General features: G+C 63.2%; 62 protein-coding genes, 1 tRNA gene and 1 pseudogene (1 of these 64 running past the window's edge). 35 read left to right on the plus strand and 29 right to left on the minus strand.

Annotated features, from left to right (window positions below):
• The first annotated feature begins 232 nt into the window (after positions 1-232).
• On the plus strand, positions 233-2,305 hold the full coding sequence (locus VIL88_RS08155) for a site-specific DNA-methyltransferase (RefSeq protein ID WP_331987638.1): 2,073 nt from the start codon (positions 233-235) through the stop codon (positions 2,303-2,305).
• On the plus strand, positions 2,306-5,014 hold the full coding sequence (locus VIL88_RS08160; RefSeq protein WP_331987640.1) for a DEAD/DEAH box helicase family protein: 2,709 nt from the start codon (positions 2,306-2,308) through the stop codon (positions 5,012-5,014).
• A 110-nt stretch (positions 5,015-5,124) separates the two neighbouring features.
• Here VIL88_RS08160 and VIL88_RS08165 read toward each other — a convergent pair whose 3' ends face one another.
• The 7 genes from VIL88_RS08165 to VIL88_RS08195 form a co-directional block, all read right to left on the minus strand.
• Entirely contained in the window at positions 5,125-6,012 is an 888-nt protein-coding gene (locus tag VIL88_RS08165) for a hypothetical protein (protein WP_331987641.1), read from the minus strand.
• Between the two features lie 175 nt (positions 6,013-6,187).
• Entirely contained in the window at positions 6,188-7,324 is a 1,137-nt protein-coding gene (locus tag VIL88_RS08170; protein WP_331987643.1) for a DUF6538 domain-containing protein, read from the minus strand.
• Between the two features lie 77 nt (positions 7,325-7,401).
• Positions 7,402-7,485, minus strand: a tRNA-Leu gene (locus VIL88_RS08175).
• Between the two features lie 27 nt (positions 7,486-7,512).
• Complete coding sequence (locus tag VIL88_RS08180; RefSeq protein ID WP_331987644.1) at positions 7,513-7,821, minus strand: AzlD domain-containing protein; 309 nt, start codon at positions 7,819-7,821, stop codon at positions 7,513-7,515.
• Positions 7,811-8,521, minus strand: coding sequence for an AzlC family ABC transporter permease (locus VIL88_RS08185; protein ID WP_331987646.1), 711 nt, complete (start codon positions 8,519-8,521; stop codon positions 7,811-7,813). Before VIL88_RS08185 ends, VIL88_RS08180 begins: the two co-directional genes overlap by 11 nt.
• A gap of 58 nt (positions 8,522-8,579) precedes the next feature.
• The gene (locus VIL88_RS08190; protein ID WP_331987648.1) at positions 8,580-8,996 is read right to left on the minus strand and encodes a helix-turn-helix domain-containing protein; all 417 of its coding nucleotides are present in this window, start codon (positions 8,994-8,996) and stop codon (positions 8,580-8,582) included.
• A 74-nt stretch (positions 8,997-9,070) separates the two neighbouring features.
• Positions 9,071-9,646, minus strand: a complete 576-nt coding sequence (locus VIL88_RS08195; RefSeq protein WP_331987650.1) for a type 1 glutamine amidotransferase family protein — start codon at positions 9,644-9,646, stop codon at positions 9,071-9,073.
• Positions 9,647-9,780: 134 nt separating this feature from the next.
• Between VIL88_RS08195 and VIL88_RS08200 the strand changes: the two genes are divergently transcribed.
• The 4 genes from VIL88_RS08200 to VIL88_RS08215 all read left to right on the plus strand — a co-directional run bounded on the left by VIL88_RS08200 (position 9,781) and on the right by VIL88_RS08215 (position 13,332).
• Positions 9,781-10,965, plus strand: a complete 1,185-nt coding sequence (locus tag VIL88_RS08200; protein WP_331987652.1) for a D-alanyl-D-alanine carboxypeptidase family protein — start codon at positions 9,781-9,783, stop codon at positions 10,963-10,965.
• 186 nt (positions 10,966-11,151) lie between these two features.
• Complete coding sequence (locus VIL88_RS08205) at positions 11,152-11,832, plus strand: outer membrane protein (RefSeq protein WP_331987654.1); 681 nt, start codon at positions 11,152-11,154, stop codon at positions 11,830-11,832.
• 69 nt (positions 11,833-11,901) lie between these two features.
• Positions 11,902-12,738: a DUF72 domain-containing protein gene (locus VIL88_RS08210; protein WP_331987656.1), complete on the plus strand. Its 837-nt coding sequence runs from the start codon at positions 11,902-11,904 to the stop codon at positions 12,736-12,738.
• 84 nt (positions 12,739-12,822) lie between these two features.
• Entirely contained in the window at positions 12,823-13,332 is a 510-nt protein-coding gene (locus VIL88_RS08215; RefSeq protein ID WP_331987658.1) for a disulfide bond formation protein B, read from the plus strand.
• Positions 13,333-13,341: 9 nt separating this feature from the next.
• Here the strand turns inward: VIL88_RS08215 and VIL88_RS08220 are convergent, their stop codons facing one another.
• The 5 genes from VIL88_RS08220 to VIL88_RS08240 form a co-directional block, all read right to left on the minus strand.
• Positions 13,342-13,635 (minus strand): type II toxin-antitoxin system RelE/ParE family toxin, encoded by a 294-nt coding sequence (locus VIL88_RS08220; protein WP_331987660.1) that lies wholly within the window; start codon positions 13,633-13,635, stop codon positions 13,342-13,344.
• The gene (locus VIL88_RS08225; RefSeq protein ID WP_331987662.1) at positions 13,632-13,886 is read right to left on the minus strand and encodes a type II toxin-antitoxin system ParD family antitoxin; all 255 of its coding nucleotides are present in this window, start codon (positions 13,884-13,886) and stop codon (positions 13,632-13,634) included. Before VIL88_RS08225 ends, VIL88_RS08220 begins: the two co-directional genes overlap by 4 nt.
• 60 nt (positions 13,887-13,946) lie before the next feature.
• Positions 13,947-14,504 (minus strand): HNH endonuclease, encoded by a 558-nt coding sequence (locus VIL88_RS08230; protein ID WP_331987664.1) that lies wholly within the window; start codon positions 14,502-14,504, stop codon positions 13,947-13,949.
• 88 nt (positions 14,505-14,592) lie between these two features.
• On the minus strand, positions 14,593-15,252 hold the full coding sequence (locus tag VIL88_RS08235; protein WP_331987665.1) for an alpha/beta hydrolase: 660 nt from the start codon (positions 15,250-15,252) through the stop codon (positions 14,593-14,595).
• Entirely contained in the window at positions 15,249-15,908 is a 660-nt protein-coding gene (locus tag VIL88_RS08240) for a DNA-3-methyladenine glycosylase (RefSeq protein WP_331987667.1), read from the minus strand. Before VIL88_RS08240 ends, VIL88_RS08235 begins: the two co-directional genes overlap by 4 nt.
• Before the next feature lie 13 nt (positions 15,909-15,921).
• On the opposite strand from VIL88_RS08240, the gene gluQRS reads away from it, so the two are divergent.
• Positions 15,922-16,779, plus strand: coding sequence for a tRNA glutamyl-Q(34) synthetase GluQRS (gluQRS, locus tag VIL88_RS08245; RefSeq protein ID WP_331987669.1), 858 nt, complete (start codon positions 15,922-15,924; stop codon positions 16,777-16,779).
• Here the strand turns inward: gluQRS and VIL88_RS08250 are convergent.
• Positions 16,776-17,729, minus strand: a complete 954-nt coding sequence (locus tag VIL88_RS08250) for an NAD-dependent epimerase/dehydratase family protein (protein WP_331987671.1) — start codon at positions 17,727-17,729, stop codon at positions 16,776-16,778. The genes gluQRS and VIL88_RS08250 overlap by 4 nt on opposite strands.
• An 88-nt stretch (positions 17,730-17,817) precedes the next feature.
• Here VIL88_RS08250 and VIL88_RS08255 point away from each other — a divergent pair, with 88 nt between their 5' ends.
• From VIL88_RS08255 to VIL88_RS08280, 6 genes are all read left to right on the plus strand, one after another.
• Positions 17,818-18,723 carry a LysR family transcriptional regulator gene (locus VIL88_RS08255; RefSeq protein ID WP_331987673.1) on the plus strand — a complete coding sequence of 302 codons (906 nt, stop codon included), beginning with the start codon at positions 17,818-17,820 and terminating at the stop codon, positions 18,721-18,723.
• Positions 18,724-18,729: 6 nt separating this feature from the next.
• A complete protein-coding gene (locus VIL88_RS08260; RefSeq protein WP_331987675.1) occupies positions 18,730-18,930 on the plus strand; it encodes a twin transmembrane helix small protein in 201 nt (66 codons plus the stop codon).
• A gap of 3 nt (positions 18,931-18,933) precedes the next feature.
• Entirely contained in the window at positions 18,934-19,530 is a 597-nt protein-coding gene (locus VIL88_RS08265; protein WP_331987677.1) for a cob(I)yrinic acid a,c-diamide adenosyltransferase, read from the plus strand.
• Positions 19,530-20,213: a rhomboid family intramembrane serine protease gene (locus tag VIL88_RS08270; protein WP_331987679.1), complete on the plus strand. Its 684-nt coding sequence runs from the start codon at positions 19,530-19,532 to the stop codon at positions 20,211-20,213. The genes VIL88_RS08265 and VIL88_RS08270 overlap by 1 nt, the downstream gene beginning before the upstream one ends.
• A gap of 97 nt (positions 20,214-20,310) precedes the next feature.
• Entirely contained in the window at positions 20,311-20,493 is a 183-nt protein-coding gene (locus tag VIL88_RS08275; protein ID WP_331987681.1) for a putative motility protein, read from the plus strand.
• 23 nt (positions 20,494-20,516) lie between these two features.
• Entirely contained in the window at positions 20,517-20,738 is a 222-nt protein-coding gene (locus VIL88_RS08280; RefSeq protein ID WP_331987683.1) for a hypothetical protein, read from the plus strand.
• A gap of 136 nt (positions 20,739-20,874) precedes the next feature.
• On the opposite strand, the gene VIL88_RS08285 is transcribed toward VIL88_RS08280, so the two are convergent.
• Complete coding sequence (locus tag VIL88_RS08285; RefSeq protein WP_331987685.1) at positions 20,875-21,537, minus strand: TlpA disulfide reductase family protein; 663 nt, start codon at positions 21,535-21,537, stop codon at positions 20,875-20,877.
• A gap of 14 nt (positions 21,538-21,551) precedes the next feature.
• On the opposite strand from VIL88_RS08285, the gene argH reads away from it, so the two are divergent.
• From argH to lysA, 3 genes are all read left to right on the plus strand, one after another.
• Positions 21,552-23,000, plus strand: coding sequence for an argininosuccinate lyase (gene argH, locus VIL88_RS08290; protein WP_331987687.1), 1,449 nt, complete (start codon positions 21,552-21,554; stop codon positions 22,998-23,000).
• A gap of 131 nt (positions 23,001-23,131) precedes the next feature.
• The gene (locus VIL88_RS08295) at positions 23,132-23,851 is read left to right on the plus strand and encodes a gamma-glutamylcyclotransferase (protein WP_331987689.1); all 720 of its coding nucleotides are present in this window, start codon (positions 23,132-23,134) and stop codon (positions 23,849-23,851) included.
• Between the two features lie 186 nt (positions 23,852-24,037).
• Positions 24,038-25,297 (plus strand): diaminopimelate decarboxylase, encoded by a 1,260-nt coding sequence (lysA, locus tag VIL88_RS08300; protein WP_331987691.1) that lies wholly within the window; start codon positions 24,038-24,040, stop codon positions 25,295-25,297.
• A 3-nt stretch (positions 25,298-25,300) separates the two neighbouring features.
• Here the strand turns inward: lysA and VIL88_RS08305 are convergent, their stop codons facing one another.
• On the minus strand, positions 25,301-25,711 hold the full coding sequence (locus VIL88_RS08305; protein WP_331987693.1) for a response regulator: 411 nt from the start codon (positions 25,709-25,711) through the stop codon (positions 25,301-25,303).
• A complete protein-coding gene (locus VIL88_RS08310) occupies positions 25,711-26,694 on the minus strand; it encodes a zinc-ribbon domain-containing protein (protein ID WP_331987695.1) in 984 nt (327 codons plus the stop codon). The genes VIL88_RS08305 and VIL88_RS08310 overlap by 1 nt, the downstream gene beginning before the upstream one ends.
• A 212-nt stretch (positions 26,695-26,906) precedes the next feature.
• Here VIL88_RS08310 and ftsE point away from each other — a divergent pair, with 212 nt between their 5' ends.
• The 8 genes and pseudogenes from ftsE to VIL88_RS08350 all read left to right on the plus strand — a co-directional run bounded on the left by ftsE (position 26,907) and on the right by VIL88_RS08350 (position 32,939).
• Positions 26,907-27,569 carry a cell division ATP-binding protein FtsE gene (gene ftsE, locus VIL88_RS08315; protein ID WP_331987697.1) on the plus strand — a complete coding sequence of 221 codons (663 nt, stop codon included), beginning with the start codon at positions 26,907-26,909 and terminating at the stop codon, positions 27,567-27,569.
• Positions 27,562-28,491, plus strand: a complete 930-nt coding sequence (locus tag VIL88_RS08320) for an ABC transporter permease (RefSeq protein WP_331987699.1) — start codon at positions 27,562-27,564, stop codon at positions 28,489-28,491. Before ftsE ends, VIL88_RS08320 begins: the two co-directional genes overlap by 8 nt.
• 71 nt (positions 28,492-28,562) lie before the next feature.
• Positions 28,563-29,375 (plus strand): 1-acyl-sn-glycerol-3-phosphate acyltransferase, encoded by an 813-nt coding sequence (locus VIL88_RS08325; RefSeq protein ID WP_331987701.1) that lies wholly within the window; start codon positions 28,563-28,565, stop codon positions 29,373-29,375.
• Positions 29,376-29,505: 130 nt separating this feature from the next.
• Entirely contained in the window at positions 29,506-29,835 is a 330-nt protein-coding gene (locus VIL88_RS08330; protein ID WP_331987703.1) for a hypothetical protein, read from the plus strand.
• 156 nt (positions 29,836-29,991) lie between these two features.
• Positions 29,992-30,171 carry a 50S ribosomal protein L32 gene (gene rpmF / locus VIL88_RS08335; RefSeq protein ID WP_331987705.1) on the plus strand — a complete coding sequence of 60 codons (180 nt, stop codon included), beginning with the start codon at positions 29,992-29,994 and terminating at the stop codon, positions 30,169-30,171.
• Positions 30,172-30,288: 117 nt separating this feature from the next.
• Positions 30,289-31,689, plus strand: coding sequence for a class II fumarate hydratase (fumC, locus tag VIL88_RS08340; RefSeq protein WP_331987707.1), 1,401 nt, complete (start codon positions 30,289-30,291; stop codon positions 31,687-31,689).
• A 3-nt stretch (positions 31,690-31,692) separates the two neighbouring features.
• A pseudogene (locus VIL88_RS08345) lies at positions 31,693-32,425 on the plus strand (phosphotransferase enzyme family protein).
• A 64-nt stretch (positions 32,426-32,489) separates the two neighbouring features.
• On the plus strand, positions 32,490-32,939 hold the full coding sequence (locus VIL88_RS08350; RefSeq protein WP_331987709.1) for a hypothetical protein: 450 nt from the start codon (positions 32,490-32,492) through the stop codon (positions 32,937-32,939).
• Here the strand turns inward: VIL88_RS08350 and VIL88_RS08355 are convergent.
• Together VIL88_RS08355 and gloB are read right to left on the minus strand one after the other, a co-directional pair.
• On the minus strand, positions 32,936-33,187 hold the full coding sequence (locus tag VIL88_RS08355; RefSeq protein WP_331987711.1) for a hypothetical protein: 252 nt from the start codon (positions 33,185-33,187) through the stop codon (positions 32,936-32,938). The two genes, VIL88_RS08350 and VIL88_RS08355, sit on opposite strands and share 4 nt — an antisense overlap.
• A 152-nt stretch (positions 33,188-33,339) precedes the next feature.
• Positions 33,340-34,107, minus strand: a complete 768-nt coding sequence (gene gloB / locus VIL88_RS08360; protein ID WP_331987713.1) for a hydroxyacylglutathione hydrolase — start codon at positions 34,105-34,107, stop codon at positions 33,340-33,342.
• A gap of 104 nt (positions 34,108-34,211) precedes the next feature.
• Between gloB and VIL88_RS08365 the strand changes: the two genes are divergently transcribed.
• The 3 genes from VIL88_RS08365 to VIL88_RS08375 all read left to right on the plus strand — a co-directional run bounded on the left by VIL88_RS08365 (position 34,212) and on the right by VIL88_RS08375 (position 37,061).
• Complete coding sequence (locus VIL88_RS08365; protein ID WP_331987715.1) at positions 34,212-34,949, plus strand: class I SAM-dependent methyltransferase; 738 nt, start codon at positions 34,212-34,214, stop codon at positions 34,947-34,949.
• Between the two features lie 64 nt (positions 34,950-35,013).
• Entirely contained in the window at positions 35,014-36,111 is a 1,098-nt protein-coding gene (gene hisC, locus VIL88_RS08370) for a histidinol-phosphate transaminase (protein WP_331987717.1), read from the plus strand.
• The gene (locus VIL88_RS08375) at positions 36,108-37,061 is read left to right on the plus strand and encodes a prephenate/arogenate dehydrogenase family protein (RefSeq protein WP_331987719.1); all 954 of its coding nucleotides are present in this window, start codon (positions 36,108-36,110) and stop codon (positions 37,059-37,061) included. The genes hisC and VIL88_RS08375 overlap by 4 nt, the downstream gene beginning before the upstream one ends.
• On the opposite strand, the gene VIL88_RS08380 is transcribed toward VIL88_RS08375, so the two are convergent.
• Entirely contained in the window at positions 37,058-38,029 is a 972-nt protein-coding gene (locus tag VIL88_RS08380; protein ID WP_331987721.1) for a DUF2125 domain-containing protein, read from the minus strand. The two genes, VIL88_RS08375 and VIL88_RS08380, sit on opposite strands and share 4 nt — an antisense overlap.
• Before the next feature lie 158 nt (positions 38,030-38,187).
• Between VIL88_RS08380 and VIL88_RS08385 the strand changes: the two genes are divergently transcribed.
• The gene (locus tag VIL88_RS08385) at positions 38,188-38,733 is read left to right on the plus strand and encodes a gamma-glutamylcyclotransferase (RefSeq protein WP_331987723.1); all 546 of its coding nucleotides are present in this window, start codon (positions 38,188-38,190) and stop codon (positions 38,731-38,733) included.
• Positions 38,734-38,926: 193 nt separating this feature from the next.
• Here VIL88_RS08385 and VIL88_RS08390 read toward each other — a convergent pair whose 3' ends face one another.
• A complete protein-coding gene (locus VIL88_RS08390; RefSeq protein ID WP_331987725.1) occupies positions 38,927-39,643 on the minus strand; it encodes a biosynthetic peptidoglycan transglycosylase in 717 nt (238 codons plus the stop codon).
• A gap of 93 nt (positions 39,644-39,736) precedes the next feature.
• Here VIL88_RS08390 and VIL88_RS08395 point away from each other — a divergent pair, with 93 nt between their 5' ends.
• The 3 genes from VIL88_RS08395 to VIL88_RS08405 are packed head-to-tail and all read left to right on the plus strand — an operon-like array spanning position 39,737 to position 41,756.
• Positions 39,737-40,639, plus strand: coding sequence for a farnesyl diphosphate synthase (locus VIL88_RS08395; RefSeq protein WP_331987727.1), 903 nt, complete (start codon positions 39,737-39,739; stop codon positions 40,637-40,639).
• A gap of 1 nt (position 40,640) precedes the next feature.
• A complete protein-coding gene (locus tag VIL88_RS08400; RefSeq protein WP_331987729.1) occupies positions 40,641-41,270 on the plus strand; it encodes an MOSC domain-containing protein in 630 nt (209 codons plus the stop codon).
• 9 nt (positions 41,271-41,279) lie between these two features.
• On the plus strand, positions 41,280-41,756 hold the full coding sequence (locus VIL88_RS08405) for a YbaK/EbsC family protein (protein ID WP_331987730.1): 477 nt from the start codon (positions 41,280-41,282) through the stop codon (positions 41,754-41,756).
• Positions 41,757-41,762: 6 nt separating this feature from the next.
• On the opposite strand, the gene VIL88_RS08410 is transcribed toward VIL88_RS08405, so the two are convergent.
• The 3 genes from VIL88_RS08410 to ispG are packed head-to-tail and all read right to left on the minus strand — an operon-like array spanning position 41,763 to position 43,565.
• A complete protein-coding gene (locus VIL88_RS08410; protein ID WP_331987732.1) occupies positions 41,763-42,047 on the minus strand; it encodes a type II toxin-antitoxin system RelE/ParE family toxin in 285 nt (94 codons plus the stop codon).
• Complete coding sequence (locus VIL88_RS08415) at positions 42,044-42,271, minus strand: hypothetical protein (protein ID WP_331987734.1); 228 nt, start codon at positions 42,269-42,271, stop codon at positions 42,044-42,046. Before VIL88_RS08415 ends, VIL88_RS08410 begins: the two co-directional genes overlap by 4 nt.
• A 52-nt stretch (positions 42,272-42,323) precedes the next feature.
• The gene (ispG, locus tag VIL88_RS08420) at positions 42,324-43,565 is read right to left on the minus strand and encodes a flavodoxin-dependent (E)-4-hydroxy-3-methylbut-2-enyl-diphosphate synthase (protein ID WP_331987735.1); all 1,242 of its coding nucleotides are present in this window, start codon (positions 43,563-43,565) and stop codon (positions 42,324-42,326) included.
• Between the two features lie 121 nt (positions 43,566-43,686).
• Between ispG and VIL88_RS08425 the strand changes: the two genes are divergently transcribed.
• Both VIL88_RS08425 and VIL88_RS08430 read left to right on the plus strand, forming a co-directional pair.
• A complete protein-coding gene (locus VIL88_RS08425) occupies positions 43,687-43,899 on the plus strand; it encodes a DUF4287 domain-containing protein (RefSeq protein WP_331987736.1) in 213 nt (70 codons plus the stop codon).
• 61 nt (positions 43,900-43,960) lie between these two features.
• On the plus strand, positions 43,961-44,260 hold the full coding sequence (locus VIL88_RS08430; RefSeq protein ID WP_331987738.1) for a YkvA family protein: 300 nt from the start codon (positions 43,961-43,963) through the stop codon (positions 44,258-44,260).
• A 311-nt stretch (positions 44,261-44,571) separates the two neighbouring features.
• Here VIL88_RS08430 and VIL88_RS08435 read toward each other — a convergent pair whose 3' ends face one another.
• The 6 genes from VIL88_RS08435 to VIL88_RS08460 form a co-directional block, all read right to left on the minus strand.
• Positions 44,572-44,943: a helix-turn-helix domain-containing protein gene (locus tag VIL88_RS08435; protein WP_331987739.1), complete on the minus strand. Its 372-nt coding sequence runs from the start codon at positions 44,941-44,943 to the stop codon at positions 44,572-44,574.
• 8 nt (positions 44,944-44,951) lie between these two features.
• Positions 44,952-45,254: a type II toxin-antitoxin system HigB family toxin gene (locus tag VIL88_RS08440; RefSeq protein WP_331987741.1), complete on the minus strand. Its 303-nt coding sequence runs from the start codon at positions 45,252-45,254 to the stop codon at positions 44,952-44,954.
• 38 nt (positions 45,255-45,292) lie between these two features.
• The gene (gene pyc, locus VIL88_RS08445) at positions 45,293-48,733 is read right to left on the minus strand and encodes a pyruvate carboxylase (protein ID WP_331987742.1); all 3,441 of its coding nucleotides are present in this window, start codon (positions 48,731-48,733) and stop codon (positions 45,293-45,295) included.
• Positions 48,734-48,829: 96 nt separating this feature from the next.
• Complete coding sequence (locus tag VIL88_RS08450; RefSeq protein WP_331987744.1) at positions 48,830-49,243, minus strand: TIGR01244 family sulfur transferase; 414 nt, start codon at positions 49,241-49,243, stop codon at positions 48,830-48,832.
• Positions 49,244-49,339: 96 nt separating this feature from the next.
• Positions 49,340-50,881, minus strand: a complete 1,542-nt coding sequence (locus VIL88_RS08455; RefSeq protein WP_331987746.1) for a putative bifunctional diguanylate cyclase/phosphodiesterase — start codon at positions 50,879-50,881, stop codon at positions 49,340-49,342.
• 232 nt (positions 50,882-51,113) lie between these two features.
• Entirely contained in the window at positions 51,114-52,130 is a 1,017-nt protein-coding gene (locus VIL88_RS08460; protein ID WP_331987748.1) for a glycine betaine ABC transporter substrate-binding protein, read from the minus strand.
• A 228-nt stretch (positions 52,131-52,358) separates the two neighbouring features.
• On the opposite strand from VIL88_RS08460, the gene VIL88_RS08465 reads away from it, so the two are divergent.
• Positions 52,359-53,564, plus strand: a complete 1,206-nt coding sequence (locus tag VIL88_RS08465) for an ABC transporter substrate-binding protein (RefSeq protein ID WP_331987750.1) — start codon at positions 52,359-52,361, stop codon at positions 53,562-53,564.
• Between the two features lie 64 nt (positions 53,565-53,628).
• Positions 53,629-53,987 carry the 5' portion of a class I SAM-dependent methyltransferase gene (locus tag VIL88_RS08470; RefSeq protein WP_331987752.1) on the plus strand. Its footprint extends 238 nt past the window's final position, so the window shows 359 of its 597 coding nt (coding positions 1-359); it begins with the start codon at positions 53,629-53,631; its stop codon lies off the right edge, out of view.

Here is a 53,987-nt window from a genome sequence, read left to right on the forward strand (position 1 = left end):
ACGAACCCGACGCCGACATCGCTACCTTATCACCGTAGACCAAACCGTAGACCAGCTAACGCTATTGATCTGTGCTGCGTCTGAGCTAACTTATTGAATTTCTTAGGCAGGCAGTTGCCTTGGCTCCGGCGGGGGGCACCAAAGACCTTCCCCCGGTCCATGTAAGTAACTGATTTGCCTACCGAACCTGTCTCGTGCAGCTCTTGGGTTTGAAACCGGCCTAGGCCGCTAAATGAGCGCTACTTCGGGTTTTCATTTCGTATCAGCGCTGGCACAAAGCGGTATGAGCAAAGCAGATCGAGTCGACGACACTTCACCCAGTCTCAAAGCAGAATTGCTAGTGCGGCTGCGCAACGCGGTTCCGGAGGCATTCTCTGATGGTCAGCTTGATCTGGCTCGTCTTGCTGAAATTGCTGGAGAAGCTACCGATGTTGGTCCAGAACGTTACGGACTAACTTGGCCCGGCAAGAGAAATGCAATCGCCATGCTGCAGGCCCCTTCACGGGCCACTTTGGTCCCCCAGCGTGACCAATCGGTGAACTTCGACGATGCTCAACATGTGTTTATCGAAGGCGAAAACCTCGAGGTCTTAAAGCTTCTGTACAAATCCTACTTCGGCCGGGTGAAGTTGATCTACATCGACCCGCCTTATAATACCGGTAATGATTTCATTTACAATGACGATTTTTCTGACCCGCTTGCGGCATACTTGAAGCAAACCGGGCAAATGTCCGAAGACGGCGACATGACCACAAGTGCGCCCGAAAAGGCCGGTCGGTTTCATTCGAACTGGTTGTCGATGATGTACCCGCGCCTGTCGATGGCACGGCAGATGTTGAAGGACGAAGGCGTTATCCTGATCAGTATCAATGATGCCGAAGTTGCCAACCTTCGCCAGCTTTGCGACGACGTGTTTGGCCCTGAAAACTTCATTGCTCAAATGGTGTGGGAAAAAGGCCGGAAGAACGACGCGAAGCTTCTGTCGGTTGGCCACGAATACATTCTGGTTTACGCGCGGTTGTTGTCTGCGCTGAAAGAAGCCAAAACCATCTGGCGTGAAGAGAAGCCGGGTGCGCGGGAAATCTGGGATGAGTATGTGCAGCTTCGTGCCAAGCATGGCGACGATGACAAGACGATAGAAGCTTTTCTTCAACTTTGGTATGCGGCTTTGCCTAAAGGGCATCCATCGAAAAAATGGAGCCGGTACAAGCGCGTTGACAAGAACGGCCCCTGGCGCGACCGCGATATCTCATGGCCGGGTGGCGATGGCCCTCGCTACGACGTTCTCCACCCTGAGACTAAGCAGCCATGCAGGGTGCCAGAACGTGGTTGGATTTACAGCGATCCCGAAGAAATGCAGCGGCAGATTGACCTTGGGCTTGTTGAATTTCGCGACGATCACACCGAACCCCCATTCCGGAAATTTCATATCAAGCCGGTTAGTCAGGAACTTGCCGACGAAGATGAAACCGATTTCGACGCCGATGAAGAAGCGGCTGACGAGGAAGAACTTGCAACGCAGGTTCGCGGTTCAGTGTTCTACAAACAGTCGCAGGTTTCGGTTCGGTACCTTCGAGAATTGATGGGTGCAAAGGTCTTCGACAACCCGAAAGACCACGAAGAACTTGGCCGACTATTCAAGTACGTTGCGGCGGGCGAGGAATCGCCGATCATCATGGATTTTTTCGCGGGTTCGGGTTCCACCGCCGAAGCCGTGATTCGACTTGCGTCAAACGGACTGCAGGGGGCGAAGTTCGTTGCGGTGCAACTGCCCGAAGCAGTGAACCCAAAAGAACGCACTGGCAAAGCGGCGCTTGCGGCGGGTTGGAAGACGATTACCGAAGTAACGCGAGAACGGCTGCGTCGGGTGTTGAAGGCCGAAGACTTGCAGACAGTCCCACAGGGCTTCCGCGCGTTCCGTCTCACCACAACGAACATTCGCCGTTGGGCGGGCACCAAGGACATGACGCCTGAAGGCTATATGGCACAGATGGATGCTTTCGCTGACACGCTTCTGCCCGGATGGAAGCCCGAAGATGTGATTTGGGAAGTCGCGCTGCGAGAAGGTTTCTCGCTTACGTCCAAGATTGCTCCGATCAGCAACTCTGCCCCGGCGGGCTCTTGGCGAGTGACTGATCCAGAAACCGAGCGAACCTTCACCATCTGCTTGGCCGAGCATATTGACCTAGAGCAAGCCAAAGGTCTTGGCCTGACCAAGCCCGACCTGTTCGTGTGTCGTGACACGGCCCTTGACGATACCGTTGCTGCCAACCTTGCGCTGCAATGCACCTTGAAGGTGCTTTGAATGACGGAATTCCGGTTCGATGGGGCGCAACAGTTCCAACTTGATGCCATCGCATCAGTAATGGGGCTTCTGAACGGGCAAGGGCATATTGGTGCCGCGCTCGTGCCAGCGGCGGGGACGACGGTTGTTCCGAACGCCTTAGATCTATCTGACCAGCAGGTGCTGGAAAATCTTGTTCAGGTGCAGACCAACGCGGGCATAGAGCCCGATGCCGCGCTTAGCATGATCGAACAAACCGTCGATTTGTACGACGGCAAGGGGCCGGTGCGGTTCCCCAACTTTTCGGTCGAAATGGAAACCGGCACAGGAAAAACGTACGTCTATTTGCGTACGATCCTTGCACTTGCAGGGCGCTACGGCCTGACCAAATTCATCATCGTCGTACCATCTGTCGCGGTGCGTGAAGGCGTGCTGAAGACAATCCGTCAAACAAGGAAACACTTTTCGACGCTCCCCGGCCTTCCGCCTTTTCATTCATCGGTCTATGCCGCCCATTCCGGGCATGTGCGCAGCTTCGCCGCATCGAACGCCGTTGAAATCATGGTGATGACGATAGACGCCTTCTCCCGGGAACAGAACGTCATCCGCAAGGAGCAAGAAGGCAATGCGCCGGTCATCCACTTGTTGCAAGCGGTGCGGCCCGTCCTGATCTTGGACGAACCACAGAACATGGAAAGCGAAGGCCGCGTTGCCGCCCTGGCTGCACTGAACCCGTTATTCGCGCTGCGCTATTCGGCGACCCACAAGAACGCCTACAGCCTTGTGTACCGCCTCTCGCCCTATGAGGCTTACCGACAAGGCCTGGTCAAGCAAATAGAAGTGGGCGCAGCGATTGAGGAGGAAAACGCAAACCTACCCTTTATCCGGCTGGACAACATCGAAATCGTTGCGAAGAAGCCCATCGCCGAAGTGACAGTCGATGTTCAGGCAAAGTCGGGCATGGTCGTCCGAAAGACAATGAAGCTGAAACAGGGTTTTAAGCTGTGGGAGAAGACAAACCGGGTCGACTACGAAGGCTTAGAGGTTGCCGAGATTAACTTTCAGTCGAAGTTCATAAGGTTTACGAACAACGTCGAAATCGCGATGGGCGGCGAAACCGGAAGCCAAAAGGAAGCGATTCTGGAGGCGCAGATCCGGTTCACGGTTCAAACGCATATGCGCAAGCAAAAGCGCATTCGGGACATGGGCTTCAACGTCAAGGTTTTGTCCCTGTTCTTTGTTGATAAGGTTGAAAGCTTCCGCGATGACAACGGTTTGATCCGGCAGTTGTTCATTAAGGCGTTCAACGAGTACAAAGTCAATTATCCAGAATGGCGGGATAAGAACCCCTTGGACGTTCAAGCCTCATATTTCGCATCGACGACGAACAAGAAGGGCGTGATTTCGATTGTCGAGAAGGAAGTGCCCACAAACGACAAAGACAAGGCGGCACAAGCGCGCGAATTCGACCTGATTATGCGGCGCAAAGAAGATCTGATCAGCTTTGACGAACCAGTGTCGTTCATTTTCTCGCATTCGGCGTTGAAAGAAGGTTGGGATAATCCAAACGTCTTTCAAATTTGCACCTTGCGTGAAGTCGGAACTGAAACCGAACGTCGTCAACAAGTCGGGCGTGGAGTCCGTCTGCCCGTCGACTGTGTGACCGGTGAAAGAGTTCAGGATGCTCGGGTAAACGTGCTTACCGTATCTGCCAGCGAATCCTATGAAGGCTTTGTCAGTCGCCTTCAGGCGGAAGTTGAGAAGGCGTACGGCAAGGATGGCATGCCGCCTAAGCCCGGAAATGCACGCGAAAAGGCCTATCTGCAGCTACGAAAAAGCCATCTATTGAAGCCGGAATTTCAAGAGCTATGGGAACAGATTAAGCATCGCACGCGCTATTCCTTGTCCGTGGACAGTACCAAGCTAATTGCCGATGTTGTCGCGGAGATGACCAATATTGAAGTCCGTCGTCCGCGCATCGTCGTTCAAGTTGCAGGAGTGCATGCGAAGGATGGAGAGGAATTATTCGAAGCTATCCGCTTTTCGGACGCAAGCGTGGCGATCGACCTACAGGGACGTTTCCCTATACCAAATATTGTTTTCATCGTCGAAAACCTAATGGGAACCACGTCGCCTCCTATGCGCATTGGGCGCAAGACCATACTTGCGATCTTGAAAGCGGCGCCGGATCCGAAAGCTATTTTGGATAACCCCTACGAATTCGGGGCTGCCTTGGTTGGGATCATAAAAGCCAAACTGGCAGATCAGCTTGTCGGCGGCATCAAATATGAACGGGATGGCACGTGGTATAGTCAGACGCAGTTCGATGACGTAATCGAGGCACTTGCCGCGAACGTCGTAAAGAGTGAAGCGAACGCGTTATCTGGGGGGACGCACATCTATGATGGTGTCGAAATTGATTCCACGACGATTGAACGCCCTTTCGCGGAAGCCCTTGAGAAAGATGCCCGAGTAAAGTTGTATGTGAAGCTTCCCCGTTGGTTCGTCGTACCCACACCGATTGGTGGATACAACCCAGACTGGGCTATCGTGATGGATATAGGTGAAGGCCAAGACCGGCTGTACCTAGTGCGCGAGACAAAGGGATCGACAGACCTTGACCACCTACGGCCCGATGAAAAACGAAAAATCGAATGTGCTGAAAAGCACTTTAGCCAGACCTTAGGCGTCGATTATGCCGTTATCACAACTGCAGGCGCGTTGCCTTAGACCAATGCAGACGCCGGCCATTCCCTTTGAAGTATAGGGAGCATGAGCGTAATTGCATCGGGAAGCGCTCATCGAAACCTGTCTCATCTAAAACCCACGTTAGCATTGGATTACGGCCCTGTAGTAGGAGACATTTCTCGCATCAGGGTCGCCACCGCCACTGTGATTTCATCAGGAAGTCCGGCTCTGATAATTTCACCATTGCTGGGAAGTTTTCGAGTATGGAATTTTTGCAGAAGGGCCTGCTCTACCGCCCTTGCTACATCCTCGGATGCGGTTGGTTGGCTTGAGTTCAGGTGCCATTTCAACCCTGTCACCTCTGTGGCTATGCCAACGTTGTACGCCGCCGCCCGCAGCTCAGGTGCATGTGAATATCCGATCTTGTAGGCCAGCGTCTTTCCTCTTTGGTCTTTGAGCGCCAGAGAGTAGACGTACCAAAGCGCATGCTCACCAAAGGTCCCTGTGAAGCTGCCGCTGTGTTTAGGCGCAAGTTTGCTAATTTTACGAGCTACAAGTCCCCTGCCGAACTGTGTCGAAGGTAACATGATTGGTGTGACTTCTAGCCGTACCAGTTGTAAGAGGGGTTTGGAGGCAGTCTGATCCAGCTCTACTAGTCCCGATTGGGCCTGTAAGTGGTGTTTCGGCGTGAGCGGTCCCACAAGTTCGGAGAATCTCTTCCGTCTTTCTGAGATGTTCCAAACCTGAAGAGGATGCAAACAATATGGAAAGCGGGTCACCGTGTCGTGTTCAGGCCGGTCGTCTCTCGGAAGGTCGTAGTCCGCTGTGTTGAGTTCCAAATCAGACAGCCGATAAAGGCCTGTTACAAAGCCCCTTAGGTCAGTCCGTGTAGGTTCCTGCTTTGTCGCTACGGTGAAGACAAAATCACCATCGCTTACGTTTTCAATCGCAAACCGTCTGGTCGCTTTTGTCGCAAATGTCAGTGGCCATGCTGGCGAGGTAGGTTCACCCCAAACATATGTAAAGAATACACGGGTCACAGTGTTGATCGTTTCGTTCGCGGTTTGACTGGAGTGAACGCCTCACCGACTACGAACAGCTTTATGAGGTTTCCTGAGTACCTGTTGCAGGTCATCCACGCCTTTCCCTAAGCCTGATAACTAGCTTTCGCCCGGTTGCAGGCAAAGTGCAAGGGCCGACCCAACCACAACAATACTAGATCATTTGAAGCCACTTGAGCTTCACAGCCAAGGGGTACCCCTGCCCGTACCCTTGCCCCTCGCCGATGGTTGTCCAGCCTCCGATCGCGTCAACAACATCGCTGGGACACTCGACTGCACGGAGGCGATCACGCAAACTATGCCGGAAGCTGTGCACCACACACTTCTCTGGAACATAGCTGCCCAACCACTTGTTCAGTGCAGCACTTGCAGAGTTCGCATTGGTCCGTTCTGAGCGGTTATAGCGCGGAAATGCCCAGCCTGAACTGTTAGCCTCAATTATCCTCTCTGCTGCCCATAGCGCCTCTCCCGTCAGTGGCACTAATCGTTCACTCGCCGTGGTCTTGAGGGATCGCCACGCATGCGGCTGTACTACTAGATGGGGTATGGAACTGTTCAGCTGAACGTCGGATACAGCCAATCCAACGGCTTCGCTCAACCTCAGGCCCGTATCGCTAATCAGAGCTATCAGCCATCTAAGGTCGTCATCAATTTCCCGGCACTTCGCCTGCACAACCCGGATAACGGGAAGCGGTATTGGCTTTCGGTCCTCTGCCTTTTCCTGCCTGTTGAGGTATACTCCGGCAAAAGGGTTGGGGGCAGTGATGCCTGACTCGCTCATGACGAATGCCACAATAGCCTTGATGGTAGTCATCACTCGTTCAACGCTGCTAGTGCTTAGCTTGCGGGCGTAGAGAGCATCCCTAAAGGCTGTGGCATCCGACTTAGTATAGGCGAGCAAAGCCTTGTTGCCCGATGCCGCTACAAGGTACTCCACAGCTCTATCAGCGCCCATATGGAAGGTCTTAGGCCTGCCAACACCTTTAAGCCGCAAGTACAGGTCCTTAGCCTCTAGAACTGTCGGGCTAGGCTTGCGGGTTCGCTCTTCATCATCGAGCAATCGGTGACTTCCGGGGACCTGCCCTCCGTTCATTCTGAGCTTAAACCAGAACTCATCCAGCTTGATGGCGTGAACAAGCCCTCGGGCCTCTGCTTCTCTGGCCGACTTGGTGCGGAGAGAGAATGAAATTCGATCCGTCCCATAGTGGGTGCGAAGGTCTGATGGGACACGCCTGGTGAAGTAGTAGATGCCGTCTTTTAGGAAGGCGAATCGAACTGATTTGGTCTGCAATTTGGTCTACCCCAAGAGCTGCACGAGACAGGTTCGGTAGGCAAATCAGTTACTTACATGGACCGGGGGAAGGTCTTTGGTGCCCCCCGCCGGACTCGAACCGGCACGTCTTGCGACGGAGGATTTTGAGTCCTCTGCGTCTACCATTCCGCCAGAGGGGCACGGCAGGGTGTCTAACGCAGGTCGGCTCAGGCCGCAAGGGAGAGACGCACGAGATAGACGGCCAACACCCCACCGGCCATGGCCGCGAGGAGGCTGCGCGTGGCGACATAAAGCAGGGCGGTGGCCGCGGCCGCGATAGCTTCGGCCGCGCTGCCGGTGACGATGGCTGGCGCGACCAGCGAGGCAAGGACCGCGCCGGGCATGTGCCGCAGCCAGGCTGCCGCAAAGCCTTCGCGCGGCAGGCGATTGGCGAGGAGCAACCCACCGGCCTTGACGGCAAAGGTGACCAGCGCCATGCCGAGAATGGCCACGAGCGCCTCGGGGCTAGTCCACATGGCGCAGCCTTTCGGCCCAGGCGCCGGCAAGGCTCCCGGCGAGCCCGCCGATCAGGATGTACCAGCTGCCTTCGATAAGGCGCGCCGAGAGGATGGCGGTGACGGCGGCGACGAGCCAGGGCACGAGGTCGCCGCGGCCCTTCCACATGCCTAGCAGCAGCGCGAGGAAAGTGGCGGTAAAGGCGAAGTCGAGGCCATAGCGGCTGGGATCGTCAATGGCCGAACCGAGCTGGAAGCCGATGACGTTGGTGCCCATCCAGCACACATAGGCCAGGACCCCGCCCCCGATGAGAAAGGCGATGCTGCCGCGGCCCTTGCTCATTTCGCCTACCGTCATGGCCCAGGTCTCGTCGGAAACGATGGCCATGAGGAGCGCGCCCTTGGCCTGCTGGTCGGGGCGGAACAGCGGCCGCAGGGTGGCGGTGAGCAGCAGGTAGCGCAGGTTGACAATAAGAGCGGCCAGGATCAGCGGCCCGATCGGCAACGTTGTGGGCGTCGCAGTCCAGAGGTCGAGCGCCACGAACTGCGCCGACCCGGCAAAGACCAGGCCGCTCATCATGATGACTTCAAGAAGGCTCAGCCCGGTGCCGCGCGCCAGAACGCCCCAGACCACGCCATAGGCGGCGACGGAAATGCAGACCGGGACGCAGGCGCGGGCGCCGGCATAGAACTGGTCACGAAAAGGCGAGGACGGTGACATGGCCGCCTTGTAGCGAAGCGTGCAGGCTTGTGCAGCAACAAAGCGGCGCGCTGCAGGATCAGCTGCGGACGTAGGCGACCTTGCGCGGTTCGGCGGCGGCCATGGCGCTTTCGCGGGCGTCATAGATGGCGCGCGCCTCAAGAATGGCGAAATGGTGCTCGGCCGACCAGTCCCAGAGCTTGCTGATCGGGCCATCCAGCGTCTTGCCCATTTCGGTCAGGCCATATTCGACCCGCGGCGGCACTTCGGGATAGATGGTGCGGGTGACGAGGCCGTCGCGCTCGAGATTGCGCAGGGTCAGGGTCAGCATGCGCTGCGAGACGCCGTTGATCATGCGCTTGAGCTCGTTGAAGCGCAGCGTGCTATTGCGGCCGAGCATGCCGACCACCATGACGCTCCACTTATCGCCGATGCGATTGAGCACATCGCTCATGGCCTGGCAGTTGGCGGATTTGGACGTATCGTGGATCGACATGGGGCAACCTTGGAAACAGAGCTTGGTACCACATATAGCCACAGTTCCTTTCTGTGCCTAGGGTACAAAACTTGCTATGCCGGGGCGCGGCGGTGTTCGGCGCCGTATAGGCCGATATAGTAGTCGAGATTTTCGTCGCGAAGGCCCAGCGTTTCGAGCACGGCACCCATGAAGCTGACCGGGGCGGTGCCCGGTGCCGTGACGATCTGGCCGTCGCGCACCGCGTCGGGCTGGTCGCGATAGTGCGCCTTGCCGGCATAGCCGGTCGGATCGAGATTTTCGGGGCTGTTGGAGGTATGGGCGACCTGGTCGAGCAGGCCGGCGCGGGCCATGGCGAGGGTCCCGTCGCAGATGGCGGCCACGGTCTTGCCGGCGTCGCGCGCCGCCACCAGCACGCTGCTGATATCGGGCGCGTCGCTGCCGCTCCAGATGCTGCCGCCATTGACCACCAGCGCATCGATGGCAGCGACGTCGATATCCTCCACCGCCAGATCCGGCGTGACCTTGAGCCCGCCCGACGAGGTGACCGGCCGGCCGCCTGGCGTGGCAAAGCGCGTGTCGAGCCCGAAATAGGTGCGCGCCGCGGCATTAAGGAGCGCGGTTTCCCAATCGGCATAGCCTTCGGTGAGAATGGTGACGATGGTGGTCATGAACTGTCTCCTGTGTTGGCGCGACACTGGGGCGGGGCGGCGACAGAGCGTGTCAGTAGCGCTTCACGTGCCTGTCAATGGCGCCCAATCGCATTGAGATCAAGCCGGGGCGCTGCTAGAAGTGCCGCACTTCCATGAAGTCCTGGAGCCGTCTGCCCGTGCTGTTCGCTCGCCGTATCCTTCTTGCCGTCACCTTGGCCATGCTGAGCCTTGCGCCCGCATTGGCCAATCCGATGCTGCTGGTGGACATGGACAATTTCGAGGTGCTGCATGCCGAGGAGGCCGGCCAGCCCTGGCATCCGGCGTCGCTGACCAAGATGATGACGGCCTATGTGACCTTTGAGCAGATCGCGCTGGGCCGCGTCACGCTCGACACGCCGGTGGTGATCTCGCGCAATGCCTTCAACCAGGCGCCATCCAAGTCCGGCCTTCCCGTGGGCAGCGCGCTGACGCTCAAGGACGCACTTTATGTCATGCTGGTGAAATCAGCCAACGACGTCTCGGTCGCCATTGCCGAAACGGTGGGCGGCGACCAGGTGAGCTTTGTCGCGCTGATGAACGATGCCGCCCGGCGCATGGGCATGAGCGCCACGCACTATGCCAATCCCAACGGGCTGCACGATCCGGCGCAGGTGACGTCGGCGCGCGACATGGCGGTGCTGGCGCTTTATCTCCGCCAGAGCTTCCCTCAATATCTGCCAATCTTCGGCACGGCCAGCGTCGTGCTCAACGGCAAGACGCTGGAATCGGAAAACAAGCTCCTGGAGCGGTTCGCCGGCACCACCGGCATGAAGACCGGCTTCGTCTGCGCCTCGGGGCTCAACATTGTGGCCACGGTGGAGCGCAATGGCCGTCGTCTGCTGGCCGTGGTGCTGGGCGGCGCCTCGGGGCGTGATCGCAACGAGCGGACGGCCGACCTCGTGCTCAAGGGGCTCAACGGGCAGGCGCTGCCGACCGGGCAGACGGTGCTCAACCTTGCCAACAATGTCGGCGCAGCGCCGGTGGACATGCGCCCGCGCATCTGCGGCAAGGAATCGAAAGCCTATGTCGCCGCACAGGAAGCCGCCTTCCCCCTCGGGCTGGAGGGGCAGCCCAGCAACCTGACCGATACGGTGGCAACGGCCTCTTATACGGCAACCGACCTCGGCCGCATCGCCGTCGGGGTCAGCATACCGCGTCCGCGCCCGGCCCATGTGCCGATGTTCCCCGCCGCTGTTGCGGAAGCCTCGCTGGCGGGCGACCTCCGGCCGGCCCTGACCGCAGCTCCGGCAACGGGCGGCACGACTCCCTTCCCCCGCCCGCGCCCTGCCTCGCGCTGACGCGCGCCGCATCGCCAGTCTGAGCGACCGGGTCGATTAGACTTGGTTCCATGCACCCCGCGCAGAACGTGATCGGGCGCCATGCTCTCCTGCATGGCGTTAACCGTGTTCCTTTCCACCGTGTTAATGCCTTCGGTCGCATTTTGCCGGCACACTTATCGATCCATTTATTACACGAGGACCTCCATGAAGCGTCTTGGCATCATGCTCTCCGCGTTGCTGATGGCGACCGCCGCAAGCCAGGCAGCCGACCTTGGCTGGAACAGCGGCGCCAGCCCGCTTTATTCGCCCACCCCGGTTTCCGGCTGGTCGGGCTTTTATGCGGGCGTCAACGCCGACTACGGCTTCGGCAGCATCACGCGCCGCGCCACGGTTGGCGGCCCCACCACCGAGAACAATACCGGCGGCGCCGTACTGGGTGCGCAGGCAGGCTATAACCTCGACATGGGCGGCTTCGTGCTCGGCACGGAAGCGGACCTCCAGTGGTCCAACATCAACTACAGCGAAGCTGTGGGCGCCGACACGTTCAAGGCGGGCATCGACTTCTTCGGCACCATCCGTGGCCGCGCCGGCATGAGCTTCGGCCAGGTCATGCCCTATGTCACCGGCGGTTTCGCTGCCGGCCGCGGCACGGCCAGCCTCACCAATGCCGGTGGCGTCGTGACCTCGCAGTCGGCCACCCACCTCGGCTGGACGGTCGGCGCGGGCCTCGAGGCCCAGGCCACCGAGAACATCTCGATGAAGGCCGAATACCTTTATGTCGATCTCGGCACGCAGACCTATAGCGGCCTGCCGGCAGCGGTCGGTAACCAGGACGTGACGCAGCGCTTCAGCGTCATCCGCGCCGGCCTCAACTACAAGTTCTAGCGTCCGGCAACAGCCGGTTGCCAACAGCCTCCGCTCCGGGCAAAGCTGCCCAGAGCGGAGGCTTTTTTCATGAGCATACAGGGCACCATTCGCACCGGCACGGCCGGGTGGGTTTTCGAGCCGTGGCGCGGCACCTTCTTTCCCGAAGGGCTCGTGCAGAAAAAGGAACTGGCCTATGCCAGTTCGCGCCTCGGCACGATCGAGATCAACGCCACCTTCCGCGCCAACCAGAAGCCGGAAAGCTTTCGCAAATGGGCCGGCGAGGCCGCGCGGGAGGGCTTCGTGTTCTCCATCAAGGGTCCGCAACTGGTCACCCACATCAAGCGGCTCAAGAACTGCGAGGCCGAACTCGCCAACTTCTTTGCGTCCGGGCCGCTGGCGCTGGGCGGAAAGCTTGGTCCTTTCGTCTGGCAACTGCCGCCCAACCTTGTCTATGACCGAGGGACACTGCGCACGTTCCTTGGGCTCCTGCCGCGCAGGGCCGATGACTATGTCGCCCTGGCCAGCAAGGCGGACGAGCGGCTGAAGTCGCCGCCCTATCTGGACGCCAGTGCCTTCGGGCCGATCCGCCATGCCATCGAGCTGCGCAATCCGAGCTTCGATGCGCCCGAGGTCAACGACCTCCTCGCCGAACACAATGTGGCGCGCGTCATCGCCGACACCCCGGACAATCCTGCACGCGATCTCACCGCCGACTTCGCCTATTGCCGCCTGCAGGGTCCGGCTCGCGGCGACGGGCAGGGCTACCAACCAAACGACATCGCCGAATGGGCCGATACGGCCAAGGCATGGGCGGCGGCGGGCAAGGACGCCTTTATCTACTTCGTGCATGAAGACAAGCTTCATGCCCCGGCCAATGCCATTGCCCTCAGGCAGGCTGCTGGCATCACCCTTCCCGGCGACTGATCACATCGCTGTTCAGCGCTGGAAATTGCCGCAATGGCGGACTATCCAGCCTCACCTACAAAGCGTCACCCCAAGAGTTCCAGCATGGCTGCATCCATTTTCCGTCCGCTCGACAAGAAGTCGGCGGGCCTCGCCTTTGTTCTTGGCCTCGTCACGATCCTGCTGGCGCTTGCCAGCCAGGTGTTTGGTGGCCTGGTGCCCTGCGAACTCTGCCTCGAGCAGCGCCTGGCCTATTACTATGGCCTTCCCATTCTTCTTGTGGTGCTGATCACCTGGAACCGGCTGCCGCTGGCCGTCTGGTACATCGCCATGGCCGTCGTGACGGCGATCTTTGTCTGGGGCGCCTATATGGGCAGCTATCATGCCGGGGTGGAATGGGGCTTCTGGCCGGGTCCTACCGCCTGCACCGGCGTGGGCGAGATGATGGACTTCGACGCGCTCAGCAACCTGACGCCGGTAATCGGCTGCGACACGGTGCAGTTCCGTTTCCTGGGCATCTCGCTGGCCGGCTACAATGCGCTGGTGTCCTTTGCCATCGTGGCGCTGCTGGGCGTTTCGATCTGGGCGCAGGCGCAGCGGAAGCGGCGGGGCTAGGCGAGCGCCTCAACTGTCCAGTATGCGCCGGTGGTCCATAGCATCGTTCAGGATATGAACGACTACGACCTCGCCTGTGCTGAGGACCTGGTAGTAGATGGAGTAGCCCTTGTAGGGAAATCGCCGCAGGCGTTGACCGTAGTCCGCCACGATGGGGTGGCGGAGCGGGCGGTCGGCCAGGCTGTGGCAGCTCGCGACCAATTCCTGTACGAACGATATCGCTCTTGCCGGATTGTTGTTGCCGATGAATCTGGCAATCGCCTCGAAGTCGTTCTCGGCTTCGGCGGTGATCGTCACCGTCACTTCAACTGCTCGTCTACCATCCGCTGATACTTGGCGATCAGCCGGTCTGCGACCTCGTCCAGCGGCTTGACGCGTCCCTCTTCGACGTCCTTCAGCCCACGCTCAAGCGCCTCCCGCAGCCGCGCTTCGCGCTCCTGGACCAGGCGGACGCCTTCGCGCAGCACTTCGCTCTTGGAATTGTAGCGGCCGTTCTCGACCAGGTCGGTCACGACCTTTTCGAGCGTTTCGCCGAGATCTGCGCTGATGGCCATGTCAGGTGCTCCAAAGGATGAGCTTCCAATAATAGTTATTGGCGACCCGATCGGCAAGTCTCAGGGCTCGAGCTCGATGTCCCAGTAAAGGTAGTCCAGCCAACTCTGGTGGAGGTGGTTGGGCGGGAAGGCGCGGCCGTTGTTGTGGAGGTCATGGACCGTCGGATGGTACGGCGCCTGGTGCGGGAACATCTTGATTTCGCTGGGGAGCCGATTGGCCTTGCGCAGGTTGCAGGGCGCACAGGCGGCCACGACATTTTCCCAGGTGGTCTGCCCGCCCTTGGAGCGGGGGATCACGTGGTCAAAGGTCAGGTCTTCCTTGCTGCCGCAGTATTGGCACTGGAAGCGATCACGCAGGAAGACGTTGAAGCGGGTAAAGGCGGGGTGGCGCGCGGGCTTCACATAGTCGCGCAGCGACACCACGCTGGGCAGGCGCATCTCGAAACTGGGGGAGTGGATGACCGTGTCGTAGTGGCTGACGATGTTGACGCGGTCGAGACACACCGCCTTGATGGCATCCTGCCAGGACCATAACGACAGCGGATAGTAACTGAGAGGCCGGAAGTCGGCGTTCAGCACCAGTGCGGGACAGGCCTCAGGCGACACGTGGATGGTCACTTGAGTCTCCCGGAGCGGGAATCGAGTAAGTCCATAGCCCCTTTATACTAGGCCCATTGTGTCAGGCCTGTGAAGCGGGGGCAGCGGCTTATTTGCTGGCGAGCCTTTTGATGAACTGCGTGGCGAAATCGAGCCCGTCCGGCGCGATGCCGTGCGCCGTGCCGCGGCTCACATGATAGCTGACGTCGTAACCGGCGAGGCGCAGCGCCACATCGGCATCGGCGCTATGTTCGGGGTCGACGACATCATCCATGTCGCCATGGACGAGGCAGACCGGGCTTTTGGCCATGAGCGAGGTGCCAAAGCCCTCCGGCGGCAGGAAGGCACCGGAAAAGCCGATAATGCCCATCAGGGGCTCTGGCATGGAGAGGCCGACATGCAGCGCCATCATCGCGCCCTGGCTGAAGCCGGCCAGGATCGTGTGTTCGGGCGCGATACCGGTCTGGCTCCACATGTCTTGGAGAAAGGTCACCAGCACCGGCCGCGCCTGCACCACGCCAACCTGCCGCTTGGCCAGGCGATCCTCCTCGAAGCTGATGTCGAACCACTGGAAGCCAGCGCCGAACTGGCGGCATGGCTCAGGACCGTTGGGGGACACGAACAGCGCATCCGGCAAGACGTCGCGCCACACCGGGGCAAGGCCGATCAGGTCGTTGCCATCGCTGCCATAGCCATGCAGCAGCACCACCGCCTTCGTGGGTGGCAAGCCGGACTGGGGCAAGAGCATGGGGCCGGAGAGCTTGGTCATAACAGGATTCCTTCCCGGTCGCGCATCACGGCGAAATAGCGCCAGAACAACAGCGCCGCCGACGAGCGATAGGGTGCCCAGGGCGCAGCGATGGCGATCATCTCCTTGATGCTAGGCCGCGCGTCAAGCCCGAGCCCGTGCTGCACCGCCTTGAGCAGCGCCAGGTCGCCGGCCGGAAACACATCGGGATGGCCGACGCAGAACATGAGGTAGACCTCGGCCGTCCACGGGCCAATGCCCTTGTGGGCAACGAGGTAGCGCACCGCCTCGGCGGCGGGGAGCGTTTCGAGATGGTCTAGGTCGAGCTCCCCCGCAACGATCGCCTCGGCGATCACCCGCACGGTGCGAAACTTGCCGCCGGAAAAGCCCGTGGCCCGCACCGCCTCTTCGCTGAGCGTCAGGTAGGTGACCGGATCAAGCGTGCCGGGCAGCCGCTCGAAGCGGCTCCAGATGGCGGCGGCGCTGGTGACCGAGAGCTGCTGTCCCGTGACGACCTTGGCAATGCCGGCAAAGCCGGTAGGGTTGATGCGCGGCTGCACCGGTCCGGCAAAGTCGCGCACAGGTCCGAGCCTCGGATCGATTCCGACCAGCGCGTCGATGCACTGGGCGATGGCTTCGGCACTGTCGATGCGCGGTGACGGAAGCGCGGCGGTCATGTAAAAGCACCTCGTGCCAGAAAAATCCGCAAAACCGCTCCTTCGCTTTGCCCCCAGCCCGAACGGGCGGCTGCATCTGGGCCATGCCTATTCGGCGCTCTATACCTGGCAGGCGGCGCGTCTGCTCGGCGGCACCGCCCTCCTCCGCATCGAAGACATCGATCCGCAACGGAGTAAACCCGAATTCACCGCCGCCATCGAGGAGGACCTGCATTGGCTGGGGCTCGACTGGCCCGAGCCCGTCATGGTGCAATCGGAGCGGCTCGATGACTACGCGGCGGCCGGCAATCGGTTGCGTGACCGCGGGCTGCTTTATCCCTGCTTTTGCAGCCGGGCCGAGCTGATGGCCACCGCCACCGGCACCGATCCCGATGGCGCGCCGCTTTATCCCGGCACCTGCCGGCACATGGATCGCGGCGAGCAGATCGAGCGGCTGGAGCGTGGCGACCCGGTGCAGTTCCGCCTCGACATCGAAATGGCGCTGGACCGCACTGGCATGCTGACTTTCTCGGTCGTGGGGCCCCTGGTGACCGACCGGCCGCAGCTGCGTTATGCCCGGCCAGAGCGCTGGGGCGATGTGGTGCTGCAGCGCAAGGGCATGCCCACCAGCTATCACCTTAGCGTCGTGGTTGATGACGCCGCGCAAGGCATCAGCCATGTGACGCGCGGCCGCGACATGGAAGCGGCGACCGACATCCACGTCCTCCTGCAGATGCTTCTGGGGCTTGGCTCGCCCATCTACAACTTCCACAGGCTGATCCTCGACGACACTGGCAAGAAGCTCAGCAAGTCCCGCAGTTCGGAAACACTGGCCGACCTGCGCGCCAAGGGGTGGACGCCGGAGGATGTCCGGCGCGCCGTGGGGTTCTAGGCCGCTTTCTGGGTGGTTGCGCCTAAAAGGTCGATGATGGTTGCGGCCACTGCCTGCTCGAACGGGGTGGTGAAGCCTGGACCGAGCAGCTGATCGAGCCGGGGATCGACCAGTTCCATTTCGTTGAGCTGCAGGTAACGCATCTTGTGGAGGTCGCGCACCACCGGGTCAAAGAGCCCGCCAAGCCCCATGAACCACCATGGGAAAGCCGATACCTTGACCTTGCGCGGCAGCGCGCTCTGGATCGCCGCCATCAGCTGGCCATGGGACACCCAGTGGCCGGCGAAGTGGAAGTTTTCGAACGGCCTGAACTCGCCGCGCCTTTCGCCGACGCGGACAAAGGCCCGCGCCAGGTCGGGAAGATAGGCCCAGCTGTGGCGAAGGTCGAGGGCCCCGATATGGTAGAGCCGTCCCTTGCCATAATGCATCAGCATGCCGGCTTCGAACCACTCGCCGCGTTCGCCGGGCCCGAAGAAATCGCCGGCCCGGATGATCAGCACCTGGAAGCCGCGCTCCGCCGCGGCCTGGCGCAGCATCTGCTCGAGCCGGATGCGGATGGCGCCGCGTGGTGCCTCGCCGTCCTGGCGCAGCTGTGGGTCGATGGTGCGATCCTTGGCGCGGTAGTTGTAGATGGTGCCGGGGAACAGAAGCGTCTTGCCGGTTCCGACCATGGCGTCGATCACCACCTGCAGCTGCGCCTCCGCGCGGCCATCGCCCCATTGGTCGTAGCGCAGGTGGAGGCCGTTGACGACGACGTCGGCCTCGGCGATGGCGGCCTTGACGGCGGTCAGTTCGCTGGCATCCCCGGCAATAAAGCCTGCGCCCGCAACAGGCTTGCGGTTGGCGCGGCCGAAGCCGGTGGTAGTCCACCCCGCCTCGGCAAAGGCTTTGGTCGCGGCGTGGCCGATATGGCCGTTGCTACCCAGGATAGTGACTTTTCCTTGCATCATGATGTGCTCCTTCACGTCGATGGACAGGAGCATCTCACCACCATTAGTGTATGGCGATTGGCCAAACACGTGGATGCGATATTCATAAGTGAAGAGAGAACCGGACTGGTCCTTGTGGCGCAGCTTTGCCGCGGTGGTGGCAGAAGGATCGCTATCCGCTGCGGCACGCGCTCTGTCGTTGAGCCAGCCCACCCTAGGGCGCCACATCGAGGCCCTGGAGGCCGAGCTGGGCCTCAACCTTTTCGATCGAACCCTGACTGGGCTGAAGCCGACCGAGGCGGCCCTGCGGCTCTATGAGCCGGTGCGACGCGCCCAGGCATCCTTTGCGGAGGCCGCCATCCTTGCCGATGGCGCCCAGGAGGAGGCACACGGCACCGTGCGCATCACTGCCAGCGCGATGATCTCCAACTACGTGCTGCCGGGCATACTTATCGGCATCCGGGCGCTTCATCCGCGCATTTCGCTCGAGATCGTCCCCTCCGACTCCGCGGAGAACCTGCTGATGCGGGAGGCTGACATTGCCCTGCGCATGTTCCGGCCGACGCAGCTGGAGCTGGTGACAAAACACTTGGGGGACATCCCAATCGTACCTGCGGCGCATGAGGACTACCTGGCGCGGCGGGGCCGCCCGACCGGCATTGCCGACCTCTGGAACCACGACCTGCTGGGCTTCGATCGCTCGGACGCCATTCTCCGGCACGCGCAAAGCATCGGCTATCCCCTGACCCGCGACCACTTCGTGCTGCGCTCCGACGACCAGCCGCATCTTTGGGAGTTGATGAAGGCCGGGCTGGGCATCGGCTTTGCGCAGCGCAACCTCATCGGAACCACACCGGGCATGGTCGAGTTGCCGTTCGACCTCCAGATCCCGGTGCTGCCGATGTGGCTCACCACACACAGGGAATTGTTCACCTCGCACCGGATTCGTGCCATCTATGATGCGCTCGCCCTTGGGCTGACCACCTATATCAGTGGCAGGCACCCAACCCGTTAGGACCTCATGCAGACCGCTCTCAACATCGTCATCGCCCTTGTCCTGCTCTTTGTCGTCATCGTGCTCGGCATGGGCCTGTGGAACATGCTCAAGGGCGGTCCGGGCAATACCAGCCAGCGGCTGATGCGCCTGCGCGTGATCGGGCAGGCCGTCGCCCTGATCCTCTTGATGGCCGCCCTGTTCTTCTTTGGCAGCGGCCGCGCCTGATCCATGGTCAAGCTCAACCGCATCTACACGCGCACCGGCGACGACGGCACCACCGCCCTGGTACGCGGCCCGCGCCGCACCAAGTTCGATCTTCGGGTGGAAGCCTATGGCACGGTGGACGAGGCCAATGCCACGATTGGCCTGGCGCGTATCCATACCGGCTCCATGCCCAAGATCGACATGATCCTGAGCCGCATCCAGAATGACCTTTTCGACGTGGGCTCCGACCTCGCGACCCCCGGCGACGACGAAGCCGACGCGCCCTATCCGTCCTTGCGCATCCGTCCGGTGCAGACAGAATTCCTGGAAAAGCAGATCGACCAGTACAATGCCGATCTCGAACCGCTGAAGAGCTTTATCCTGCCTGGCGGCACCGCCCTGTCGGCGGCCTTGCACCTGGCGCGCACTGTGACGCGGCGGGCCGAGCGCATCACCGTGGAGCTGATGGCGGCGGAGCCTGAGACCAGCCCGGAAACGGTAAAGTATCTCAACCGGCTTTCGGACCTCCTGTTCGTGCTGGCGCGCGTCGCCAACAACAATGGCGTCAAGGACGTCCTCTGGGTGCCGGGCGGCAATGGCGATGTGAAAAAGGGCGGCTGATGTTTCTGCCGCTGCATGATCGCAACGCCATCCGCCATATCCGCTTTCCCTTTGTCACCTATGCGTTGATCGCCCTGACAATCCTCTGCTTTCTCTGGCAGTCGACGCTCCAGGGCGCCGCCTGGGATCGGGCGACTATCGAGCTGGGCATGATTCCAGTCGTGGTGCGCGACCTTTATCCGCAGCCGCTGCCGTGGCTGCCCGACTGGGCGACGCTCTTCACCTATGCCTTCCTCCATGCCGACTGGCTGCACCTCCTGAGCAACATGCTGTTTCTCTGGGTGTTCGGCGACAATATCGAGGATGCCCTGGGGCACGTGAAGTTCCTCCTCTTCTACCTAGCCTGTGCAGCGCTGGCGGCGCTGGCGCATCTCCTGTTCAACCTGGGCGGCACCTGGCCGCTGGTGGGCGCCTCCGGTGCGGTGGCGGGCGTCATGGGCGCCTATATCCTGCTTTACCCCCATGCCCGGGTTTTCGTCCTGGCGCGCATCGTCATTCCCATTCCCCTGCCGGTGCCGGCCTTCTGGATGCTGGGCTTCTGGATCGCGACGCAGCTCTTTTATGTAGCGATTGGCTCGGACGACCCGGTTGCCTGGTGGGCCCATATCGGCGGCTTTGCCGGTGGCATGGTGCTGGCGGCGCTGCTGAAGCGTCGCGACGTCCCGCTGCTCGGCGGCCGTTAGCGGCAAAGCGCGAGAAAGCGCGCCCCCCACTCCAACACTTTGTTTACGCCTTGCTTCTAGCCTGCCCGGATCAGGAATGGGCCATGGGAGGTCCGGCGTGAATACCGACCTTTCCATGCAGGTCATGGCGATGAATTCGAGCAAGCTGCAAAACAGCATGCAGATCGCCGTGTTCAAGAAGGCCCATGAAATGCAGACCGACCTGCTCGAGACGCTGATGCAGACAGCTCTTTCGGCCCCGCCGCCTGGGCAGGGCGTGAAGGTGGACAAGCTCGCCTGACTTTTTCGGAGGAGGATGACGCGATGAGCAATGCTCTCGGTATCGGCCCCAATGTCATGATCAACCGCATCGTCGACCGCAGCGGCACCCCGCAGGCGGCTTCGCTCGGCAAGGTCGCCGAACTGCGCATGGACCTGATGCAGGCGCTGGACGAGGAGCAGGCGGAAGCGGCGCAGGCCAGCCCGACCGGTGAGGCTGCTCCCCTGGCCTTGACCTCGGGCGCGGTGGTGGATCGTTTGATTTAACACCGGACGTCACCCTCCGGCTTGACCCGAGGGCGTTGCACTACCGGTGCTGCAGGAAGTGTAGGGCCCTCGGGTCAAGCTCGAGGGTGACGATCGGGGTCCTCCGCAGCCGGACCCGAGCGTGACGATTGGGGATCTACTCCACCAGCCCGATCAGCGTTTCGACTACCTTTTCCCCATCCGGGGTGTTCCACTCCGCCGGCCCCTGCAGGACGCCGAGTTCGCAGCCATCTTCGTCCAGCACCAGCGTTGCCGGCAGGCCGATGGCGACCGCCTCCTGCTTGAGGCGCTCGAAGGCGGAGAAGGTGTTATCGGCATAAAGCGGCAGGTTGGCGAACTTGTTCTCGCTCAAGAAGCCATTGGCCTTTTCGAGCCCGCCTTCGCCGATATCGAGGTTGATCGGCAGCACCATGAACTGCTCCGAATTGTACTTGGTCGCCAGCGCGTCGAGCGCCGGCATTTCCTCGCGGCAGGGCACGCACCAGCTGGCCCAGAAATTGACCAGCAGTGCTTTGCCTTTGAAATCGGCGATGGTCATGTCGGCTCCCCCGGCGTCCTTGAACGCCAGCGTCCTGTAGCCGCGGCCCTCGCCGGTGCCGTTGAGGGCCGCCAACTCGCCCACCGCCGCGGCATCGACGGCGGCGGCGGCTTCGTCCTGCACCGGGCATTCCCTGGCCCCGGCAGCATTGCCGAGGGTGAACCACGCCGCTATAGCTACCGCCAATCCCACCACACCCAGGATGATCCACAGCCCGCGACGGCTCGATGCTCGGGGACGGGGGGCGTTCAGGTCGGTCATAGGGGTCTCCGGAAATGAGCAACAAGATGTGGGGCGGACGGTTTGCCACCGGCCCGGACGCCATCATGGAAGAAATCAACGCCTCGATCGGCTTCGATCAGCGCCTCTTCCGCCAGGATATTGCCGGATCGATCGCCCATGCCACAATGCTCGCCGAGACGGGCATTCTGACGCAGACCGACCGCGACAGCATCATCAGCGGTCTAAATGAGGTGCTCGGTGAAATCGAGGGCGGCAGTTTCACGTTCTCGCGGACCCTCGAAGACATTCACATGAATGTCGAATCCCGCCTGCGCGAAAAGATCGGCGACGCCGCCGGGCGCCTCCACACCGCCCGCTCGCGCAACGACCAGGTGGCGACCGACTTCAAGCTCTATGTGCGCGACACCATCGATACGCTGGTGCTGCAGGTGCATACGCTGCAGCTGGCGCTGGTAGAGAAGGCCGAACAGGAAGCCGAGACCATCATGCCCGGCTTTACCCACCTCCAGAGCGCGCAGCCCGTGACCTTCGGCCATCATCTTTTGGCCTATGTGGAAATGCTGGGCCGCGATGCCGGCCGACTCCTCGATGCGCGCAAGCGCCTCAACGAATCGCCCCTCGGCTCGGCAGCCCTGGCCGGCACGCCCTATCCGATCGACCGCCACATGACGGCGGAAAAGCTGGGCTTCGATCGGCCGACCGCCAATTCGCTCGATGCCGTCTCGGACCGCGACTTCATCCTCGAAACGCTGGCCGCAGCCTCGATCTGCGCCATGCACCTGTCGCGCTTCGCGGAGGAAATGGTGATCTGGTCGTCTGCCCAGTTCGGCTTTGTCCGGCTGAGCGACAAGTTCACCACCGGCTCCTCGATCATGCCGCAAAAGCGCAATCCCGATGCCGCCGAACTGGTGCGCGCCAAGATCGGGCGCATCCTGGGGGCACTGACGTCGCTGCTCGTGGTGATGAAGGGCCTGCCGCTGGCCTATTCCAAGGACATGCAGGAAGACAAGGAAGTCGCCTTCGACGCGCTCGATGCCCTCTCGCTGTCGCTGGCCGCGATGACGGGCATGGTGGGCGACATGGTGCCCAACCGCGAACGCATGCGCGTCTCCGCCGCCGCCGGCTTCTCGACGGCAACCGACATTGCCGACTGGCTGGTGCGCGAGCTCAACATCCCCTTCCGTGATGCCCACCACATTACCGGGCAGATCGTCGCCCTGGCCGAGCAGAAGAATTGCGGGCTCGAGGGGCTGACCATCGAGGACTTCAAAACCATTGACCAGCGCATCGACTCGCGCATCCACAAGGTGCTGACGGTGGAAGCCTCGGTTGCCGCCCGCAAGAGCTATGGCGGCACTGCTCCCGCCAACGTGCTGGTGCAGGCCGCGCGCTGGAAAACCCAGCTGACCGGGCAGCAGCATGAGCCAAAGTCGCTCACCCGCAAGGGCCATGGTGGCCATGGCGACGGCCGGGTGGAGTAGTTTTCCCTTGCCGCGATCCTGCCTCTATCACAACGTCATTCCCGCGCAGGCGGGAATCCATTTCGTCCGGTGAGCCGTTAGAGAGTGGATTCCCGCCTGCGCGGGAATGACATCGCGAAAAGGAACACCCTGTGGCCCCACAAAACCGACAGATGCGCCTGACCGAGCGCCATGTCGGTTACTTGCAACCTCACGACCCTTCCGAAGACATGCCGCCCCCGCCCGAGGGCATGCATGCGGCGACCCCCGAGGATCATGCCAGAACCATCGAGGCGCTGCTGGGGCCGGAGCGTGGCCATGACGAGGTCTGGATCTTTGCCTATGGCTCGCTGATCTGGAAGCCGGCCTGCGACTTCGTCGAAATGCGCACGGGCCTGGTGCGCGGCTGGCACCGCGCCTTTTGCCTGGGCTGGAACAATCGCTTCCGCGGCTCGGACGAAAATCCGGGCCTGATGCTGGCGCTCGATCGCGGCGGCGCCTGCAACGGCGTGCTCTACCGCCTGCCGACCGAGCGGATCGACGACTGCATGACCCGCCTCCTGGAGCGGGAAATGGCCTGGCTGCCGTCCGCCTTTCCGCCCCGCTGGGTCAGGGCGCGGAGCGGCGAACGCACCATCCGCGCCATCACCTTCTGCATCGACCGCCATTCCGGGCGCTATGTCTCGGGTCTTTCGATCGACCGGATCGCCGATGTGCTGGCGACCGCGGTGGGTTCGCGTGGCTCCATGGCCGAATACCTTTTCGCTACCGTCCAGCACCTCGAGCAGATGGGCATCCACGATCCCCATCTCTGGCAGCTGCAGGACCTGGTCGCCGAGCGGATCGAAGCGGCATACGAGGCGGACCGGTAAGTCTCGCTTCCGTTTTTCTTCGGCCTGCTTTAGGGCTTACCTGACATATTCCACACGTACGTCGTCATTCCGGCGCAGGCCGGAATCCATGCGCAGAACCAGCCGCATCGCTGATGTGTGGCGATGCGGACCTGGATCCCGGTCTTCGCCGGGATGACCTCGTGGGTAGGCAACTCCGGGGCACAAATGGTCCACCACTTCCATCACCGCGACGAGACCCTCTATGCCGAGGACGTCAACCTCAACGAGCTCGCGGCCAAGGTCGGCACGCCCTTCTATGTCTATTCCAGCGCCACGCTGCGCCGCCATGTGCGGGTGGTGAAGGCGGCCTTTGAGGGCATTCCGACGTTGCTTGCCTATGCCATGAAGGCCAACAGCAACCAGGCCGTGCTCAAGCTCATGGCGTCGGAAGGCGCCGGGGCCGACGTGGTGTCGCTGGGCGAGCTGGAACGCGCGCTGGCAGCCGGTATCCGGCCTGACATGATCGTTTTTTCCGGTGTGGCCAAGACCATCGGCGAAATGCGGCGGGGCCTTGAGGCCGGGATCAAGTGCTTCAACGTCGAAAGCGAACCCGAACTCGAGCGCCTGTCCATGGTGGCCTCGGACATGGGCCGCACCGCCCGCGTCTCGGTCCGCATCAATCCCGATGTCGATGCGCGCACGCATGCCAAGATCTCGACCGGCAAGAGCGAGAACAAGTTCGGCATCCCGTTTCAGCGGGCGCTGGACGTTTACCGCCGCATCGCCGAACTGCCCAATGTCGAAGCGGTGGGCGTCGACATGCATATCGGCTCCCAGATCACCGACCTCGAGCCCTTCGGCAACGCCTTCACGTTGATGGCCGAGCTGGTCGGGCAGCTGCGCGCCGACGGCCACCATATCGAACATGTCGATGTGGGCGGCGGCTTGGGCATTCCCTATGTCGCCGAGGAAGACGCCCCGCCTTTGCCCGAAGCCTATGCCGCCGTGGTGCGCGACAAGGTGGGGCAGCTCGGTTGCTCGCTGGTAATCGAGCCGGGCCGCCTGCTGGTGGGCAATGCCGGCATCCTCGTCACCAAGGTTGAGTATGTGAAGGAAGGGGCGAGCAACTTCGTCATCGTCGACGCGGCAATGAATGACCTCATCCGCCCCACGCTTTACGAAGCGCACCACGAGATCGTGCCGGTCAACCACTCCAACCTCGCCCCCATCACCGCCGACATTGTCGGGCCGGTCTGCGAGACGGGCGATTACCTGGCCAAGGCGCGCACCATGCCCGGCGTCAAGGAGGGGGACCTCCTCGCGGTGATGAGCGCCGGCGCCTATGGCGCTGTCATGGCCTCGACCTACAATTCGCGCGCGCTGATCCCCGAAGTGCTGGTGGACGGCGACCGTTCCCACGTCATCCGTCCTCGCAAGTCGATCGACGAACTCATCGCCCTCGACTCGGTGCCGGACTGGGTCTGATCCCTATTCCTGCTTGGCGCGCTGCCCCAGCGACAGCACTTCCACCGGCTTGCCCGCGAGGGCGTCGTCGACCTTCTGGAGGAGGTCGGCGAGGGTGAAAGGCTTGGTGATGACGTCGTAGATCAGTGCATCGAGGCCATGGGCCCGTTCGCGCTGGTCGGCAAAGCCGGTCATCAGGACGATGATCATGTCGGGCCATTTCGCCGCCACATGGAGCGCCAGCGCGATGCCGTCCATGATGGGCATCTTGATGTCGGAGAGGAGCAGGTCGAAGCGTCCGTTCTCCGCATCCACCGTTTCCGCCGCGAGGCCACCATCCTCTTCGGCCACGACCTCGTGGCCCTTCATGGTGAGGGCGCTGACCACGAAGGCACGAACGGAGGGATCGTCTTCGGCAACAAGAATGCGGGCCATCAGTGATGCTCCGGGGCTGGGTGGTGTTCTTGAGGCGCCGCCGCGGCATGCTCGTCATGGGTAGCGGGAGGGTGATCCTCCTGCGGGGCGGCGGTGTGTTCGTCATGGGTTGCGGCCGGTGCATCGGCGGGGGTGGCGGCGGCAGGCGCATGTCCTCCGGCCGCTCCGAGCGGCACGGCCTGCCCGCCGGCAAAGCTGAGGCGCATGCGCACCGCCTCGGCCGGCGGCATGGGGAGTTGCGTGTCGAAGGTCGCACGTTCGCCTGCCATCAGGTCGCGCACGGCCGGCGTCACGCTCCACTCGTAGATGCCTTCGCCCTGCGCATCGAGCAGCGTCACCACCACCGCCGGCACATGCGAGGGCTTGGGCGTGAGGCCAACGATCTGCGCCGACACAAACAGCACCTCCTTGCCGTCACGCAGGGTGCGCAGGGTCGAGACATTGGCAAAGTCGAGGCCCACCACATTGACCCCCAGCCCCATCGCCGCATAAACGCCGGCCATGGCCGGGAAACGCTCGACCACCTGGACGCGGCCGAAATAGGCGACCAGGGCAATAACCAGGAGAAGCAGGCTGCCGATGATGCGCAGGGTACGGCGCAATCGCGCCATGGGCAGGTCGGCCACCATGGCGCTCTGGCGCTTGGTGAAATCCTTTTGCCGCTTGCGCAGGGTGGCCGTATCGGCCTTGCTGACGGCAGCGGCGCGATGCTGGGCCGCTTCAGCTTCCCGCTCCAGCGCCAGCTTTGCCGCCTTTTCGGCCGCGGCCGACCGCTCCTCGGCGGCCATGACCTCGTCGAGCCCATCTTCGCTGATTTCCTCGAAGGCGCGCTGCTCTTCGGCGGTCGCGGCAATCTGGTCGCTCAGCGGCGTCTGCTGCCAGGCCTGCTGGCAATTGGCGCATTGCACCTTGCGCCCGGCCGACCCGATGGCCTCATAGGTCACCTGGTACTTGGTCCGGCAATGGGGACAGGTAATGATCATCAGGCCAGACAGGTGGGTGACGCAGCTACGCCTGCCACCCTATGAGGCGGGGGTTAAGACTCCTCAAACTCCCCGGACCCTTACGCAATCCACCACATTTGTGCCGCTTTCATGCTCACATCAGCCGCTGGCTGCGCATCGGAGGCTCAAGGGCTGTATGATGGCACGACACTGATTCGCCCGCCGACAGACCATCCGGGGAGCCTGCCCTCTTGATCGAATTTTCCAATGTCGGGCTGCGCTATGGCAACGGTCCCGAAATCTTGCGGGATCTGTCCTTTTCAGTCGAGCCGGGCTCGTTTCACTTCCTCACCGGCCCGTCGGGTTCGGGCAAGACCAGCCTCCTGCGACTCCTGCTCCTGTCCTTGCGGCCCAGCCGCGGCCGCGTCACCATGTTTGGCGAGGATGTCAGCAACCTCTCGCAGGATCGCCTGCTGCAGATGCGCCGCCATATCGGCATTGTCTTCCAGGAATTCCGCCTCCTTGACCACCTGACGACCTTCGAGAATGTCGCCCTGCCGCTGCGCGTCCTCGGCCAGCCCGAGAGCGAATACCGGCCGAACGTCACCGAACTGCTGGAATGGGTGGGCTTGGGCGAGCGGATGAATGCCCTGCCCTCGCTCCTGTCGGGCGGCGAAAAGCAGCGCGCTGCCATTGCCCGCGCCGTGATCGCCCGGCCCAAGGTGCTGCTGGCCGACGAGCCCACCGGCAATGTCGACCCCGAACTGTCGAGCCGCCTGGTGCACCTTTTTGCGGAACTCAACCGGACGCTGGGCACCACGATCATCCTGGCGACGCACGAGCTTCCGCTGCTCGACAAGTTCAACTATCCGCGCATGCTGCTGCAAAAAGGGGAGCTCACCATCCATGATTGAGCGCCTCCGCGCCCTGCTCCCCATGCGCAAGGGAGCCGCAGCCATCGTTCCGGAACGCAGCGTTGCCGGCCGCACCCTGCTGCTTCTGATCACCATCATGAGCTTTCTTTCCGCCGTGACGCTGGGCGGGGTGGTGCTGGTGCAGAAATCCGCCATTGCCTGGTCGGCCGATACCGGCCGCGAAGTCACCATCCAGCTGCGGCCCGTGGAGGGCGAGGTGATGGAGAGCAACCTGCGCACCGCCGTGTCGCTTGCTCAGGCGACACCCGGCGTGAGCGGCGCCCGCGCCCTAACGGTGGAAGAAAGCCAGCAGCTGCTTGAGCCCTGGCTGGGCAGCGGGCTCGACCTCACCGCCATCGAAATTCCGCGTCTTGTCGTCGTGCAGCTGGCCGACCCGGCTGAGGCCGATATCGAGGGGCTGACGCGCAACCTCGAAGCGGTCAAGGGCGCGAGCCTTGATACCCATGCCGCCTGGCGGCAGCAGCTCAATACCATGGCCGGCACCATCGTCTTCTCGGGGCTGCTGGTGCTGGTGCTGATCGGCGCAGCGACGGTACTGGCCATCGTCTTTGCCACGCGCGGCACCATGGCCACCAACCGCGAGATCGTCGATGTGCTCCACTATATCGGCGCGTCCAACAAGTTCATTGCCGGCGAGTTCCAGGGTCGTTTCCTGTCGATAGGCCTGCAGGGCGGGCTGCTCGGCGCGGTCGCGGCCCTGTTGTTCTTTGCCCTGATCGGCACGGCCGCCGGCAACATGCTGTCGAGCGAGGCAGGGGCGCAGGCGGGCATTCTCTTCGGCCGCTTCGCGCTTGGCCTTTCAGGCATGATCGGCATCGCGGCGGTGGTTCCGGTGATCGCTGCATTGACGGCGATCACCTCGCGCGTCACCGTCGGCCGTTTCCTGAGCGAGACGTCCTGAGGGCTCCCCTCGCCAAGTTCCGATTTGCCCATTAAGAGGCGCCAGGCGGCGCCTCGCCGCGGGAGATGTTCATGGCAATTATCCAGTTCCTGCGCACGGTGCTGTTTTACCTGGTCTTCATCCTCCAGACGGCAATCGTGGCCATCCTTGTCGCCATTGTAGGGCTGGTCGCCGGCGGCAGTTCACCCATGGGTTGGGCGCTGGCGCGCTACTGGTGCGCTTCCAACATCTGGCTGCTACGCGTCATCGCCGGCGTGCGTACCGAGGTGACCGGGGCGGAAAACATCCCGGTCGGCGGCTGCATCATCGCTTCCAAGCACCAGAGCGACTGGGACGTGTTTGCCATTTTTCCCTTCACGGGTCGTCCGGCCTATATCGTCAAGAAAGAGCTGATGCGCATCCCGATCTTTGGCTGGGCGGCGCGCTCCATGGACTGCATCGAGATCGACCGGCGCCGCGGCGCGGCCGCCATTCCGATGATGATGAAACAGGCGCGCGACGCTGCCGACCGCGGCCGCCGCATCGTGATTTTCCCGGAGGGGACCCGCAAGGCGCCGCTGGCGCCGGCCGATTATCGGCAGGGGATCGTGCGGATGTACAAGGAGCTCAACATTCCTGTCGTGCCGGTGGCGCTTAATTCCGGCCTGTTCTGGGGTCGCAACAGCCTCCTGATCTGGCCAGGCAGGGCCAAGGGCCGCATCCTGCCGCCAATCGAGCCCGGCCTACCCCCCGATGTGTTCCTTGAGCGGCTCAAGAATACCATCGAGACGAATACGGACGACCTGATCCTCGAGGCTGCCGATCAAGGCCTTTCGCGCCCGGTGAGTCCCGCTTTCGCCGAGCGCTTGGCGGAATTGCGCGAGGCACGGGAAAACACCGCCTGACTACTACATATTGACGCCTCCTCCGAAGAGGAACATAGATCTAGATCATGTGCAGCGCAGCGTTTGACACGCGTTGCATTTTGTTCTAATTTTGTTCTCATTCGGGGGCGTGAGCGACATGGCGGATGGCATGAACAGCAATATCCTGGCACACGGCTTTGGCCGCCTCAGCCAGTGGCAGGGGCGCTCGGGACGCTTCTATGCCATGGCAAGCCAGAACCTCGAGCAGTTCGCCATGGATCAGGCCGACCTGTTCCTCCTGGCCAAGGGCAGCCATGTGCTCTGGGTCGGTTCCAGCGATGACCTCGTTGCCGACCCCATGAGCCGAAGCCGCTTCCGCCTGGCCATTGCATGCGCCGACCGGGTTTTTCGCGTTCTCTCCACCGACGTGGTCGAACGCATGACCATGATCTGGGATCTCGAGGGCGCCGAGCCGCTTCATGGAGCCCAGGCAGCTTAGGGGTTTCGCGCTGCGCACTGCAATTTTGCGCAGCCGTTTCGAAGCCCTCTAGCCAAGCCTTAGCTCTTGCTCTATAGAGCCCACCAATCCCTTCAGAGATAAGTCTCTGGGCCGCTCTGGCGGCGCAACGTTATTGAATTCGGAAGGACCCGAACCATGGCAGTGCCAAAACGCAAGACCTCGCCGATGAAGCGTGGCTTCCGCCGCTCGGCCGACGCCCTTGCCAGCGCATCCTATGTCGAAGACAAGGATTCCGGCGAGCTGCGCCGCCCGCACCACGTCGACCTCAAGACCGGCATGTATCGCGGTCGCCAGGTCCTCGAAGTCAAGAAATAAGCCGAAAGACGGGGCGTGTTTGCCCGCCTTTTCTGATATTGCAACGGCCGGTCCCCTGCGGGATCGGCCGTTTTGCTTTGCCTGCCGCCACCAGGGCGGCCAATCGGGAGTGACTATATGAGCATGCGCGTTGAATCGGACACGATGGGCACGATCGAGGTACCGGCTGAGAAATATTTCGGCGCGCAGACGGCCCGGAGCCTCCAGAACTTCGACATCGGCGGCGAGAAGATGCCGACCGAGATCGTCACCGCCTTTGGAGTACTCAAGAAGGCCGCCGCCCTCGCCAACCACAAGCTGGGCCTTTTGGACGAAAAGACCCGCGACCTGATCGTGGCCGCCGCCGACGAGGTGATCGCTGGCAAGCTCGCTGACCACTTCCCGCTCGTCGTGTGGCAGACCGGCTCGGGCACACAGAGCAACATGAATGTCAACGAGGTCATCTCCAACCGCGCCATCGAGATGGCGGGCGGCACCATGGGCTCCAAGAAGCCCGTGCACCCCAATGACCACGTCAACATGAGCCAGTCCAGCAACGACACCTATCCCACGGCCATGCACATCGCCGCGGTCGAGGCACTGGTGAACTACCTCTTCCCGCGCGTCCAACTGTTGCGCGATACGCTGCAGGCCAAGTCCGAAGAATTCATGGACGTGGTCAAGATCGGCCGCACCCACCTGCAGGACGCCACGCCCCTGACGCTGGGCCAGGAGATTTCGGGCTGGGTCGCCCAGATCGACTATGCCGTTGCCGCCATTAAGGCCACGCTGCCGCAGCTCCAGGAGCTGGCTCTGGGCGGCACCGCCGTCGGCACCGGCCTCAATGCCCATCCCGACTATGCCGTGGCGGTGGCCAAGGAAATCGCCGGCCTGACCGGCCATGACTTCGTCACCGGTCCCAACAAGTTCGCGCTTCTGGCCGGACACGACGCCTTTGTCGGCACGTCGGGGGCGCTCAAGCAGCTCGCCGCCGCCTTCATGAAGATCGCCAACGACGTGCGCTGGCTGGCATCGGGCCCGCGCTCGGGCCTGGGCGAGATCACCATTCCGGAAAACGAGCCGGGGTCCTCGATCATGCCGGGCAAGGTCAATCCGACCCAGTCGGAAGCCATGACCATGGTCGTGGCGCAGGTCATGGGCAATGACGCGGCCATTGGCTTTGCGGCCTCCCAGGGCAATTTCGAACTCAATGTCTTTAAGCCCGTCATCGCCTATAACTTCCTCCAGAGCGTGCGGCTCCTGGCCGATGCGGCCAAGTCGTTCAACGACAACTGCGCCATCGGCATCGAGCCTGACCGCGACCGCATCAAGCAGCTGGTCGACCAGTCGCTGATGCTGGTGACGGCGCTCAACCGCCGCATCGGCTATGACAATGCCGCCAAGATCGCCAAGACCGCGCACAAGAACCGTACTACCCTGCGCGAGGAGGCCATCGCGCTGGGCCTCCTGACCGGCGAAGAGTTCGACGCCGAGGTCAAGCCCGAGCAGATGGTGGGTCCGCTCAAGCTGACGAAGTAGACCATGCCTTGGGAGGCGCTGTCGCTCTGGGGCGAGGATGTCCAGCGCCTCGAACCACTGACCGGCGGCGTCGCCAATGACGTCTGGAGCCTGCGCATTGGCGGGCAACTGGCGGTTGGGATGATTGGGCACCAGAAGCGACGCTGACCTGGCCTGGGAAACCGGCTTGATGCGGCATCTCGACCGGCACGGCATGACCGTGCCGCTGCCCATCCCGACCCTCGACGGGCGGGATTTCGCCCATGGCCTTGTGGTCATGCGCTTTCTCGAAGGCGGCCCGCCGCGCGATGAAAGCGACTGGCGACGCGTGGCCGGTGCCTTGCGGCGGCTGCACGCGCTGACCGCAGACTATCCGCAGCGGCCGGGCTGGAAATCCTCGCTCGACCTCCTCGAGGCACGCAAGGGCACGCGCATCGACCTCAATGCCATGCCCGAGGAGGCTGTAAGGCGCTGCCGTGCCGCCTGGGCGCGGCTCGCGGGCCGGCCCACCGCCGTGATCCATGGCGATGCCAATCCGCGGAACATCCTGGTGACGGCGGACCGGGTAGCCCTGATCGATTGGGACGAGTCCCATTGCGACGTGCCCGCGCTCGGTCTCGACCTCCCGCATAACGCCGCGGGACTTGATCCGATGGAACACGACATTGCGTCACAGGCCTCTGCGGCGTGGGAAGCCGCGGTGTGCTGGAAGGACGACTATGCCGAGCGGCGCCTTGCCGAGGTGCGCCCGGTCTGACGGAGCCCCTTTTCGCCCCGCATGACCTCTGGCATGGTGCGGCGAGCCAAACCGGAGCCTGACGATGACCGAAACCGTATTCGTGCCGACGCATGCTGCCCCGCGCCGCCGCGGTCCGTTCATCCCGCCGCTGCTGGTCGTGCCCTTTGTGCTCTATAACCTGGTGGTCTTTGTGTTTTTCGGCGCCAATCCGGTGAACTGGGGCGCCGGCATGTTCGCCATTCCCATGCCTTCGGGCATGCCCTGGGCCATCACCGCCGGTGACTTCCTCCTCGTCGTCGGCATCGTCTGCCTTTTCGTGGAAGTGCTCAAATCCACAAATTCGGCGCGCGCTTCCATCGTCGAGCACATGCTGTCCATGGTGCTCTTCGTGGTGTTCCTGATCGAGTTCCTCCTCGTCGGAGCCGCCTCGAGCTCGGTCTTTTTCCTTTTGATGGTGATGTCGCTGATCGATGTCGTTGCCGGCTTTACCGTCTCGATCTCCAGCGCCAGCCGCGACGTCTCGATGGGCTAGACGACAATGGTCGTCCGGTAGCCAAGCGGCATGCGCTTGGCCGCAATCTTGCTGCCATTGGCATAGGCCCCGGTTGCGCCTTCGGGCGTGGCCTGCCGGCGCTTGCGCTGCGGCGCCAGCCGATAGCGCTCGGCCAGGAGCTGGCTCACGAAGGCCGCGTCCGCTTCCGAGCGCAGGAGCGACGGCCGTGGCTGTCTGGGTTCGAGGGGCATCGGCAAGACCGATCGTGTTGTTTCAGCTTCGGACAAGGCGACCTCGAAACAAGGACGAAGTCGCGCTGTCTCATTGTTGAACGCATCAGCCCGCTTCGCGCTCCATTAAGCGCGAAATGCCCCCCAGATGCTAACCTTTTGTTAACACTTCGCCACACCAAACGTGTGGATAGTTAAAACCCGCCGGGTCAGAAAGTGTCCTTGCCCTTGCGGATGGCGGCGAAGACCTCTGCCGGCGCTGCGCCTTCGAGCCCATAGTGCCTCGCCAGCTCCGGCGCGTCGGCGCGGAGGAACGGGTTGGCCAACTTGTCCTCGCCCAGGCGGAACGGGATGGTCGGCTCGCCCGCCGCGCGCAGGGCATCGACCTCGGCCGCCCGCTTCTGCAGCGCCGGGTTGTCCGGATCGATCGAGAGAGCAAAGCGGGCATTGCTCTGGGTATATTCGTGCCCGCAATAGACCAGCGTGTCGTCGGGCAGCGCCCGCAAAGCCTTGACGCCTTCCCACATGGGGCCCGGCGTGCCCTCGAACATGCGGCCGACGCCGAGCGAGAACAGGGCATCGGCGGTGAAGAGGTGCTTGCCCTCGGTGTCGTGGAAGACGATGTGCCCCAGCGTATGACCGGGCGCATCGTAGACCTGGAACACCGTCTCCCCCAGCGTCACCGTATCGCCGCCGGCGACCAGCTCGTCGAGATCGGCGATCTTGTCCGCCTCGGCGCGCGGACCGACGACGCGGACGCCGAAGGCGGCTTTCAGTTCGGGAATGGCTTCCACATGGTCGATGTGGTGGTGGGTGATGAAGATGTCGCTCAGCGTCCAGCCGCGGCGGACCAGGGCGTTGCGGATGGCTGCGGCCTCGGGCGCGTCGATGGCGGCAGTGCGGCCCGTGGCGCTGTCATGCACCAGGTAACCGAAATTATCGCTGCGCGCGGGAAAGACATCGACGATCAGACTCAAGGCACCACTCCTTTGAAAACATGAGCTTGAAAGCTAGAGGCGCCGGTTCCACATGACAACCGGCCAATTGGACAAGTCAATTCGAAAGCGGCAGAGTTGCGCCCATGACCGCCGACGTCACCCGACTCATCGCCTATTACAAATCCCCCCTCGGCCGCATCTCGCGGGCTTTGGTGCGCGAGCAGATCATGGGCCTGGCCGAGGATGTGGCGGGCAAGCGCGTGCTGGGCCTGGGCTTTGCCACGCCCTATCTGCGCTTCACGCTGGAAAAGGCCGAGCGCGTCCTGGCCTTCATGCCGGCCCGCCAGGGGGCCTCGGCCTGGCCGCGCGAGGGTCCGTCGCACACCGTGCTGTGCGATCCGCTCGAAATGCCGCTGACCGATGCCGCGGTCGATCTCACCATCGCCGTCCACGCCTTTGAGCACGTGGCCGATGCCGAGGAGCTGATGCGCGAGCTTTGGCGCGTCACCGCGCCCAATGGCGAGTTGATCGTGGTGGTGCCGCGCCGCCGCGGCATCTGGGCCCAGCGCGACAACACGCCATTCGGCCAGGGCAATCCCTATTCCGGCAGCCAGATCGACCGGCTGTTGCGCGAGCATGGTTTCACGCCCGAAGCCTGGCGCGATGGACTGTTCCTGCCGCCGGTGCAGTCGTCGTTGGTGCTGAAATCGACGCGGCTGATCGAACGCACGGGACGCCTGTTCGCGCCGGCCATGAGCGGGGTCATCTGCGTGCGGGCCCGCAAGCAGGCCTTTCCCGCCATTCCCCGGCGCAAGCGCGAGGAACGGTTCGTCCGGGTTCCTAGCCTCAATACGGCCACGGCCCGCCTTTCCGACCAGTAGGCACGTTGCCTTACGAGGGCGGCTTGACTATGGTCCGCCCGCATTTTCTGCCCAGATTGGCACCATGTCCCAACCCACGCGCCCCGTGCCGCAAGCCGGCATTCTCGACATCGCTCCCTACCTGCCCGGCAAGTCCGGCGCGGCGGGCACCAGCTATGTGAAACTCTCCTCCAACGAGTCCCCGCTGGGCGCCAGCCCCAAGGCCATCGAGGCCTTCCGCTCGGCCGCCGAGACGCTGGATATCTATCCCGAAGGCTCCTCACGCATCCTGCGCACGGCACTGGGGGAAGTGCATGGCTTGGATCCCGAGCTTATCGTGTGCGGCAACGGGTCCGACGACCTCTTGCATCTCCTCGCCCAGTGCTATCTGGGCGAGGGTGACGAAGCGATCATGAGCCGCTACGGCTTTTCGGTCTATCCGATCATCACCAAAGCGGCGGGCGCCCAGATCGTCATGGTCGACGAGGATGATTACCGCGCCGATGTCGACGCCCTGCTGGCCGCAGTGACCGAGCGCACCAAGGTCCTTTGGCTCGCCAATCCCAACAATCCCACCGGCACCTACCTGCCCGACAGCGAGATCCGGCGCCTCCATGCCGGCCTCCGGCCCGACATCCTCCTCGTGGTCGACAATGCCTATGCCGAATATGTCACGGCCGAGGACTTCACCACCGGCGCCGACCTGGTGCGGGAGGCCGAAAACGTCGTCATGGTTCGCACCTTCTCCAAGATGGGTCTGGCAGCGGCGCGCATCGGCTGGATGATGGGACCGGCTCATGTGGTGGACGCCATTAACCGCATCCGTGGTCCCTTCAACGTTAACCTGCCGGCACAGCTAGCCGGCGCCGCCGCCGCGCGCGACCAGGAGTTCAACGACAAGCTCAAGGCGCACAATGCGCTCTGGCGCGACTGGATCACGGCCGAACTCGACAGCTCCAACCATTTCCGCGTTGTTCCCAGCCAGGCCAACTTCGTGATGGTGTTGTTCCCCGATGCGGAGCACGCTGCGCTCGCTTTCGAGACGCTGCGCGAGCGGGGCCTCATCGTGCGCGAAATCGGCCCCTCCTATGGCATTCCCGATGGCTTGCGCATCTCCATCGGTTCGGAACAGGCCATGCGCGGCGTTGCCGGCATCCTCAAGGCATTGGTCAAGGTCGCATGACGGTTCATTTTCGCAAGCTCGCCCTGATCGGCATTGGCCTAATCGGGTCGTCCATCGCACTGGCCGCGCGGCGCCAGGGCCTGGTCGACACCATCGCCATCGCCACCCGCAAGCAGGAAACCCTCGACGAGGCACGCGACCTCAAGCTGGGCGACATCTATACGCTGGATGCCGCCGAAGCGGTGCGCGGGGCAGACCTGGTTATCATCTGCACCCCCGTAGGCGCCTATGAGGGGGTGATGCGCACCATCGCCCCGGTGCTGGAGCCCGGCGCGATCCTGTCCGATGTCGGCTCGGTCAAGGGTCACGTGGTCAAGACGCTAGCGCCACTTGTGCCGGAGGGCGTGAGCTTCGTGCCTGGTCATCCTTTGGCTGGTACGGAACATTCCGGCCCCTCGGCCGGCTTTCCCGAGCTGTTTGCCGGCCGCTGGTGCGTGCTGACGCCTGGTCCAGAGGTCGATCCTGCCAAGACCGAGCAGCTTGCCGCCTTCTGGCGCGCCATGGGCAGCCAGGTGGAAAGCATGGATGCCGCCCACCATGACATGGTGCTGGCCATCACCAGCCACATCCCGCATCTGATCGCCTACAATATCGTGGGGACGGTGGCCGACCTCGAGACGGCGACGCAATCGGAAGTGATCAAGTTCTCGGCCTCCGGCTTCCGCGATTTCACCCGCATCGCCGCCTCGGACCCCGTGATGTGGCGCGACATCTTCCTGACCAATCGCGATGCCGTGCTGGAAATGCTCGGCCGGTTTTCCGAAGACCTGTCGGCGCTGCAGCGTTCGGTGCGCATGGGCGACGGGCCGGCGCTCGAGGCACTGTTTACCCGCACCCGCGCCATTCGCCGCTCGATCATTTCGGCAGGCCAGGAAACCGCGGCGCCCGATTTCGGCCGCCCGCACGATGCCCCGCCGGCGCCCGGCGAGGGTGCCGAAAAGAGCAGCTAGAAGAGCGGCGGCACGCTGGCGATGGGCACGAGGCCCGAAAAGATCGCGCCGTTCTTGAAAGTCAGCTGGTTGGTATAGACGCCTTCGGCGCCCGGCGTTCCCAGCACCAGCGTGCGCCAGGGCTCCTCGATCATGGGGCCGATGCGTTCGGCGACGCCCGTTGAGGTGATCGCCACCTGGCCATCCACCATTGCCTGCGCGTCGAGCCCGAGCGTCCCCGTGGCATCGAGCACCGAATCGGCATCGGTGGCATGAATGCGAACGATGTTGAGCTTGCCGCCGGCTTGCTGGATCGACGGCAGCAGGGCAGGATCCCCCCAGTTGCGCACATCGTCGGGCAGGCCGGAGAGTTCGAGCTCGATATCGGCATCTGTGCCTGTGAGCGTCAGGCCCGGCCAGGCCAGGCCCTGCGCGCGCCCATAGGCGGCCAGCGCGGCGAGGTGCCGCTCCGGATCGTGCTGCTCGGGAATGTCGAACAGGTGCAGCTCGACCAGGGGACTCTGCGCGATCACGGCATCGCCGAACAGGCGATCGCTCCACACCACATCCTTGCCCGAGACCGACAGGCGCTGGATACGCCAGTTCTGGACGTTGACGCTGGCATCGAGCGTCGACCAAGCGACACTGTTGCGCGTGCCGGTGAAGCTGTCGGTCAGTTGCAGCGGCCCCTGGGCGGAGGCGAGGAGATGGAACGGCGAATAGACGCGGGCGCTGGCGCGGATGCCGGGCACATCGACCACCAGGTCGCCGCTGACGATGCGGGCATTGCCGCAGTCGAGATCGAAGCGGAACGGATAACCACCCACATTGAGCGTCTCGCAGGCGAGGTTGGGCGTCTGCACGCCGTCAGCCGCGGCCAGCGCCTGGACATTCTGCCGGATGAGCCCGCTGAGGACGGCCCAGGCAGCGCTCCAGAGAACAATGACGGCGACCACGACGGAGCCGAGAATGATGATTCGCTTCTTCATGAGGGCAGTCATACCTGTGCGGCCGGTCGGACTAAAGAGCGCTGGTCGATAGCCCGGCGGTGCTTTCCGGGTCGCGGCCCCTGTCGCATAGGGGCTAGGCAGCGGGGGAGATTGCTTGCAGCCGCAAGCTTGCCTAGGTTTCTGTTCAGGATATGACCATGTTCCAACCCACCACCGCAGCGACCCGCTGGGTCTTCGGCTACGGATCCCTGATCTGGAATCCGGGCTTTCCGCACCTGTCGGCGCAACAGGGCCTGCTCAAGGGCGCCCATCGCAGCCTCTCCATCATCTCGCACCATCACCGCGGCACCGTGGAACAGCCGGGGCTGGTGTTCGGGCTGACACGCGGCGGCTCCTGCCGCGGCATGGTTTTTGAGGTGGCCGAGAGCGACTGGGCGGACGTTTATGCCTATCTGCAGGAGCGCGAACAGGTGACCACCGTCTATCGGGACGTCCAGCGCCCGGTGCGACTGGCCAATGGCCGGACGGTAAGCGCCCTGGCTTTCCTCGTCGACGAGCGGCATCCGCAATTTGCCGGCAAGCTGGAGCTCGACCAGCAATTGGCCATGGTGCGGGCGGGTATCGGATTGTCCGGCCGCAATGTGGATTATGTGCTCAATACCGCGCGGCACCTGCAGGAATTGGGCATTCGCGACCGGCCGCTGATGGCGCTGGCGGATAGGCTGCAAGCGGAAGAGGCTTAGGAGAGCACCGGCGACGCCGCAACGCTTCCCTCCCCTCTGAGGGGAGGGACTGAGGGAGGGGGGCGTCCGGTGGTCCACTGATGGACCCCCACCCCCAACCCCACCCCGCAAGGGGGAGGGGAGCCGACGCGCGGTGGCAAACGGAACAAGGTGGAGCCTCCCAGGGGTGCGATAAACGCTGATGTCTGGTGCCCTACAGTGCGAGCCTTCCTCCCTCGCCCACGCAGCTGGCGCGGTCACCGAACTGGGCGACCCGGTTCTGGATCACGCCGGCGATGCGCAGCATGCCCTGCGATGGGCGGCCGGGCTGGCGCAGCAGGGGGTTTGGCAGGGCGGTGACCAGCAGCGTCGCCGTGCGCCAGTCAAGGTTTTGCGGTTCGATGCCGAAGGCGCGGCGGGCACCGGCGGCGACGCCGAACTGCCCCTCAGGGCCCCATTCGGCGATATTGAGGTAAATCTCCATGATCCGCCGCTTGGGCATGACCAGGTCGATATAGGCGGCCAGCGGCACTTCCAGCGCCTTGCGCACGACGCTGGCGCGATTGGAGAGGAAGAGGTTGCGCGCCACCTGCATGGTGATGGTGGACGCGCCGCGCGCATCCTCGCCGGCCATGAAGCGCTCGACCTCGGCGCGCAAGGCCGCCAGGTCCACGCCCCAGTGGCGGCAGAACTGCCCGTCTTCGGACAGAATGACCGAGGCCTTGAGGCGATCGGAGATGTCCGGGAGGTCGCGCCACTCGCGCTCCACCGGGCGGCCGGTGACGTAGCGCTCCAGCATCGGCACCGAGACCGGATCGACCACGAGGTAGACCGGCGTCAGAACCACGGGGATCGCCACGAGCACTGCAAGCAGCAGCGCTGCCGCGCGGATGATCCGCCAAATACCCTTTGCTCTCCCGCGTCGTGCCATGCGCTTTCCATAGCGGCCCCGATGGCTGCGTCAAAGCGGCAAAGTCGCCGCGGTGGCTTGCCGCCCGCGCCACAAACCGGCTAGCAACAGGGCATGTATGATTTCGCCGCCGATATCGCCAGTTGCGCCAGGGACGTGGAAGCCGCACTCGGGGAGCTGCTCGATAGTGGACGGCTTTCCGGCCCCGGTCCGGCCGCGGAACGCGTCGTCGCCGCGATGCGCCATGGCAGCCTCGGGGGCGGCAAGCGCCTGCGCCCGCTGCTGGTGCGCCAGGCCGCCTCGATCTTCCAGGTCGAGCCCGCGCGGTCGCTGACCGCCGGCCTCGCGGTGGAAATGGTCCATTGCTATTCGCTGATCCATGACGACCTGCCGGCCATGGACGACGATGACCTGCGCCGCGGCCGCCCGACCGTGCACAAGGCCTATGACGAGGCGACGGCGATCCTCGCCGGCGATGCGCTTCTGACGCATGCCTTTGCCCTTCTTGCCGATCCGCGCTGCCATCCCGATGCCGAAGTCCGCATCCGCCTCGTGGCGGAACTGGCGGCGGGTTCGGGCGCCGGCGGCATGGTGGGCGGGCAGATGCGCGACATCGAGAGCGAGCAGGGAAGCCTTTCGGCCGACGACATCTCGACCCTTCAGGCCATGAAGACGGGGGCGCTGATCCGCGCCAGCGTGCGCATGGGCGCAATCCTTGGTGGGGCCGAGCCGCGGGCGCTCTCGGTGCTCACCGCCTATGCCGAGGCGGCTGGAAGGGCCTTCCAGCTGGCCGACGACATTCTCGACGTGACCGCCACAGCCGAGACCATGGGCAAGGCTACCGGCAAGGACGCTGGCGCCGGCAAGCAGACCCTGGTGGCCCAGCTGGGGCTCGATGCAGCGCGGGCGCGCCTGGCGCAGACCGTCAACGATGCCCTTTCCGCCCTCCGCACCTTTGGGCCACGGGCAGACGGGCTGCGGGCCACGGCGCGTTATTTCGCCAGCCGGGAGAACTGAGATGGCCAAGCTCATCAGCGTCAACCGCGGCGACGCCCAGCATATCGAGGGCTATAAGGCGCTGACGGGCATCATCAAGCAGCCCCAGCCCAGCGCCGAGATCGAGCGCCTGGGCCTGGTGGGCGACGCCATCTGCGACCGCAAGCACCATGGCGGCGTGGACCAGGCCATCTACCTCTATTTTGCCGACGACTACCAGTTCTGGGCGGACGAGCTCGGCACAACGATCGAGCCGGGCCGCTTCGGCGAAAACCTGACCATCGAGGGCGTCGAGGGCCGCAGCGTTGCAGTGGGTGACCGCTTCACGATCGGCGAAGTCGTGCTGGAGGTCACCTCGCACCGCACGCCCTGCATGACCTTTGCCGCCCGCATGGGTGATCGCTTCTTCGTCAAGCGCTTCCACAAGGCCGGGCGTCCCGGCGCCTATTGCCGCGTGCTCCAGCCGGGCACGGTGGAAGCGGGCATGGATGTGGTGGTCACGCCCTATGCGGGCGAACGCATCACGGTCAGCGAACTCCTGGCGCTCGACGGCAAACGGCTGGACCCAGATTTCATGCGTCGGGCGCTGACGGCGCCAGTGCACTACAAGATGCGCGCCGACTACGAAGACAAACTCGCCAACCTGTTCTGAAAGCAGCCGATGAGCCTCCAGTCCGTTCAAGCCGATCTCGCCCAGCGGGCCCCTGACCTCGTGGTGGAGGTGACGGAGGCCTCGACGGCCACCGTGCCGCTGGCCGCGGCGGTGCATGGTGTGGAGCCGGGCCAGATCGCCAAGACACTCTGCATCCGCGTCCGCGACGAGGAATTCCTCCTCGTGACCCGCGGCGATGCGCGGCTCGACAACCAGAAGAGCAAGACCGCCTTTGGCGGGCGGCCGCGCATGCTGGGCGCCGACGACGTGCTGCGCCTCACCAGCCACGAAGTGGGCGGCGTCTGTCCCTTCGGCCTGCCGGCGCCGCTGCCGATCTATCTCGATGTCTCCATCAAGATCTATGACGTGATGATCCCCGCCGGCGGCGACACCCACGCCTCCGTCCGGCTGAGCGTGAGCCGCCTGGCGGAACTCTGCGGCAACAAGTGGGTAGATGCCTGCCTGCCGCCGGGCCAGGAGGGCTGATCGATATTACCGGCCGGGTTCAGCTTTCCGGGCGGAGTGACGGACGGACACGACGACGATATCGTCATCATCGGTGCGATAGTAGATCACGTAAGGGAACGGGGTCACCACGAGGCGCCGTAGGCGCGCGATGTCGGTCCCCTGCCCAGCAAGGGGAAAATGCGGCAGCAAGTCGATCAGCGTTTTGATGCGCCGTTGTATGCGGTTGGCACCAGAGGATGATCGTTCGGCCACATAGTCCAAAATTGCATCGAGTTCCGCCAGCGCTTGTGGCGTAAACCGGACAGTCACAGCCCGTGCTTGGCCCACACAGCCGCTACCTGCGCATCGCCGGCATAGTCACGCGCTTCGGCCTGGGACAGTGACGGCGCAAGGGCCGCGCGTTCATCCGCCGACAGCATATAGGGCGCCTGTTCGTCTTCCGTCAGCTGAAGAACAAGGCGCGCCAGATCGTCCTGCGCCTGCTGCGGCAGGGCCCGGGCGCGTTCAATAGCTTGGTCCAGAAGCGCTGTCATAGGCTCAGTATGCAGCCGGCGCGGGCCGGGTACAAGGGGCACGCCCTGAGGCTCACTCCGCCGCCGTCCTCTGCCCGGTGCCGAACTTGCGCTCGATATAGTCGGCGACCATAACCTTGAACTGGTCGGCCACGTCATGCCCGCGCAGCGTGGCGACCTTTTCGCCGTCGACAAAAACCGGAGCGGCCGGGGTTTCGCCGGTGCCGGGGAGGGAAATGCCGATATTGGCGTGCTTGGACTCCCCCGGCCCGTTGACGATGCAACCCATCACCGCGACCGAGAGCGTCTCGACGCCCGGATAGCGCTCGCGCCATTCCGGCATGGAGACGTTGAGATGGTCCTGGATGTCCTTGGCCAGCGTCTGGAAGGTGGTCGAGGTGGTGCGCCCGCAACCGGGGCATGCCGCGACCACCGGCAGGAATTGGCGGAAGCCCATGGTCTGCAGCAGTTCCTGCGCGACCTTGACCTCGGTAGTGCGATCGCCGCCGGGTTCGGGGGTGAGCGAAATGCGGATCGTGTCGCCGATGCCCTGCTGCAGGAGAATGCCCAGGGCGGCCGAGGAGGCGACGATGCCCTTGGAGCCCATGCCCGCTTCGGTGAGGCCGAGATGGAGCGCATAGTCGCACCGGGCAGCGAGGTCCTGGTAGACGGCGATCAGGTGCTGGACGTCCGATACCTTGGTGGACAGGAGGATCTTGTTGCGCGGCATGCCCAGTTCTTCGGCACGCGCGGCCGACAGGAGCGCCGACTGGATGATGGCCTCGCGCTGCACGGCGGCGGCAGAGATCGGATTGGCCGAAACGGCATTCTCGTCCATCAGCCGGGTCAGCAGCTCTTCGTCGAGCGAACCCCAGTTGACGCCGATGCGCACCGGCTTGTCATAGCGGTTGGCGATTCCGATCAGCGTGGCGAACTGCGTGTCGCGCTTGGCCTTGAAGCCGACATTGCCCGGATTGATGCGGTATTTGGCCAGCGCCTCGGCACAGGCGGGGTGATCCGTCAGGAGCTTGTGGCCGATATAGTGGAAGTCACCCACCAGCGGCACGTCATAGCCCATGAAGGCCAGCCGGTCGCGGATGATCGGCACCGCAGCCGCGGCTTCATCGCGATCCACGGTAATGCGGACGATTTCCGAACCGGCGCGCGCCAGCTGCATGACCTGCTTGACGGTCGCATCGATGTCGGCGGTATCGGTATTGGTCATCGACTGGACGACGACCGGTGCGCCTCCGCCCACCATGACGCCACCGACGTTGACGCCAACCGACTGCCTGCGCGGCGCTGGACCGGCCATATGAACACCTCGAAATCTATGCCGAGAGATAATCCTTCAACCCTAGCGGCGCAATGTTTCTTGATTGTGTCGAACCGTCGCCCTTCTGCTCGTCGGATTGGCGAACCGCCAGGAGACCCAGATGAGCTTTGCTGCCTACCTCACCAATATCGAAAAACAGACCGGCGTCTCGCCCGACGAGTTCATTCGCCTCGCGAGCGAAAAGGGCCTCACCGGCAAGGGCACCAAGGCCACGGCAGTCACTGATTGGCTCAAGGCCGACTACGGCCTGGGCCATGGCCATGCCATGGCAATCTACAAGCTCCTCAAGGAGCGCGGGGGCCTGGAAAACTGAGGACGCAGATATGTGATCGCCTTGGTCTTGAACCGGGGCACGTCGGGGCCATTTAGCAAGCATGATCACCATGCTCCTCCCCCGCCTCGTCCTGTTTCGCAAGGAAGTCGTGCAGCTCTGGAAAGCCTTCTGGTCGCCGCACACCCCGCTCTACCTCAAGGCCGCGACGCTGTTCGCCGCGTTCTACCTGGTCAACCCGATCGACATCCTGCCCGACTTCATCCCCCTGGCCGGCTGGGTCGACGACATGGTGCTGGTGCCCATGATGGTCAGCTGGATCGTCTCGCGCCTGCCCGTGCCGGCGCGGGTCTATGCCGGCAAATACGGCAAGACCGTCGACGGCCGCGCGCGGCGGCTGTGATCAACGCGCTGTCCGCCATGCTGCCGACACGACCGAGACGCATACGATAGCGGTTATTGCAGTGACGACTGCTATAAACGCGCGCTCGGAGAGACCGCTACCGAAAGGTGAAAACGCATACTGACTGATTGTTGCAACTGCGAGGAAGGCTAATCCTTGGGAGCTCAACTTTGAATAGGCGAAGTGTGTTCTGATCGCCTGCCGGTTAGCGGTTGAGTCTTTCCGATCATCTTCCCAATGGTCGCTCATATGCGCCGCCCTCACTCAGCGTGAAGACAGTAATGCAGCTGTTAACCTTTCGTCAACAATTGCTACGCGGCAATAATACTATAAGGTTTTACCAGCAGGGACGCTGGAAGACCCCATTCCTGATCGAGCCTTTGTATCATTTCCAGCGTCAACGCGCGGCGGCGGTTGAGGATTTCTGAGGCACGGGAACGCGAGCCGAGGACCTTGGCCAAGTCCGATTGCGTGTAGCCGTTCCATTCCATATGCGCCCTGATAGTGTCGACTGGATCGGCCTCCCCGCCGCTCCACTGCTTTTCCTCATAGGCTGCAACCAGAGTGGCGAGGGCATCCAACCGAGTACCATCCTCGCTGGCTGGATCGGCGCCCCACAGACGCTCGATCTGCTTGAGCGCGTCCTGGTAGTCCTGGTCGGTGACGATAGGCTTGATATCCATGCTCCGCCTCAAAACAACGAGACCGTCAGCCCGTCTACGGCGTCATACTCGGCATGCGTCCCGACGAACTTGATGAAGGCGATTTGCAGCCGAAAGTCGAAGGCGGCGATGAGCCGGAAACTTCCACCTGCAACCTCAAAGCGTACGCGCTCAGCGTTCAGCACCTTTGCCTTCGAAAAGCTTCGCAGCACCTCTTGCGTGGACTGCCAGCTCGCGGCTTTGACGACGAGCCGCCAATGCAGCAATGCAGGCTTTGCCGCCGGATGGCGCAGCGCAAAACTTCTCAGCGTTCCCTCAGCGACAATCCGCATCCTGACCCAGGATAGCTTGTTCCCAACGCGGGAACAAGCTATTCCAGCCGGACCAGGAGGTCCTTGGCGTCGATCTGGTCGCCGGGGCGGATCAGGAGTTCGGCGACGGTGCCGCCGACTTCGGCGTGGATGGCGGTTTCCATCTTCATGGCTTCGATCGAGCAGAGGACGTCACCGGCCTGAACCTGCTGGCCCTGCTTGACCGCAAGGGTCGAGATGACGCCGGGCATGGGGGCGCCGACCTGCTTGTTGTCGCCGGGAGCGGCCTTGGCGCGGACCTTGACCTCGCCGGCCTTGAGACGATCGGGAACGGTGATGGTGCGCGGCTGGCCGTTGAGGTCAAAGAAGACCCGCACCTCGCCCTTTTCATTGGTCGGGCCACGGCCAAGGTAATTGACGACCAGCGTCTTGCCCTTCTCGATGTCGACCAGCAGCTCGTCGCCCTCGTCGAGGCCGTAGAAATAGACCGGGGTCGGCAGCACTTCGGTCGGACCATAGCGGTCCTGGGTCTTTTCGAAGTCGGTATAGACCTTGGGATACATGAGGTAGGAGGCAAGACGGAAGTCGTCTACTTCGATGCCAACCTCCTCCGACACCTTCTGCCGCTCGGCCTCAAGATCGACATCCTTGAGATAGGAGCCTGGGCGTTCGCTCATGGGGGTACGGCCCTTGAGCACCTTCTTCTGCAGCTGCTCGGGGAAGCCGCCGGGCGGCTGGCCGAGGTCGCCGGCAAAGAAGCCGACGACGGAATCGGGGAAGGCGATGTCGCGCTGCGGGTCTTCGACATCGGCGCGTTTGAGGCCGGCCGATACCATGGCCAGCGCCATGTCGCCGACTACCTTGGAGCTGGGCGTCACCTTTACGATATCGCCAAACATCTGGTTGACGTCGGCATAGGTCTGGGCCACTTCGTGCCAGCGGGTTTCTAGACCCAGCGAACGCGCCTGTTCCTTGAGATTGGTGAACTGGCCGCCCGGCATTTCGTGGAGATAGACTTCCGAGGCGCCGCCCTTGAGGTCGCTTTCAAAGGCGCGGTACTGCGTCCGCACCGCTTCCCAGTAGAACGAAATCTGCCGGATCGCCTTGGCGTCGAGCTGGGGATCGCGGCTGTCGCCTTCCAGCGCAGCAACAAGCGAGCCGAGCGTGGGCTGCGAGGTTGTCGAGGACAGCGCATCCATGGCCGCATCAACGGCATCGACACCGGCTTCGACGGCCGCGAGCACGGTCGCAGCGGAGGCGCCCGAGGTGTCGTGGGTATGAAGGTGGATCGGCAGGCCCACTTCCTGCTTGAGCGTCGAAACGAGCTTGCGCGCAGCGGCGGGCTTCAGGAGCCCCGCCATGTCCTTGATGCCCAGGACATGGACGCCTGCGGCTTCGAGTTCCTTGGCCAGACCCACATAGTATTTGAGGTCATACTTGCTGCGATCGGGATCGAAGAGGTCGCCGGTATAGCAGATGGCGCCCTCGGCCACCTTGCCTTCCGCCGCGACCGCATCGATCGAGACGCGCATATTCTCGACCCAGTTGAGGCAATCGAAGATGCGGAAGATGTCGACGCCCCCGACCGCGGCCTGGCGGACGAAGAACTTGACGACATTGTCGGCATAGTTGGTGTAGCCGACGCCATTGGAGCCGCGCAGCAGCATCTGCGTCAGGATATTGGGCGCACCCTCGCGCACCTTGGCCAGCCGCTCCCATGGGTCCTCGTTGAGGAAGCGCATGGCGACGTCGAATGTCGCGCCGCCCCAGCATTCGAGCGAGAAGAGGTTGGGCAGGCCACGCGAATAGGCTTGCGCGATGCGGGTGATGTCGAAGCTCCGCATGCGCGTGGCCAGGAGCGACTGGTGCGCGTCGCGCATGGTCGTGTCGGTGAAAAGGACCCTGGTTTGCGCCTTCATCCAGTTGGCAAGGCCCACCGGGCCGTCATGATCAAGGACCTGCCGGCTGCCCTCGACTGTCGTGAGCGGGGCAAACTCGGGCACGACCGGTGCCGCAGCTTCCGCGGGCGGACGCGGGCGGTCGCGCACTTCGGGATGTCCGTTGACGGTCACGTCGGCGATATAGCTCAGGAGCTTGGTCGCGCGATCCTTGCGGGGCTTGAAGTTGAACAGCTCCGGCGTCGTGTCGATGAAGCGCGTCGTATAGCGGTTCTCGACGAAGTCGGGATGGTTGATGATGTTTTCGAGAAACGCCAGGTTGGTCGAGACACCGCGGATGCGGAATTCGCGCAGGGCGCGGTGCATGCGCGCGATGGCCTCTTCGGCGCTTGGCGCCCAGCAGGTGACCTTTTCGAGCAGCGGATCGTAGAAGCGGGTGATAACCGCGCCGGCATAGGCGGTGCCGCCGTCGAGACGCACGCCAAAGCCGGTCGCGCCGCGATAGGCGGTGATACGGCCATAGTCGGGAATGAAGTTCTGTTCGGGGTCTTCCGTGGTGACCCGGCACTGGATGGCATTGCCGTTGAGGCGGATGTTTTCCTGAAGGGGGACGCCCGACTCCGGCGTGCCGATCACCGCGCCGTCGAGCAGATGGATCTGCGCCTTGACGATGTCGATGCCGGTCACCTCTTCGGTGACTGTGTGCTCGACCTGGATGCGCGGATTGACTTCGATGAAGTAGAACTTGTCGGTGTCGGCATCCATCAGGAACTCGACGGTGCCGGCCCCGCGATAGTTCGCGGCCTTGCCCAGGCGCACCGCGGCATCGGTCAGTTCCTTGCGGACGGCGTCCGACAGGTATGGCGCCGGCGCGCGTTCCACCACCTTTTGGTTGCGCCGCTGCACCGAGCAGTCGCGCTCGAAGAGGTGCACGAGGTTGCCATGGTCGTCACCAATCAGCTGCACTTCGACATGGCGGGCGCGCTCGATCAGCTTTTCGAGATACATCTCGTCCTTGCCAAAAGCCGCCTTGGCTTCGCGCTTGCCTTCGCTGACTTCCGACAGAAGCGTCTTTTCGTCCATGATACGGCGCATGCCGCGGCCGCCGCCGCCCCAGGAGGCTTTGAGCATCAGGGGATAGCCGATTTCGGCGGCGAGACGCTTGATCTCCTCGGGGTCGTCGGGCAGCGCCTCGGTGGCGGGCACGACCGGCACATTGCTGGCGATGGCCATGTTGCGCGCCGCAACCTTGTTGCCCAGGTCCCGCATGGTCTGCGAGCGCGGACCGATGAAGATGATACCGGCATCCTCGCAGGCGTCGACGAATTCCGGTGATTCCGAGAGAAGCCCATAGCCGGGATGGATGGCATCGGCGCCCGAGATGCGAGCGATGCGGATATATTCCTCGATCTGAAGATAGGCCTCGACCGGACCCTTGCCCTTGCCGATCGGATAGGCCTCGTCGGCCTTGAATCGATGCAGCGCCAGCTTGTCTTCCTCGGCATAGGCGGCGACGGTCTTGAGGCCGAGTTCATTGGCGGCACGGAAGACGCGAATGGCGATTTCGCTGCGGTTGGCGACGAGGATCTTCTTGATTGGCATCGATTGCATATCCGAGCGGGAGGGACTGGGGACCCGTTCGGGTCCGGCTCAGGTCGGCAACGGTGGACGGTTCGCGCCCAACCGTCAGGAAAAGGATCAGCGGCTGAGATGGCCGGCGAGATGGCTCATGTCGTAGCCGGCTTCCGCCGCCTGCGAGATGATTTCGCCCGCATCCTGTTCACCCGCCTGGCTCAAGGCCCAGAGCGTGGTGGAACGGGTGCCGGAGCGGCAGAAGGCAAAGACCGGGCCGCTGCTTTGCGCAAGCGCCGCCTTGGTCTGCTCGACCATTTCCGCCGAGACGCCTTCGCGGCCAAGGGGAATAGCGTGGTAGCTCAGGCCTGCAGCCTTGGCGGCGGCTTCGATTTCCGCGCCGGCGGGCTGGTCGGGCGACTCGCCGTCGGGCCGGTTGTTGATGATGGTGGTAAAGCCGGCAGCCTTGAGCGCCGGAATGTCTTCGGGCTGGATTTGCCCGGACACGCTGACGCGTTCGTTGATCCGCTTCAAGTCCATCGCTCTGCTCCCTTACCGAACCGGCTGGTACGGGCCTTATACCCACTGCCCGCACAGGGAAGCAACTGCGACTGAAGCATAGCTGTCACCAGCCTGTCATGCGGCAGCGACAGCCTCTGGACGGATCAGACGCTCCGGGCGGCCGAGGAGATACCCCTGAAAGCCGGTGCAACCGGCGAGGCGCAGCTGCTCGAGCTGCAGCTGGGTTTCGATGCCTTCCGCGATCACCTCGACTGGCAAGGACCGCGCGATGTCGCAGATGGCCGAGACGATCATGCCGTCGATGCGGCTCTCCCCTAGATTGGCGACATAGGAGCGGTCGATCTTGATGATGTCGAAGGCAAAGCCGCGCAGATATTGCAGGCTTGCATATCCGGCGCCGAAATCGTCGATGGCGACGCGCACGCCGAGCTTGCGCAGGGCAGCCAGGTTGGCAAGTTCGGTCGCCTGGGCGTTGAGCGGCACGGTCTCGGTGATTTCCACCACCAGCCGGCGCGGATCGGCACTCATTTCGCGGAGCGTCTCGGCAAATCGCTCGGCGAAATCGCGATGCCGCAGCTGCATGGGCGAGACGTTGATGGCCACCGGCTTTTCACCGAGGCTGCCCAGATCGAGGCAGGCACGGCGCAGGACCCAGTCGCCGAGCTTGTCGATAAGGTCGCTTTCCTCGGCAATGGGCACGAACTGGGCGGGCGAGATCATGCCGCGCACCTGGTGCCGCCAGCGCACCAGCGCCTCGTAGGACTTGATCTGCATGTCGGCATTGAACACGGGCTGATAAAAGAGCTCGAGCTCGTTCATCATCAGCGCGGCGCGCAAGTCGCGTTCGACGAAGCGCCGATGGCGTTCATCGCCCAGCATGTCCGGCTCGAAGCAGACGACGGTATGGCGGCCTGCCTTCTTGCCGGTATAGAGCGCCAGATCGGCCTTGGAGATCAGGTCGGTGGGGTCGACCGCATCGAGCGGCGACAGGGCCACGCCGATCGAGGCCGAGAGCCGCACCGAACGACCCTGGATGGTGATCGGCCGCTCCAGCTGGCGCAGCAATTCCTCGCCCAGCCGCCGCAGGGCCGGCTTGTTGTCATGGCCGAGGATTATGACGCCGAACTCGTCGCCGCCAAGCCGGCCAAGGACGCCGCCGGGAATGACCTTCTCGATGGTACGGGCGAGGTGCACCAGGGCCGCATCGCCTGCCGCGTGGCCCGACGTGTCGTTGAGGACCTTGAGATTGTCCATGTCGAGCTGGAGGTATCCCACCGGCCGCTCGGCACCATGGAAGACGTCGTCTGCCAGAGCTTCGAGGAAATAGGCGCGGTTATAGACGCCGGTGAGGGCGTCGCGATCCACCTTGTCGAGGTTGCGGCGCGACTCTTCGGCGATGGAGAGGAGGCGGTCCTCAAGCCAGCGATAGCCGAAGACGAGGATCGCCAGCAGCAGCAGGCTTGTGGCGACGCTGAGGCTCGGCATCAGGGCTAGGGCTCTTGGGCCCAGCAGGTCAAACAGGGCGAGGACCCGGGCGACGATCGTCACCACCAGCAACACGGCCACGCCGAACGCGACCCGGCGATAGTCAACCAGAATGGCAGCGTAATGCGGATCGTTGCGCAGGCTACGCTGGCGCAGGCGGGCCAAACGCATCTTAGTTTGCCAGTTGCGCACAGGAGGAGGCTGCCAGGGAAGAAGCGTTCACGACATGTGGTCCAGAGACATCCGGGTTTTTACGTATATGCCGATAAGTTCTGAACACGCAGTAAAGAGCTTGAGCAAAAGAGCAGCATGAACAATGGCTTAGTGGTGGCAGCGCCCTAACTTGCCTACGTGACAGCCGCATGACGAAACGCCGGACATGCTTGTCATGGTAAGCAGAAGGTTAAGGGGCGCTGCCGATCCACGGGCGCCAGATGGCCTCGCGCTCGGCGACGAAGCGGTCCGCCACGGCCTCGACGGTCATCCCGGTTTCGCTGAGCTGGGCCAGCATGTTGTTCATTTCTTCGAGCGGCAGGCTGGCCCGCCCGAAATAGCCGGCAATCAGCGGCGCGTCGGTAAACACCCATTCGGCTACCGCGACAACCACTGTTTCGCTGGCGAAGGCACTTGGACGCGGGTCGGCGCAGGCCACCTGGGCGAGGCAGGTCAACGCCTCTTCGTCGTATTCGCCCATGTCGACGGGAATAAAGGCGAGCTGGTCGAGCACCGCATTGGGCTGCCAGTAGTAGAAAAGGGCCGGCTGCTTGAGGCTGATCGCTTCGGCGACCATTTTGTCCATCTCGAACCGGCTCGCCGGCTCGACCACCTCCACCAGGTCCTTGAGACCATGGGCCGCGACGAGGTTGCGGTTGATCACGGCGCAGGCCCAGTCGGCGGGGCAGGAGATGAAGCGCAGCTTTTCGGGCAGGGCCATGGCCTTGAGCGCCTCGGCCAGCGCCTCTGCCTCGCCCAGCTCCGGATGTTCGGCGGCAAGGTAATCGGGCAGGAACCAGCCCTCGAACCCGCTGGCCGTATAGGTGGAGGCGGCGGGGCGCAGCATCTGTGCCTCGACCCCGGCATTCCAGACGTCGGCGATGCGCGTCACCCACATTTCCGGTGCTACGGCCGGCTGACCCGTCGAACCCATGGACGAGCCGGTCGCGGCCAGGTCGCCCGGCGTGACATTGACCTGGCATTCAAATTCCTGCGCAAGGAGCCGGGCATGGATTTCGGCCAGGAGTTCGGCGGACGGCCAGGCCATGCGGGCAATGCCGAAGGGCTGGGTGCCGCAAACCGGCGGCGGGCCACTTTCGGCGGGCTGGTCCTGCGCCTGATCGAGCACGGTGACCTGCGCTGCTGCCGGCATGGCCAGCAGAAGCGCAAGCAGGAGTGGCGACCATCGCAATAGTGCTGCCCTCATGCGCTGCCTGCTCCCTGAAGCCCTGCTGCGATCTATGCCCCAAAGCCGACCTGTTAAGCAACCGCAACGGAGGGGCGCAAAGCTGCGCAAATCCCGGTGACTCCGCCCCGCCAAATATGCAACAGTCGCCGCAGCGAGGCGCGGGTGCGCCTCCACTTCGTGCTGCCGGTTAGCAAGACTGGCCCAGGCAAGGGCCTCTCGGCAGCATGAGCAAGCAGAGGGACATACATGCGCATTCTCAAGAACACACTGACCTTGGCCGTTGCTGCCTCGACGCTGGCCGTCGCCGCACCAGCCATCGCACAGGACACCGGCGCCACCATCGGCTTCATCGGCGGCTTCACCGGCCCGATCGAATCGCTGACCCCGCCGATCTTTGCCGGCGCCGAGCTGGTGGTGAAGCAGGTCAACGAACAGGGCGGCATCCTGGGCGGCGAGCTCACCATGATCTCGGCCGATAGCGCCTGCGACGCTACCGGCGGCGCAACGGCCGCCGACAAGATCATCAACACCGACAATGCCGTGGCCGTCGTGGGCGGCCTCTGCACCGGTGAAACCATCGGCGCCTTCAACGGCTCGGGCCTCAGCGGCAATGTCGTCTTCGTCTCGCCCGCCTCGTCGGCACCGGCCCTGACGACGCTGGAAGACAACGACCTCGTCTACCGCACCACCCCGTCCGACGCCCTTCAGGGCATCAAGATGGCTGACCTGTTGATCGCCAAGGGCGTCAAGGACATCGCCATTACCTACGTCAACAATGACTACGGCAAGGGCTTCTCGGAAGCGCTGACGGCCGCCTTCGAGGAAGCCGGCGGTACTGTTGCAGCCAACGTAGCGCACGAAGAAGGCAAGGCCGATTACCGCGCCGAGCTGGGCAACCTTGTTGCCTCGCAGAACCTGGTGATCCTGGCCTATGCCAATGCCTCGGGCAACACGATCCTGCGCCAGGCCGTCGAATCCGGCAACTTCACCACCTATGTCGGCGGTGACGGCATGGTGGGCGACGACCTGCTGACCGGCATCGACGCCGCTTCAGTGGAAGGCCTGATCGCCACCCGTGCCGGCGCACCCGAAGGCGACGCCACCACCACCTATGTGGACCTCGCCACCGAAGCCGGCATCGAAGCCAACGCTACCTATGCACCGCAGGCCTATGACGCCGCGTTCCTGCTGGCACTTGCCATCGAGAAGAACGGCTCGACCTCGCGCGACGGCCTTTCCGCTGCGCTGCGCGAAGTCGCTTCCGCACCGGGCGAAAAGATCATGCCCGGCGAATGGAGCAAGGCTGTCGAGCTGATCAAGGCCGGCACCGACATCGACTATGAAGGCGCCGGCGGCCCGCTCGACTTCGACGAAGCCGGCGACGTTGACGGCATCATCGTCGAACTCGCCGTCGAAGGCGGCGCTTTCGTCGAAAAAGGCGTGATCCAGTAAGCCGATCGGCCTGCCAGAAATGCGAAGCCCGGGAGCGATCCCGGGCTTTTTCTTGAGAGCAACGATGTCTGATCCTGACACACTGAAATTCTACGCCGACAACGCTGCCGACTACGTGCAGCATGCCACTCAACCTTCCCCGAAACTTTCAGCCTTCCTGTCCCGGCTTCCGGAGGGCGGGACCATCCTAGAACTTGGCACCGGCAATGGCCGGGATGCCGCCGCCATGCTGGCGAAGGGCTTTGCTGTGACGCCCTCGGACGCGTCGACCGAACTCGCGGCAGAAGCTGGGGCGCGGCTGGGCGTCCCGGTCCGGATCATGGCCTTCCACCAGTTGGATGAGCACGGCGCCTACGATGGGGTCTGGGCCAGTGCTGCCCTGCTTCATGCGCCCCGCGCCGAGCTTACCGATGATCTGGCGCG

It is taken from the genome of Devosia sp., from assembly GCF_036563435.1.
Taxonomy (GTDB): domain Bacteria; phylum Pseudomonadota; class Alphaproteobacteria; order Rhizobiales; family Devosiaceae; genus Devosia.

Coding starts and splice junctions, on each gene's coding strand:
- VIL88_RS08405 (WP_331987730.1), top strand. CDS start 41,280: ATGAGCCTCCAGTCCGTTCAAGCCGATCTCGCCCAGCGGGCCCCTGAC.
- lysA (WP_331987691.1), top strand. CDS start 24,038: ATGGTCCACCACTTCCATCACCGCGACGAGACCCTCTATGCCGAGGAC.
- VIL88_RS08190 (WP_331987648.1), bottom strand. CDS start 8,996: ATGTCGATCCACGATACGTCCAAATCCGCCAACTGCCAGGCCATGAGC.
- VIL88_RS08250 (WP_331987671.1), bottom strand. CDS start 17,729: ATGATGCAAGGAAAAGTCACTATCCTGGGTAGCAACGGCCATATCGGC.
- VIL88_RS08320 (WP_331987699.1), top strand. CDS start 27,562: ATGATTGAGCGCCTCCGCGCCCTGCTCCCCATGCGCAAGGGAGCCGCA.
- VIL88_RS08200 (WP_331987652.1), top strand. CDS start 9,781: ATGAAGTCCTGGAGCCGTCTGCCCGTGCTGTTCGCTCGCCGTATCCTT.
- VIL88_RS08450 (WP_331987744.1), bottom strand. CDS start 49,243: ATGGACTTGAAGCGGATCAACGAACGCGTCAGCGTGTCCGGGCAAATC.
- VIL88_RS08400 (WP_331987729.1), top strand. CDS start 40,641: ATGGCCAAGCTCATCAGCGTCAACCGCGGCGACGCCCAGCATATCGAG.
- argH (WP_331987687.1), top strand. CDS start 21,552: ATGAGCAACAAGATGTGGGGCGGACGGTTTGCCACCGGCCCGGACGCC.
- VIL88_RS08270 (WP_331987679.1), top strand. CDS start 19,530: ATGTTTCTGCCGCTGCATGATCGCAACGCCATCCGCCATATCCGCTTT.
- VIL88_RS08310 (WP_331987695.1), bottom strand. CDS start 26,694: ATGATCATTACCTGTCCCCATTGCCGGACCAAGTACCAGGTGACCTAT.
- VIL88_RS08425 (WP_331987736.1), top strand. CDS start 43,687: ATGAGCTTTGCTGCCTACCTCACCAATATCGAAAAACAGACCGGCGTC.
- VIL88_RS08455 (WP_331987746.1), bottom strand. CDS start 50,881: ATGCGTTTGGCCCGCCTGCGCCAGCGTAGCCTGCGCAACGATCCGCAT.
- VIL88_RS08235 (WP_331987665.1), bottom strand. CDS start 15,252: ATGACCAAGCTCTCCGGCCCCATGCTCTTGCCCCAGTCCGGCTTGCCA.
- VIL88_RS08465 (WP_331987750.1), top strand. CDS start 52,359: ATGCGCATTCTCAAGAACACACTGACCTTGGCCGTTGCTGCCTCGACG.
- fumC (WP_331987707.1), top strand. CDS start 30,289: ATGAGCATGCGCGTTGAATCGGACACGATGGGCACGATCGAGGTACCG.
- VIL88_RS08305 (WP_331987693.1), bottom strand. CDS start 25,711: ATGGCCCGCATTCTTGTTGCCGAAGACGATCCCTCCGTTCGTGCCTTC.
- VIL88_RS08440 (WP_331987741.1), bottom strand. CDS start 45,254: ATGCGGATTGTCGCTGAGGGAACGCTGAGAAGTTTTGCGCTGCGCCAT.
- pyc (WP_331987742.1), bottom strand. CDS start 48,733: ATGCCAATCAAGAAGATCCTCGTCGCCAACCGCAGCGAAATCGCCATT.
- VIL88_RS08155 (WP_331987638.1), top strand. CDS start 233: ATGAGCGCTACTTCGGGTTTTCATTTCGTATCAGCGCTGGCACAAAGC.
- VIL88_RS08240 (WP_331987667.1), bottom strand. CDS start 15,908: ATGACCGCCGCGCTTCCGTCACCGCGCATCGACAGTGCCGAAGCCATC.
- VIL88_RS08285 (WP_331987685.1), bottom strand. CDS start 21,537: ATGACCGACCTGAACGCCCCCCGTCCCCGAGCATCGAGCCGTCGCGGG.
- VIL88_RS08390 (WP_331987725.1), bottom strand. CDS start 39,643: ATGGCACGACGCGGGAGAGCAAAGGGTATTTGGCGGATCATCCGCGCG.
- VIL88_RS08205 (WP_331987654.1), top strand. CDS start 11,152: ATGAAGCGTCTTGGCATCATGCTCTCCGCGTTGCTGATGGCGACCGCC.
- VIL88_RS08435 (WP_331987739.1), bottom strand. CDS start 44,943: ATGGATATCAAGCCTATCGTCACCGACCAGGACTACCAGGACGCGCTC.
- VIL88_RS08260 (WP_331987675.1), top strand. CDS start 18,730: ATGCAGACCGCTCTCAACATCGTCATCGCCCTTGTCCTGCTCTTTGTC.
- VIL88_RS08365 (WP_331987715.1), top strand. CDS start 34,212: ATGACCGCCGACGTCACCCGACTCATCGCCTATTACAAATCCCCCCTC.
- VIL88_RS08185 (WP_331987646.1), bottom strand. CDS start 8,521: ATGTCACCGTCCTCGCCTTTTCGTGACCAGTTCTATGCCGGCGCCCGC.
- VIL88_RS08160 (WP_331987640.1), top strand. CDS start 2,306: ATGACGGAATTCCGGTTCGATGGGGCGCAACAGTTCCAACTTGATGCC.
- VIL88_RS08215 (WP_331987658.1), top strand. CDS start 12,823: ATGGCTGCATCCATTTTCCGTCCGCTCGACAAGAAGTCGGCGGGCCTC.
- VIL88_RS08265 (WP_331987677.1), top strand. CDS start 18,934: ATGGTCAAGCTCAACCGCATCTACACGCGCACCGGCGACGACGGCACC.
- VIL88_RS08380 (WP_331987721.1), bottom strand. CDS start 38,029: ATGAAGAAGCGAATCATCATTCTCGGCTCCGTCGTGGTCGCCGTCATT.
- VIL88_RS08210 (WP_331987656.1), top strand. CDS start 11,902: ATGAGCATACAGGGCACCATTCGCACCGGCACGGCCGGGTGGGTTTTC.
- rpmF (WP_331987705.1), top strand. CDS start 29,992: ATGGCAGTGCCAAAACGCAAGACCTCGCCGATGAAGCGTGGCTTCCGC.
- VIL88_RS08325 (WP_331987701.1), top strand. CDS start 28,563: ATGGCAATTATCCAGTTCCTGCGCACGGTGCTGTTTTACCTGGTCTTC.
- VIL88_RS08350 (WP_331987709.1), top strand. CDS start 32,490: ATGACCGAAACCGTATTCGTGCCGACGCATGCTGCCCCGCGCCGCCGC.
- VIL88_RS08385 (WP_331987723.1), top strand. CDS start 38,188: ATGTTCCAACCCACCACCGCAGCGACCCGCTGGGTCTTCGGCTACGGA.
- VIL88_RS08460 (WP_331987748.1), bottom strand. CDS start 52,130: ATGAGGGCAGCACTATTGCGATGGTCGCCACTCCTGCTTGCGCTTCTG.
- VIL88_RS08280 (WP_331987683.1), top strand. CDS start 20,517: ATGAGCAATGCTCTCGGTATCGGCCCCAATGTCATGATCAACCGCATC.
- VIL88_RS08375 (WP_331987719.1), top strand. CDS start 36,108: ATGACGGTTCATTTTCGCAAGCTCGCCCTGATCGGCATTGGCCTAATC.
- ispG (WP_331987735.1), bottom strand. CDS start 43,565: ATGGCCGGTCCAGCGCCGCGCAGGCAGTCGGTTGGCGTCAACGTCGGT.
- hisC (WP_331987717.1), top strand. CDS start 35,014: ATGTCCCAACCCACGCGCCCCGTGCCGCAAGCCGGCATTCTCGACATC.
- VIL88_RS08415 (WP_331987734.1), bottom strand. CDS start 42,271: ATGACAGCGCTTCTGGACCAAGCTATTGAACGCGCCCGGGCCCTGCCG.
- VIL88_RS08180 (WP_331987644.1), bottom strand. CDS start 7,821: ATGTGGACTAGCCCCGAGGCGCTCGTGGCCATTCTCGGCATGGCGCTG.
- VIL88_RS08395 (WP_331987727.1), top strand. CDS start 39,737: ATGTATGATTTCGCCGCCGATATCGCCAGTTGCGCCAGGGACGTGGAA.
- VIL88_RS08430 (WP_331987738.1), top strand. CDS start 43,961: ATGATCACCATGCTCCTCCCCCGCCTCGTCCTGTTTCGCAAGGAAGTC.
- VIL88_RS08330 (WP_331987703.1), top strand. CDS start 29,506: ATGAACAGCAATATCCTGGCACACGGCTTTGGCCGCCTCAGCCAGTGG.
- VIL88_RS08195 (WP_331987650.1), bottom strand. CDS start 9,646: ATGACCACCATCGTCACCATTCTCACCGAAGGCTATGCCGATTGGGAA.
- VIL88_RS08225 (WP_331987662.1), bottom strand. CDS start 13,886: ATGGCCATCAGCGCAGATCTCGGCGAAACGCTCGAAAAGGTCGTGACC.